Source organism: Alistipes sp. i18-0019-D1, assembly GCF_042852885.1.
Classification (GTDB): Bacteria; Bacteroidota; Bacteroidia; order Bacteroidales; family Rikenellaceae; genus Alistipes.
Map to the genome: position 1 here is coordinate 2,640,301 of NZ_AP031424.1, position 57,671 is coordinate 2,697,971.

A 57,671-nucleotide genomic window follows, 5' to 3' on the forward strand; every position below is an offset into this window, starting at 1 on the left:
ACGAAGGCCGGGACTACAATCCCGAACATCTCGTTTACAGCCGGGAGGAGAAGGACGCCATCTGGGAATACGTCGTCAAGATGACGCTGATCTTCCGTGACCTGATGACCGGCAATCCGAAATTGGCCGGGATGGGCTTCGAGGAGGAGGCGATGGGACACAACGCCATTGCCGGCGGTTTCCAGGGCCAGCGGCAGTGGACCGACTACAAGCCCGACGGGGATTTCTCGGAGGCGATACTCAACACCTCGTTCGACTGGAACGGCATCCGCGAGGCCTTCACCTTCGCCACGGAGAACGACACGCTGAACGGCGTTTCGATGCTGCTGATGCACCTCCTGACCAACCGTGCCCAGCTGTTCGCCGACGTGCGCACGTTCTGGAGTCCCGAGTCCGTGGAGCGTGTGACCGGCCGGAAACTGGAGGGCCGCGCCGCCGACGGCATCATCCACCTGATCAATTCAGGTTCGTGCTGCCTCGATGCCACAGGCCGCCAGTCGGAGAACGGACAGCCGGTGATGAAACCCTTCTGGGAGATCACCGAAGCCGAGGCCGAGGCGTGCCTCGGCGCGACGACGTGGTATCCCGCTTCGCGCGAGTACATGCGCGGCGGAGGTTATTCGTCGTGTTTCCTCACGCAGGGCGACATGCCGGTGACGATGTGCCGTCTGAACCTGATCAAGGGGCAGGGTCCCGTGCTGCAGATCGCCGAAGGGTGGGCCGTGAACGTCGACCGTGAGATCTTCGAAACCATCAACAGGCGCACGGACAAGACCTGGCCGACGACCTGGTTCGCGCCCCGCCTGACGGGTAAGGGGGCGTTCCGCGACGTCTACTCCGTGATGAACAGCTGGGGGGCCAATCACGGTGCGATCAGTTACGGTCATATCGGCGCCGACCTCGTTACCCTGGCGTCGATGCTCCGCATTCCGGTCTGCATGCACAACCTCGACGAGACCGGACTGTTCCGCCCGAGTGCATGGGCCGCGTTCGGCATGGACCCGGAAGGGGCCGATTACCGCGCCTGTGAAAATTACGGACCGATCTACCGGTGATTAAACTCCATCTGATTATGAAACGACTGATAAATTATATGATTGCGGGTGCTGTGCTGGCCGTTGCCGGCTGTCGCCCTGCGGAAAAAGAGTACGAAATGGGCAGTTACGGCTATGACGCGAAGTTCTTTCGCGACCACAAGATCGAATTTCTCGAACTGACCGCTCCGGAGGGCGGTGCGAAAGTTCTGGTCGCTCCCGGTTACCAGGGGCGTGTGATGACCACCACGGCGGACGGCGATGGCGGCGACAGCTACGGCTGGATCAATTACCGCTTCATCGAATCCGGCGAACGGAATCCGCAGTTCAACCCCGTGGGCGGCGAGGAGCGTTTCTGGATCGGACCCGAGGGCGGTGCGTTCTCCTATTATTTCAAGCCCGGGGCCGAGCAGGTCTACGCCAACTGGCTCGTCCCGGCGGTCATCGACACCGAGCGGTACGACATTGCGGAGCAAAGCGCCGCGCGGGTGCGTTTCACCAAATCGGCGAAACTGTTCAATGCCAGCGGCGTCAGTTTCGACATGGGCATCGAGCGCACGATTTCGCTGCTCGACGCGGAGGCCGTGGCCGGCGTGCTCGGCGCGGAACTGCCTGCCGGACTGAAGGTCGTGGCCTACGAGACCGATAACCGGATCACCAACCGCGGTGAAAACGCCTGGACGAAACAGACGGGGCTTCCCTCGATCTGGCTGCTCGGCATGTTCAACCCTACGCCGACCACGACCGTCTTCATTCCCTATGCCGAGGATGCCGAGGGGCCGGTCGTGAACGACACCTATTTCGGAAAAGTGCCCGCCGACCGTCTCGTGGCCGGCGACGGCATGCTGCGCTTCAGGATCGACGGGAAATACCGGGCGAAGATCGGCATTCCGGCTCCGCGCGCCAAAGGCATCTGCGGCAGCTACGATACCGAAAAGCGGGTGCTCACGCTGCTGAAATACTCCCGGCCCGAAGGCCCGGCCGACTATGTCAACGGGCAGTGGGGCGAGCAGCAGGACGCCTTCAACGGGGACGTGATCAACGCCTACAACGACGGTCCCGTCGAGGACGGTTCGGTCATGGGACCTTTCTACGAGATCGAGACGTCGTCTCCGGGTGCGGCGCTGGCTCCGGGCGAATCGCTTTCGCACCGGCAGACCGTGCTGCATATCCAGGGTGACGAGGCTGCGCTCGCCGGAATCGTGCAGCGGCTTTTCGGGTATGACCTCGATAAAATCACCGCGACGTTCCGCTCAACCGCACCGAAACGCTGACCCTTTCTGAAACTACGACCATGAAAGAACCCGTCATCCCCCGCAACGTCGTTTTCCCGTTTATCCTGCTGACGACGCTTTTCTTCGCCTGGGCTTTGCCGAACAACCTGACCGATACGATGCTGGCGGCCTTCAAGCGCATCATGAGCCTCTCCGACGCCAGGACGGCGTGGATACAGGTCGTCTGCTACCTGCTCGGTTACGGCTGTTTCGCCATCCCCGGGGCCATGTTCATCAAACGCTACACCTATAAGTCGGGCGTTCTGCTCGGGCTGGGGATGTACGCCCTCGGGGCATTCCTGTTCTATCCCGCCATGCTGTGCTCGGAGGTGAACGTCGAAATGAGCTTCGTGATGTATCTTTTCGCGATCTTCATCCTCTTCGCCGGGCTGTCGATCCTGGAGACCTCGACCAACTCCTACGTATTCGCCATGGGACCCGAGTCCACGGCGACGCAGCGCCTGAATTTCGCCCAGTCGTTCAACCCCTTCGGGGCGATTTCGGGCGTAATCATCAGCCAGATATTCATTCTCTCGCAGCTCAACGTCTTTACGGCCGCCGAGCGGGCGGCCCTGCCCGCCGCGGAGCTGGCCGCCATCCAGGCCGACGAGCTGAATGCCGTGACGATGACCTATGTGGCCGTCGGGGCCGTGATGGTCGTGCTGCTGCTGGCGATCTGGCTGACGCGGATGCCCAACCTGCGCGAGGAGGACAAGACCTTGCAGTTCGGGGCGGCCTTCCGCCGCCTGGTCCGGAACCGGAATTACGTCTGGGGTGTCGTCGCGCAGTTCTTCTACGTGGGCGCGCAGATCGCCGTGTGGTCGTTCGTCATCCGGTATGCCATGCAGCAGCTGCATTTCGACGCCGTGATCGCCGGGCTTGGCAGCGGGGCTTCCACCGAAAGCATCATCGCGGCCCTGCGGGGCGTGGAACCCGTCGCTGCCGGATTTTACGACTTCTGTGCCTGGATCGGATTGGACGACCTGCTGCCCCGGACCGCCGAACAGGCCGGCGCGACCTACTATATCCTTTCGCTGGTGCTGTTCGTCGTCGCCCGCTTCGTTTGCACGGGGCTGATGCGGTTTTTCTCGCCGCGCAAGATCCTCATGACCCTGGCGGTCCTGGCCGTCGCCTGCTGCCTGACGGCGGTTTATGCCCGGGGTGTCGCCGGCGTTTACGGTCTGATGGGCATTTCGGGGTGCATGTCGCTGATGTTTCCGACGATTTACAGCTGCGGCCTGCGCGGTCTGGGTCCGGACACGAAGATCGGCGGTGCGGGAATGGTCATGGCGATCGCCGGTGCGGCCGTGCTGACCCAGATACAGGGCATCGTCTCCGACCGGATCGGAAGTATCGGGACCGCCTACTGGGTTCCCGCCGCCGCCTTTGCGGTCATCGTTTATTACAGTATCTTTATATGCAAGGAAGAACGCGTGTCATGAGAAAATACGTTATCGGAATAGATTACGGGACGGACTCCTGCCGGGCTTTGGTCGTGGACAGTGCGAACGGCCGCGAGGCGGCTTCGGCGGTCTGCCCTTACCCGCGCTGGAAAAAGGGACTCTACTGCGATGCCCGGGGCCAGCGTTACCGCCAGCATCCGCTGGATTACACCGAATCGCTCGAAACGGCGGTTCGCGGGGCCGTCGCCGCAATCCCGGCGGACAGGCCCGGTGAAATCTGCGCCCTGGCGTTCGACACGACCGGTTCCACCCCCGTCCTGACCGATGCGGCGGGGACGCCGCTGGCTTTGCTGCCGCGCTTTGCGGAGGAGCCGGACGCGATGTTCGTGCTGTGGAAAGACCATACGGCCATCCGTGAAGCCGCGGAGATCAATGCCGCGGCCAGACGTTCCGATACGGATTACACGCGCTATTCGGGCGGCATCTATTCGGCGGAATGGGTCTGGTCGAAAGTGCTGCATATTCTGAAAACCAACCCTTCGGTGGCGGAGGCTGCCTATGCCTGGGTCGAACACTGCGACTGGATGTGTGCGCTGCTGACGGGCAATACCCGTCCCGAAAAGGTCCTCCGGGGCCGCTGTGCCGCCGGACACAAGGGACTGTGGCATGCGGCGTGGGGCGGCTGGCCCCCTGCGGAGTTTCTCGACGGGCTGCGGCCCGGGCTGGGGCGCTTCGCCCAGCGCATGTCTTCCGAAACGCATACCGCCGAACGGTATGCCGGCGGGCTGTGCGGCGAATGGGCCGCGCGGCTGGGGCTGCCGGCGGGCATTCCCGTGGCCGTCGGGGCGATCGACGCCCATATCGGGGCTGTCGGGGCGGGCATCCGTCCCGGCGTGCTGACCCGTATCATGGGGACCTCGACCTGCGACATCGTCGTGTGCCCGGCCGAAAAACTCGGCGGCGCCGTCCGCGGCATCTGCGGACAGGTCGACGGCTCGGTGCTGCCGGGCTGCGTCGGCATGGAGGCCGGGCAATCCGCTTTCGGCGACGTATACGCGTGGTTCCGCGACCTGCTGATGTGGCCGGTCCGGGAACTGCTGCCCGGGCGGGACGATTTGAGCGAAGAGATCATTCCCCGCCTGGGCGAACGGGCCGCGCTGGTCGATCCCCGGGAATCGTCCGTGCTGGCCCTCGACTGGCTGAACGGCCGCCGCACCCCCGATGCGAATCCGCTCCTGACCGGAGCGCTGACCGGGCTAACGCTCGGCACTTCGGCCCCGATGATTTTCCGGGCGCTGGTCGAGGCGACGGCCTACGGATCGCGGGCCATTGCGGAACGTTTTACCGGGGAGGGCGTCGAAATCCGGTCGATCCTCGCCATCGGCGGCATCGCCGTCAAGTCGCCTTTCGTGATGCAGACGCTCAGCGACGTGCTCGGCATGCCGATCCGGGTCGTCGGCTACGCGCAGACCTGTGCGCTGGGCGCCGCGATGTGCGCGGCCGTCGCCGCCGGCATCCATCCGACGGTCGGGGAGGCGCAGGCTGCGATGGGCGTCAGGGAGTACGTCGATTACGTTCCCGACCCCGAACGCCGCGCTTATTACGAAAGACAATACGAACGCTATGCGGCCCTCGGCCGTTTTGTGGAACAGCAGACAAACGAACAATAATATGAAGCTCCGTATTTTGCAATGCCTTCTGGCGACCGCGGCCCTGCTGCCTTCCGGCACGCGTGCCGGCGAAAAGGCTCCCGCCTACTGGAATTCGAACAACGCGATCTCGGCTTTCCGGCTGCCCCCGCCGCCTGCGGGGTTCACGCCGGAATACCTCGACCTGAACGGCGACGGAAGGCCGGATGCCATCCGTTCGGTCACCCACAACGACGTCCCCGTGCTCTGGCTCGACGACGACGGCAATATGAAGCCCGGCGATCTGGAGGGGGACACGGTCAACGACTGCCTGCTCGTCGACCGCAATAAGGACGGGGTCTACGATCTCATCGTGAAGTGGGCCGATCTCGACGGCGACGGCCGTGCCGACCTGCAACTGGTGGCCGAATATCCGTTCAAACCGACCGACGAGGTGTGGCCCAACGGGCACTATATGATCGTGCTGGATACCGACAGGGACGACATTTTCAACTACATCGACTGGAACACCTTCCGGCTGGAGTGCTGGCAGAAGTCGGGTATCTGCGACTTTTTCCCCGATTACAGCGGCAAGACCGCCTTCATGAAGATGCACGCCTCGACGGACAAGATCGGCGATCTGCGGCTCAACTGGGAGAATCCGTTCCTTTTCTACGATCCCGACAAGGACGGGCTGACCGAAATGGCGATCCGTCTGCTGGACTCCCCGCCGCACATGAAAGACCCGAAACTGCCCAACACCTACGACCACATGCAGCTGACGGGCCGTATCGACTGGGTTTCGATCGCCGTCGACCTCGACAATGACAACCGTCCGGGGCAGGAGTTCGATTTCGACTTTACGCTGGGCTTCCAGGGCGAAGGATTCGATTACGGCGACCAGGTGCACCCGCTCCGCAACATGCGCGGACTGCCCGAAGCCGACCGGTTCTTCCCCGATCCCCGTTTCCGGCAGTTGACGGAGCTGGTCTACACGGACCATGAGCATGCCTACGATCTGATTTTCAAGCGCGGGAAGTGGAGCCGCGTCAACTTCGTCTTCGACGAGGACGACGACTGCGGCCGCTGGGAGCGCGTGGAGTTCTGCGACAACCTCGACCCGTTCAAGGTCGGGCGCAGCCGCGGCGGTTTCGACAACCATTCCCAGTCCGACCCTTCGGGCGACCGCGGGGAGTGGGATATGGACAACTCCGGCGGCGGACGGCTCTACATCAGCCGTTTCGACGGCCGCCTGCACCTCTACGGGGCCGAGACCGGTATCTGGCGCATCGACCAGAACACGACCTATTATCAGGGCTGGGACCGCCTTTGGCAGCGCCGGGACCCCGAGCGCTTTGCGACGGTGCGTTATACCGACCGGGACGGGAACGGATTTTTCGACTGTATCGAATACGACCTCGACGGCGACCGTACGTTCGAAACGACGGTCGACCTGAAGGCGCTGGGTGTCGACGACCGGTGCGAGCTGATCGACGTTTCGGGATTCTGCTACGGCGACTATACGAAGCTGATGCGGCGCATGGCCGACGACCTGTGGCGGCAGGCGCAGCAGGCAGTCAAGGTCGCCGAACGCTACGGGCTGAACACGTCGTGGTACGCCAAACTGAAACAGGCCGCGTCGATCCGGGAGCGATACCACAAGGGCTATTGGCTGCAATACTACCTTTATCGCGATCTGGAGGACAGGTTCGCCCGCGAGGGGCGCGGTGACCTGCTGGAACGGCTGAACAGGGCCTATTTCTCGGCCGACTGGAAAGGTATGAATAAAAAGTGACGGAGATGCGTTTGCAGTTGAGATATTTCGCGGCCGCCGGGCTGTTGCTCCTCGGGCTTGCCGCTTACGGGCAAAACGAGGCCCGTCCCGAATCCCCGGAGGGGTTCTACTTCTTCTCCACTGACGATGTGGCGCATATCCGCGAGTCGGCGAAGACCGATTGGGGCGGGCGGATCGTGGCGTCCATGCGCCGGAGCGTCGACGAGCGGCTGACGCACGACATGGAGGTTCCCACGATGGAGGCCGGCCACGGCCATTTCTATGTCTGTCCGATCCATAACGTCACCTTCACCTTCCGCTGGGACCATCCTACGGCGCACTATTGCGCCGCCTGTGACAGGGAGTACCGGGGCGTGAACCGCTATAACTGGGGCTGGGTGAATTTCGTGCATGCCCACAACCTGACTTTCCTGACGAACTGCATGTATCTCTACCTGGCCACGGGCGAATCCCGCTATGCGGAGTATATCCGTGACATGCTGCTCGATTACTCGAACATGTATCCCGATTACATGGTGCACAATGCCTGGCGCAAACCCTCCGAGGCGCACAGCGGCAAGATGTTCGGACAGAGCCTCGACGAATCGGTGTGGTTCAGTTCCGCCGCCCGGGCCTACGTCGCCGTACGCGGTACGCTGACCGGGGCGCAGCAGCGGAAAATCGAACGCGATCTTTTCCGGCAGGGCGCCGACCTGCTGCTGCGCCGCCGCGACGGCGGCAACTGGCAGGTGTGGCACAACTGCGGCCTGACGGCCCTGGCGGTCGCTCTGCGCGATGACGGGCTGATCCGCGTGGCGCTCGACGATCCCCAGTGCGGCTACCGGACGCTGATGGCCAGACACGTCTATGCGGACGGATGGTGGAACGAAGGTTCGCCGATCTACCATTTCTATCCGCTCGGGGCTGTCGTGATGACGGCCGACGCCGTGCGATGCCGCAACATCGACCTGTATGACGAACAGTTGTACAATATGTTCGCGTCGCCGGTGCGGGGCGTCTATCCCGACCTGACTTTCCCGGCCCACAACGACGGCTGGTACGGCGAGTCGCTCATCGCGCAGGCCGGGCTGTTCGAAGCGGCGTACGCCCGCTTCCGCGACCCGCTTTTCCGCGACGTGCTGGCCCAGTGCTATCGTTATGTGGAGCGGGGCGGCGGTTATGCGCTGCTGAATCCGGAGCGGATCGCTCCCGCCTCGGAACCGCTGCGGCAGGAGAGTTTCCGCTTCGAAGACGCCGGATTCGCCCTGCTGCGCAGCCCCGAAGCGACCGTAGTGCTGAAATACGGCCCGCACGGCGGCGGCCACGGTCATCCCGACAAACTTTCGATTTCGGTGCACGACGGTCGGAAAGAGCTGGTCTCCGACTTCGGAACCTCGGCCTACGGCGCCCCCGACTATACGAAATGGTATCGCAAGACGCTGGCTCATAATACGGTGACGGTCGACGGCCGGGACCAGTCGGAGACGGCCGGGGAATTCGTCGCCTTCGAGTCGCGGCCCGACGGGGGAATGGTCGCCGCCCGGGCCGACCGTGCTTATCCCGGCGTGGAGATGTCGCGCCGGCTGACGCTGAAGGGGGCCGGGCTTTCCGACCGTTTCGTCTGTCGTTCGGACGGGACGCACCGTTACGACTATGTCCTGCTGTTCAACGAACGGCCCGCGCTGAACGGCAAAAGCCTCGGTGCGGTGTCGTTCGGCGAGGAACCTTACGCCCGCATCCGGAATGCGGAGTGCTACGCTTTCAAAAGAGGCTTCGTGATCCGTACGGGCGACGCCGAGGTGCGGATCGACGCTTCGGCTCCGGTGGAAGTTTTCGTGGGCGAGGCTTCGGGCATTCCTCCGACCAATCCCGGCGTGAAGACCGTTTCGGGGAGCGAGAAGCGGCCCGTGCAGCCGGCCTATCCGGTGATCGTCCGCATGACGGGCCGGACCATGACCATCGACGCGCAATGGAAGATCAATCCGTAATCATCATCATAAACTACGACTCGACAAAATGAAAAAATGTTTATCTCTGCTGGCGCTCATCGGTTTGCTGGCATTGCCGGGCGGGAACGTCGCGGCCGCGAAGAAAAAAACGACCCGGCTGAAACCCTATAGCTGGACCTCCGAGGTCGAACTGCTCAAACGGGTGGATTTGCTGCCCCTCTACCGCGACGGCATGGTGGAGCAGGTTTCCAGCTACGATCCCACGGGCGGCAACGAGGACGGTTTCGCCGGAAAGTACTCCTACATCCGCAAGGAGGGCGACAAACTGGTGCTGGCCGAACTGGAGGGACCGGGTGTCATCCAGCGCATCTGGACCCCGACGCCGACCGACGACATGCTGGAATTCTACTTCGACGGCGAGCAGACGCCCCGCCTGCGCCTGCGTTTCTCGGACCTCTTCTCCGGAAAGGTCTATCCCTTCGTGAAACCCGTGTGCGCCAACGAGATCGGCGGTTATTACTGCTATGTGCCGATCCCTTACGCCAAGTCGTGCAAGATCGTCTTCTGCGGCAAGAAGATCATGTTCCACCAGTTCCAGTACCGCAGTCTTCCGGGCTACGACGTGAAGACGTGGACCGGGGAGTTCACGCCCGGGGAGCGCGACATGCTCGCCTCGGTGTGCCGCGTGTGGTCGGAGATTTCGCCCGCCTGCACCGACTACGCCGTCGGGCAGTCGGAAGGTGCGCGCCTCGTGGAGAAACGCTTCACGCTGCTGCCCGGCGACGAAACCGTGTTTTTCGAACAGCGGAAGGGCGGCCGTATCGCAGGCTTCGAGATCGACGGCGGGGCCTCGTTCGAGGGTTTCGACCGCGACGTGCTGCTGTGCGCCCGCTGGGACGACGACACCCGCCCGGCGATCCATGCGCCGCTGGCCGACTTCTTCGGCTACGCCTACGGGAAAAAGGCCATGCGCAGCATGCTGATCGGCTGCCGCGGCGATGTCAACTACTGTTATCTGCCCGCGCCGTTCGATGCGCGTTCCGAACTGAAACTCCGTTACGTGGTCCGCGAAGGCGCCCGCCAGAACCCGATCCAGGTGACCACCCGGGTGTGGGTCAACGACCGGGCGCGCGACATCCGCACCGAAGGGCGCCTCTATACGGCCTGGCGCCGGGAGATCAACCCCGCCAAGGGCGAATACTACAAATTCCTTTCGAAGGAGGGCCGCGGCCACTACGTCGGCACGGTGCATCAGGCGCAGGGTTTCCTGGCCGAGATGACCGGCTTCTTCGAGGGCGACGATTCGACCTACATGGACGGCAAGATGCGCCTCCACGGTACGGGTTCGGAGGACTATTACAACGGCGGCTGGTACGCCATGCTCGACCGCTGGGACCGCGGCGTGAGCCTTCCACTGCACGGTTCGCTCGATTACTCGCTGCCGATGGCGCGTACGGGCGGATACCGTTTCTACATGAACGACAAACTCTCGTTCGAGCGCGAGTTTTACATGGGTATCGAGCACGGCCCTTCGGGCAACGAATATCCGGTGGACTATACCTCGGTGGCCTTCTTCTACGGCGAGACGCCCGCCACGGAGTGCATGGAGCCGACGCAGCGTCTGCGCACGGTCTACATTCCCGACAGACATACGTTCTATCCGCAGGCGATGCGCCTGTCGCTGGGCAATAACGCGCAGGTGCGCTTCGGCGATTTCCCGCGCGGCATGACCGTCTCCTCGCGCGGCACGGGGCTGGTGCGCGTTCTGTTGGAGGACGTTCCCGAGGGACGCTACCGGATCTATTTCGACTACTACGCAAAACCCAACGGCGCCGAATTCTCCGTCTGGCAGCGGCAGGGCATGCTTTCCGACTGGCGCAGCTCGAAAGCCCAGACCGAGAAACTCGTGTCGCGGTTCTACGCCGGGGACATCGTGCTGACCCCGCAGACCAACTCCGTGTCGTTCCAGATCCGCGGGAACAATTACCGGTCGGAGTTCGAGTTCGCAAATATTTACCTTGAACGGATTCCCGAATAGCCATGAAAAAGACGCTGATTCTTTGCTCTCTGCTGTGCGTTTTCGCGCAGGGGCTTTTTGCGCAGAAGGAATACAAGGCCTATATGGTCTCCAACGCGCATTTCGATTCGCAGTGGAACTGGGACGTGCAGACTTCGATCGAGGTTTACGTCCGCAATACGATGGTCCAGAACTTCTGGCTGCTGGAACGCTATCCCGACTACGTTTTCAACTTCGAGGGAGGCATCAAGTACAGTTGGATGAAGGAGTATTATCCCGACCTGTACGGACAGGTGAAGGAGTGGATCCGCCGCGGCCGCTGGAACGTCTGCGGCAGCACGTGGGACGCCACCGACCCCAACATTCCCTCCCCGGAATCGTTTTTCCGTAACATTCTGCTGGGACAGCGGTTCTACCGCGAGGAGTTCGGCGTGCAGTCGAACGACATTTTCCTGCCCGACTGCTTCGGGTTCGGCTATACGCTGCCGACGATCGCCGCACATGCCGGGCTGATCGGGTTCTCGACCCAGAAGCTCCAGTGGCGCAAGCATCCCTTTTACGGGAAGGCGAAAGTGCCCTTCTCGATCGGACTCTGGCAGGGCATCGACGGGTCGCGCCTGATGGCGGCCCTGAATGCCAACGACTACAACACGCGCTGGGACGGCCGCGACATGAGCCGCGACGAGGGGATCATCGCTTTGGCCAAGGGCGGCGTGAACAATACGGCCTACCGCTACTACGGCGTGGGCGACCGCGGCGGCTCGCCGACGATCCCGACACTGGTTTCCCTGGAGAAGGGCGTTCGCGGCGACGGTCCGCTGGAGATCGTCAGCGCCCGCGCCGGACAGATCTACGAAGATTACTATCCCTTCGACAAGCATCCCGAACTGCCCGTCTACGACGGCGAACTGCTCATGGATGTCCATGCGACGGGCTGCTACACCTCCCAGGCGGCGATGAAACGCTTCAACCGCCGCAACGAACAGCTTGCCGACGCCGCCGAGCGCGCCTCGGTCATGGCCGACTGGCTGGGCGCCGCGGCCTATCCGGCCGAAGAGCTGCGCACGGAGTGGCGCCGCTTCATCTGGCATCAGTTCCACGACGACCTCACGGGTACGAGCATTCCCCGCGCCTACACCTTTTCGTGGAACGACGAGCTGATCGCGCAGGACAAGTTTGCCGCCCTCTCGGCCACGGCTTCGGGGGGTGTTTCCCGTGCGCTGGACACGCGGGTGAAGGGAACGCCTGTGGTCGTCTACAATCCCGTCGCCGAAACCCGCCGGGAGATCGTCGAGGCGGAGATCGCCGCGGCTTCCGAACCGCGCGGCGTGTCGGCATGGTCGCCGCGCGGCGAACGGGTCCCGGTGCAGATTCTCGGCTATGAGGACGGCCGGGTGCGCGTCGCCTTCGCCGCCGAAGTCGGAGCGGTGGGGTATGCCGTCTACGACCTGCGCATGCAGGGATCGACGTCCCGGTCGTCGCTGAAGGCGACGCCGAACAGCCTTGAAAATCGCGTTTACAAACTGACGCTCGACGCCAACGGCGACATCGCTTCCGTCGTCGACAAGCGTTCGGGCCGTGAACTGGTGCAGGAAGGCCGTGCTTTCCGCCTGGCGATGTTCACCGAGAACAAATCGACCGACTGGCCTGCCTGGGAGATCTGGAAGGAGACGATCGACCGCATGCCCGAGGCCGTTGCGGACGATGTCGAGATTTCGGTTGCGGAACGTGGCCCCGTGCGTGCCACGTTGCGCATCGGCCGCCGTCATGGGAAAAGTACGTTCGTACAGTATGTCAGCCTGACGGACGGCGCCGCCGACGACCGGATCGACATTCGCAACGAGGTGGACTGGCAGAGCGAAAACGCGCTGCTCAAGGCCGAGTTCCCGATGTCCGTGTCGAATCCCGAGGCGGCCTACGACCTCGGGCTGGGGTATATCCGCCGCGGCAACAATACGCAGACGGCCTATGAAGTCTACGCCCAGCAGTGGGCCGACCTGACGGACCGGGACGGCACGTACGGCGTCGCCGTGATGAACGACTGCAAGTACGGCTGGGACAAGCCCGATGACCGCACGCTGCGCCTCACCCTGCTCCATACCCCCATGCCCGGCCGCCACTATAAATACCAGTCCCGCCAGGACATCGGCCGCCACGTGTTCACCTATTCGATCGTCGGCCACGCGAAGGGTTTCACCGACGGGCGCGTCGCGTCGAAGGCCGAATCGCTCAATCGGCCGATGGCGGCCTATGCGGCCTCTAAACATGCGGGGCGTCTGGGCCGGGCGTTCTCATTCCTGTCGGTTTCGACGCCGCAGCTGGCCGTGAAGGCTCTCAAGCAGGCCGAGGACGGCAGCGGGTATGTCCTGCGCCTGAACGAGATGTCCGGCGAACCGCTGGAGCGGGGCGAAATCCGCTTCGCCGCGCCGATCGAGGCCGCTTACGTGCTCAACGGCGTCGAGGAGCGCCAGTCCGAAGCCCGGTTCGACGGCGACCGCCTGATCGTGTCGTGCGGCCGCTTCGCGCCTTCGACCTATCTGGTGAAATTACGCCCAAGCGACATCCGGCTGGATGCGCCTTCGTCGCTTCCGGTCGAGCTGCCCTGCAACGATTACGCCTTCACGGCGGATGCCTTCAACCGCCAGGGAAACCTCGACGGCAAGGGAAATTCGTATGCCGCCGAACTGCTTCCGGAGCGGATCGTTTCCGAAGGCGTTGCATTCCGGGTGTCGGGCGACGTGGCACGCCGGAATGTCGTGAAATGCGACGGGCAGCGCATCGCCCTGCCGCAGGGCGGCTATGACCGCGTTTACCTGCTTGCGGCCTCCCTCGACGGCGACCGGGACGCGGAGTTCACCGTCGACGGCAAGCCTTTCCGCCGCACGGTCCCTTACTATTCGGGCTTTTTCGGCCAGTGGGGGCACGACGGTGAGCCGGGTTACGTGAAGGACGGCGACCTGGCCTATGTCGGTACGCACCGCCACAGCGCTGAACGCGGCAATGACCCCTATGTGTTTACCTACATGTATAAAATCTGCCTGCCGGTCGGGGCCGGAGCGAAAGAATTGGTGCTGCCCGAGGATCGGAACGTCGCCGTGTTCGCCGTCACCGTGTCGGACAACCCGAACGACTGTCTCTCGCCGTTGAACGAGATCCGGGCATTGCCGTAGATGCCGTATGAAGAGACCGGCTGATCGTCAGCCGGTCTCTTTTTTCTGTTTCGGTCGGGAAAATTTACGCTGTTCCGACATTTTGAATTTTGCCGTTTCTTAATTGGATATTATGGTGTATATTTGATTTGTATTCAGCACAGCACAGCATAGTAAAGCAATCAAAAAGAGGAAACCATGTAAAAAAGGCATGCCTTGACATGCAGCCGAAATCGCAAAGTCCAATCCCTGTCCGAATTAAAAACCAACTTAAATCAAATGAATGCTTATGAAAACCTGTTTTACTAAAATCTGTTTGTGGGGCGTGTTCCTGCTGGCGGCGATCTGTGTGCAGGCCGCACATGGACAAACCGCGGCCCCGCAGAACGGGAAAAGCGTGTCCGGTACGGTTGTCGATGAAAAGGGCAACCCCGTGATCGGAGCCTCCGTGATCGTAAAAGGCACTCAAAAGGGTGCGGTGACCGATGCCGACGGTCGGTATGTGCTTCTCGGCGTTGGCAGCGGCGACGCCCTCCAGTTTTCCTACCTGGGATATTATACCGTGACCGAGAAGGTCGGGACCCGGACCACCGTCGATGCGGTCCTTTCCGAGATGTCCAACATGCTCAACGACGTGGTGGTCGTGGGTTACGGCGCGCAGAAACGCGCCTCGATCACCGGGGCCGTGGCATCGGTCGGCGACAGCGACCTCGACCGCGTGCACAGCGCGACGACCAGCGCCATGCTCTCCGGCAAACTGCCGGGCCTTTCGTTCCGCCAGGCCGACGGACGTCCCGGATCCGGCGCGACGATCCAGGTGCGCAATTTCGGGGCCGACCCGCTCTTCGTCATCGACGGCGTTCCGCAGGACAAGGGGGCCTTCGACCAACTGGCTCCGAACGATATCGAGTCCATCTCGGTGCTGAAGGATGCCTCGGCGGCCATTTACGGTCTGCGGGCCGGTAACGGCGTCGTGCTGGTGACTACCAAGCGGGGCCAGGAAAACACTCCGGCGCGCATCAACGTCAATATGTATTACGGCTGGCAGAACTGGACACGTTTCCCGCGGGGCACGAACGCCTACGAATGGATGCTCGCCCAGACCGAGGGCCTCGTGAACCAGGGCCGGACCCCGACCGTTACGCCCGAGGAGCTTGAGAAGTGGCGCGTCGGCAAGGAGAAGGGTTATCAGAGTTTCGACTGGTACGACTATATCGTGCAGCGCAACGCGCCCCAGGCGTCGATCAATGCCAATATCTCCGGCGGCGGCAAGGAGACCAAATATTATGTCTCGGTGTCGCATTTGAGCCAGGACGCCGCGTTTCGCGATTATAAATACCGGCGTTCGAACGTGCAGAGCAACTTCGAGACCAACATCGGCAAGCGGATGCGCGCCGGCGTCAACCTGAGCGGCCGTATCGACTCGAAGCGCAATCCCGCCGTTTCCGGTGCCGATCCCGACGACTACTGGCAGCCGCGCAACGCCCTGCTGAACCTGCTGCCCACCGAACGGCCCTACGCCAACGACAACCCGATGTACATCAGCGCGACGCAGGTCCCCGAGGCCAACTGGGCCGGCATCAACTACAGGAACTCGGGTTCTTATAAATACGATCTGCGCGTGATGCAGGCCAATATGTTCGCCGAATACAAGTCCTACTATGTTCCGGGGCTGACCGGGCGCGTGACCTATTCGTACCAGATGGCCGACAACACGATCGACAATTTCGAATACGCCTACGACGCCTATACCTACAACAGCGACAAGGACACCTACGAGAAGAAGGCCGTGAACGCCACCGCCAACCGTGAGCAGACCCACAAGAAGGTCTTCAACACGATGTTGCAGTTCATGATCAACTACAACCGCACGTTCGCCGAGAAGCACACCGTCAGCGCCGTGCTGGCCAACGAGCGCACGACCTACCGCACGACCAACGAACTGGTGAAGGCGTCGCCCAACAACAACGTCATTCCGATCATTCAGCTGAACGACATCAAGGGTTACACCGCCTCCGACAAGCCGCAGGCCCGCGTAGGTTATGTCGCCCGTGTGAATTACAATTACGACAACCGCTACTACATCGAGTTCTCGGGCCGTTACGACGCTTCGTGGAAATTCATCTCGACCAAACGCTGGAGTTTCTTCCCGTCGGTTTCCGGGGCCTGGCGCATCACCCAGGAGCCGTTCTTCAAGAACAACGTCAAGTCGGACGTGTTGAGCGACCTGAAAATCCGCGCTTCGTACGGTGTCGTCGGCGACGATGCCGTGGGCGGCGACTACGACTACGTGGCCGGATACAACAACAACTCTTCGGTCAGCATCCTCGACGGGGAAGCCGTCGTGGGCATCCGTCCCCGCGGCGAACCCGTGACCAACGTGAGCTGGATGAAGAACCACTTCACCAACGTCGGACTCGACTTCGGGCTTTTCGGCGGCAAACTCTACGGCAGCTTCGACTACTTCTACCGCAAGCGTACCGGCCTGCTGGCTACGCGCAGCGATCTGGTGCTTCCTTCCGAGGTCGGTTATTCGCTGGCCAGCGAGAACCTGAACGCCGACGCGCACTACGGTTTCGAGTTCGCGATCAACTACCGCAACCGTTTCGGGGAGTTGGGCTTCCAGGTCGGCGCTAATATTTCGTATGCCCGCCGCAAGATGGTGTCGGTCTACAACGAACGTTTCGCCAACTCGCTCAAACGCTACCGCAACGGGCAGGAAGGCCGCTACACCTACGTGAACTGGGGCTACAATACGATCGGCGTATTCCAGAACCAGGATCAGATCAACAACTGGCCGGTCAACATCGACGGCAAGGGCAACACCACGCTGCTGCCCGGCGACTTCATCGTCGAGGACGTCAACGGCGACGGCCGTATCGACTCGCAGGACGAACGCCCGATCGCCTACCAGGACAACTCCTCGGTGGCTCCGCAGCCGATCATCAACGGCGGTCTGACCCTGGGCTTCGACTGGAAGGGCATCGACCTGTCGGCCGACTTCTCGCTGGCCGGGGGCTACGCCTTCACGCCCAACTGGGAGACCCGCTGGCCGTTCCAGAACGGCCGCACGCTGGTTCGCGAGACGCAGTTCAAAAACCGCTGGCGTCACGAGGATCCGTTCGATCCCAACAGCGCCTGGATTCCCGGGGATGTTCCCGCCCTGCGTTTCACGGCCCGTGAATATGTCTCCTGGAACCGCAATCTCGATTATTGGACGACCAACGTCGTGGCGTTCCGCCTCCGCTCGCTGGAAATCGGCTACACGCTGCCCAGGAAATGGCTCGCTGCGGCCCGCATTCAGAAGGTGCGCTTCTACGTGAACACCTACAACCTCTTTTCCATCGACAACGTGAAGAAGTACGGTGTCGATCCCGAGATCGCAGACCGCAACGGTATGCAGTATCCCCAGAACCGGGTGGTCAACATCGGTGCAAACCTGACGTTCTAACTTTAAAACCGAATACTGATGAAAAACTTCAATATATTCCTGTTGGCCGTCCTGCTGCTCTTTACGGGCTGCGACGGTGACGAAAATTTCCTGACGAAGTCGCCGACCGACATTTTCGTGGACGAGGACGTCTGGAAGAACGAGGCGCTGATCATGGGCCTGGTTTCCGACCTCTATTCCCGTTATGCGGATTACCAGACCATTGAAAAATGGTATTCGTTCTGCGACCTGGACGAAGGCTACTGTTCGAACGCCGTGGACCGCAAGCGCCATCAGAACGCTACGTGGGGCTATGGCGAGCAGGCTTCGTGGGACTACGGTTATGTCCGCCACATGAATCTTTTCCTGCAGAAATGCGCCCGGGCCGATGCTTCGGTTTTTGCCAAGAACAGCCGCGAGCGGCTCATGGGCGAGGTTCGTTTCCTGCGTGCGGCGTACTATTTCGCCATGGCCAAACGCATGGGCGGCGTGCCGCTGATCACCGAACCCATGCAATACGATTACAGCGGCGACGTGACCTATCTTTACCGTCCGCGCAATCCGGAATACGAGATTTACGATTTCGTGCTCAAGGAGTGCGAGGAGATCAAGACGCTGCTGCCCAACGACCCGTCGGTCAAGTCGCGCGCCACGAAGGCCGCGGCGCTGGCCATGCGTTCGCGCGCGGCCCTCTATGCCGGTTCGATCGCCCGTTACGGCGCGCTCCGTACGCCCGAGGTGACGCTTCCCGGCGGAGAGGTGGGCATTCCGGCCGAGAAGGCGGATTATTATTACGGCATCGCCCTCTCGTCGGCGCAGGAGATCATGACCGACAATCTCTACGACCTCTATAAGAAAAATCCCTCCGACCTTGCGGATAACTTCGCGTCGATGTTCCTCGACAAGACCGACGCCAACACGGAGGCCATCTTCGTCAAGGATTTCCTTTCGCCCAACAAGATCCACAACTATACGGTCTATACCCTGCCGCAGTCGATGAGCGAATACCCGCGTTACAACGGTTCGCTGTGCGCCACGCTCAACCTCGTGCAGCTGTACGAACTGCTCGACGGCAACAAGATCGAACCGTTGAAGGTCGGCACGCCGGCCAGCCCGGTCTTCTACGACAAACCGGGCGACCTGTTCGCCGGGCGCGACGCGCGTCTGGCCGGGACGGTGATCCTGCCGGGAAGTTCGTTCCGGGGCAATCCCGTCGACATCTGGGCCGGTTACGTGACGCTCGACGGCAAGCTGACCACCGGCAACGCCCCCGGCGCCGAAGGCACCCTGCCCGGAACGACGGAGAAGGTGCAGGTCGTCGGCAAGGACGGCCCGTGCGAAGCCGCTGAGTTCAACACCCATACGGGTTTCTATGTCCGCAAGTACAACGACACCAAGGTCGGTTCGGGCGATGAGAAGACCGGCAGCGAGGTGTGGTTCATCCGCTACCGTTTCGGCGAGGTCCTGCTGAATGCTGCCGAGGCGGCTTTCGAATTGGACCAAAAGGATCTGGCCGCACAATACCTGACGCGCCTGCGCGAACGTGCGGGCTTCACCGAGGCGCTGACCGAGGCGGACATTACGTTCGACCGCATCGTGCACGAGCGCAAGGTCGAACTGGCTTACGAGGGGCACGAACTCTGGGACATGAAGCGCTGGCGCCTGGCCCACCTCGTGTGGAACGGTCAGAACATGAACGAGACGCCGGGCGACCCCGCCGCCGCGGACGCCGTCAACACGCAGTGCCTGGGCCTCTGGCCGCTGAAGGTGCATGCGCCCGGGACGCCCGTCGACGGAAAGTGGACCTACATCGTCCGCAAACCCAGCCATGTGACTGCCGCGCACCAGTTCCGGATCGGCAATTACTATTCGGAGATCAACACGACGATCCTGAGCAACAACCCGCAGATCGTCAAGCAGCCCAATCAGTAACGAAAAACAGTTCCAGATCATGAAAAAGATAGTATATTTTGCGATATGCGCACTGGCGTTGTCGTTCGCCGCGTGCGAATACGACAACTACGACGAACCCGAATCGCGCTTCTCCGGCCGTATTCTCTACAACGGCGAACAGCTCGGCTTCGGCTACAACGAAGTCTACATCGAGTTGTGGGAGCAGGGCGACTGGCAGCTGAAGGAGGCCATCCGCGTGAACGTCAATATAGACGGAACCTTCTCGCAGGTGCTTTTCGACGGCGATTACAAGATGGTCATTCCCAAGTCGGCCCGCCCTTTCCTGGTCGAGCAGGACACCGTGCTGCTTAAAATCCGGGGCAACAAGCAGATGGACATCGAGGTGACGCCCTACTATACGATCGAAAACGTGAAGTATAAGTACAACGCCGAGACCGACAAGCTGGAGTGCACCTGTTCGATCCGTCAGGTCGTGACCGATCCCGCGGAGGCCAAGACGGTGAACATCATGCGCGAGTATGTCGGCAAGACGGCCTACCTCTACCAGGGTTCGCAGATCAACTGGCATACGCTCAACACGCAGAACAATCCCGGAGGAAGTCTCGATAACGTCGTATTCTCGGGTCCTGCGGTCAACAGTTCGAAGCTGCCTTCGGCCCAGAACTACATCTTCGGGCGGGTGGCTGTCCAGGTGAACGGCATCTCCCCGATGCTGATGACGCATCCCAAGAAGATCACTTTCAGGTAATCGGCCGGACCGTAAGCCGGGGAGGGCGGACGAAATCCGCCTTCCCCGGCTATCCGCAAATCGGGATGAAGCGCATTCTGCTGGTTTTGACCGCGCTGCTGTGCGGTCCGGGACTCGGTATGGCCGGGAATCCCTTCCTGCGTCCGGAAGGGGCGGCTCCCTTTGTCGTCGCTCACGGCGGATGCAAGCACCTGTTTCCCGAAAACACGATGGCCGCTTTCGACGGAGCCGTGGCGCTGGGCGTCGACATGCTCGAAATGGATGTCCGGCTGACGGCCGACAGCGTTCTGGTGACGCATCACGACGATACGCTCCGGCGCACGAGCGACGGCGAGGGCCTGATTATCGGTTACACGCTCGAAGAGCTGGGGCGTTTTAACTTCGGTGCGAAGTTCGCCGGGCTTGAAAAGAAGTATCCCTACCGCAATTGCCGGGTCCGCATCACGACGCTGGAGAGCGTTCTGCTGAAGTACGGGAGTGTCAGGCGGATGTTCCTTGAAATCAAGGGCGAGGGCGGCGAGGGCCTGCGCTGCGCTGAAAAATTGGCGGAACTTCTTCGCCGCACGGCGACGGAGGACCGCGTGCTGGTTTCGGCTTTCAACGACCGGATCGTCCGGCATTTCCGGAAAGTTTCGCGGGGCCGCGTGCAGACGGCCATGGGGCGGCGGCATGCCCGGAGGCTGGTCGTGCTGAGCAAGATGGGGCTCGGTTTTTTGTGGTGCGGAAAGTACAAGTCGCTGCAAATCCCCCTGCGCATGGGCAAGGTCCGTCTCGACCGGCCTTCCATTGTGCGTACAGCCCGCCGCAAGGGTATTTCGGTGTATTACTGGACGGTCAACAGGACGGAGGATATGGAGCGTCTGGCGGCTTTGGGAGCCGACGGCGTGATCACCGACCGTCCCGACCGCGTTCCGGAGGAGTGGGTCAGAACATCGTCTGATTGATACGCCGGTATTTTTTCGGCGTTTGGTTGTAGAGCGATTTGAAAGTTTTGTAGAAGTGTCCCAGGTTCGGGAACCCGCAGTTGGAACTGATCTCCTTGATCGGCATGCCGGTGATGACGAGTTGTGTGGCGGCGTAGCGCATTTTCAGTTCGTTGGTCAGCTCGGTCAGCGATTTGCCGAAGTGGAGGCGGACGGTGCGGTTCACATAATCTCCGTTTCTGCCGCACAGTCCGGCGAATCCGGCGCATCCCCGGCGGAAAAGGTCCGGGGTGGTGTATTCCTGAATGGCGCGTACGAGCCATACCGGAATGTCCGCGGGGGTGGCGAGGGCTTCATGCAGCGTGATCTGCCGGAAGATGAACAGCAGCAGGCTGTCGAGTTCGATATTGCTCCGGGAGTGGCTCATCGTCTCCTCGGCGCGTGCCGAAAGCTGGTGCAGGATTTCGGCCGGAAGCTGTATCCGGTAGGGCATTGCCCCTGTCGACCAGAAATACTGGCCGCTGTCGGGGAAATAGCGTTCGCGGAAATGATGCAGCGTCTCGACGGGAAACGCAATGTTGATCAGCGTGATTCCCCCCCCCTTGGTCGATGCCGCGTACGTATGGGCATCCTGCGGCCGAATCATGATCAGGTCGCCCGGCCCGATGCGCAGGCGTTCGCCGTTGACCAGGTGATACCCCGAACCTTTCTCGATCCAGAGCAGTTCCGCATAGTCGTGGGTATGGAACGAGAGATCCTGCCGGGAGATGATATTGACGCGGGCCAGGTGGAACGTTTCGCCCGGATGAAGGAAGCTGGATAATTCGAAAACAGGGATGTCCATGGGGCTGTATGTTTTTGCAATAGTACGGATTATTTGTGGAAAAACCAAACGGAAATATCGGTACAGGATAATGAATGAGGACTTTTTATTCGAATTGAGACGGTAAAACGTAACTGAAGCTATGACGGAGAACACAGTGACGGGCATGGTCACCAAGGTGCAGCGGATGTCGATTCACGACGGTCCGGGCATCCGGACGACGCTGTTTCTGAAAGGGTGCAATTTCCGTTGCCGGTGGTGCCACAATCCCGAGACCTGGCGGCGGGAGGCACAGCTCGAACGGATCGCGGAACGCTGTATCGCCTGCGGGGCCTGTGTGCCGGTCTGCCGGACCGGGGCCTTGCGTCCGGAAGAGGGCGGCATCGGCATCGACCGGGAACGGTGCGATGCCTGCGGGCTGTGCGCCGCGGTCTGCCCTGCGCGGGCGATGCACCTTGTGGGACGGGAGGTTTCGGCGGACGGACTGATGCGGGAACTGCGGCGCGACGTGCCCTATTTCGAGGAGTCGGGCGGCGGGGTCACCCTCTCCGGGGGCGAACCGCTGCTCCAGCCCGCCTTTGTCCGCGAAGTGCTGTCGCGCTGCCGGGCCGAGGGGATCCCGACGGCCGTCGAGACGAACCTCTCCGTGCCTTCGGAGCTGATCGAAGAGTTGCTGCCGCTGGTCGGTCTGTGGATGTGCGATTTGAAACTGGCCGACGACAGCCGGCATCGCCGGTGGACGGGGATGTCCAACGCCCGGACCGTTGCGAATCTGCGGCTGCTCGGCCGAAGCGGAGTTCCGCTGATCGTCCGCACGCCGGTCGTGCCCGGTGTCAACGATACGCCCGAAGCCATTGGGGCGGTCTGCGCCCTGCTCAAAGACCTCGAAGGGCTGCTCTATTACGAATTGCTGGGGTTTCACACGCTCGGCGCTGATAAATACGCCTGCCTGGGCATGGAGAACCCGATGCCCGGTGCGGAACCTTTGCCGCCGGAACGGCTGGAACGCCTCCGGGAGGCTGCCGCCGCGACGGGGATAAAAGTCAAATAAACACAGATAAATGAACTACGATCAGAAACTTGCCAGCCTGCGTGCCCGCAAACTGCGGCAGACACGCGAAAAGATCGAGCGGGAGGGTGTGCTCGACGAGGACGATTACGGGCGGATCGTACCCCCGGAGGGCCTTTGGAAGATCCGGCCCAACCACCCCGACGGATCGTTCTACGGCTTCGACGCCTGGACGGACAATTTTTGCAGCCTGATGGCCGTGCATCCGGTCTACGTCGACCCGGACGACGCCTTTGCCGGGCGGTGGATGTACTTCATGTCCAAGATGCGTCCCAACAAGTGGAATCCGGCCTATCCCTACGACCACCTGAAGGCGGACATCGCCCGCTACGACATCATCTGCGGAATCGGCGACGACGCCCATTTCGCACCCGATTACCGGATGGGGCTCGAACTGGGCTGGGGCGGCCTGCTGGAGAAGATCGCCGCCTGCCGGAAGCTGAATCCCTCGCCCGGGCAGCAGCATTTCTACGACCTGCACGAACGGGCCGTCCGGAGCGTGCAGGGATGGATCGGACGCCACATTGCCGAGGCTGAACGGCTGGCGGCCGAAGAGCCCGATGCCGGGCGGCGCGACAACCTGCTGGCCATGGCGCAGGTCAACCGCAATATCCTGAACCGTCCGCCCGAGACCCTGCGCGAAGCCTGCCAGTGGATCGTCTGGTATCACCTCGCTTCGCGCACGTACAACCGCGACGGGGCGGGAGCACAGATCGACGCGCTGCTCAGACCCTATTACGAACGGGACAAGGCGCTCGGGCTGACCGACGACGAGGCGGTCTATTACCTGGCCTGCCTGCTGATCAACGACCCGGTCTACTGGCAGCTGGGAGGTCCCGACGAAACGGGCCGGGACCAGACTTCGCGCATCTCCTTTCTGGTGCTCGAGGCGGCCGGGAAGATCGACACGTCGCTCAACATCACCGTGCGGGTCCACGACGGGCTTGACCCCGAGCTGTTCCGCGCGGCCGTCGCCTGCCTGATCCGCTATAAGAACGGCTGGCCCCGCTTCTCGGGCGACAAGGCCCTTGTCGAGGGTTTCATGCGCAACGGTTTCAGCGCGGAGCTGGCCCGCAGCCGGATCGCCGTCGGCTGTAACTGGATGTCGCTGCCGGGGCTGGAATATACGATGAACGACCTGGTGAAGGTCAATATGGCGAAGGTTTTCGAGGTGGCCTACGACGAACTGCTGGCCTCGGACGCGGAGCCTTCGACCGGAGCGCTTTGGCGCGGGTTCGAACGCCACCTGGGCCGGGCCGTTCACACGGCGGCCGAAGGCATCCGCCACCACCTGAAATACCAGAAGTACAACGAACCCGAACTGCTGCTCAATCTCTTGAGCCACGGGCCGCTGGAGAGGGGACGGGATGTCTCGGACGGCGGGGCGGAGTATTACAACCTCGCCATCGACGGCGCGGGGCTGGCCGTCGTGGCCGATTCGTTCGCCGCCCTCGAACAGCGTGTCGAGCGCGAAGGCCGCCTGACGTGGGAGGAGGTCACCCGCCACCTGCGGGAGAATTTCGAAGGGGAGGGCGGCGTTGCCGTCCGCAAACTGCTGCAAACCGCACCGCGCTACGGGCAGGAGGATTCCCCGGGCGAATCCTGGGCCTTGCGCGTCAGGGATGCCTTCGTCGCGGCCGTGCGGCGCGAGACGGAACCCGGCCGGGTCTTCATCCCCGGTTTCTTCTCGTGGGCCAATACGGTCGGCTTCGGCCTTTCGGTCGGGGCGACGCCCAACGGGCGCAAGGCCGCAACGCCCATCTCCCACGGAGCGAATCCCGTGCCCGGTTTTGCGCTGGACGACGCGTCGCTCTCGCTGGCGACCTGCATCGCCCGCATTCAGCCCGGTTACGGCAATACGGCGCCGATGCAGTGGGAGATCGACCCCTCGCTGGCCCGGCAGGACAATGCGGAACTGATCGGTGCGATTCTCCGCGCCCATTTCAGGATGGGCGGAACGCTGGTCAACGTGAACGTCATGGACAAGGAGACCGTACTCGCGGCGCACGAGAATCCCGAGAAATATCCCGAACTGGTGGTGCGCGTTACGGGCTTCACGGCCTATTTCTCCATGTTGTCGCCCCGGTTCCGGCAGCTGGTCGTCGACCGTATTTTGGAAAATTAATCGTAAAAACAGATGATGGAAACCATGAAGATAATTGATGCGTACGATTACGGCGGAACGGGCTATGCCCCGTTTCTGATCGGGGACAAATGGCAGGTCGCATTCCTGAACTATGCGCCGGAAGAGGCGCTGGAGAGCATCGTGAAACTGGACGTGCACCACTATACCGACGAAGTTTTCGTGCTGCTCGACGGCCGTGCGGCATTGATCGGCGCGCAGGTCGCCGACGACGGGATCGTTTACGAGGCGGTCGACATGCGGCCTCTGTGCGCCTACAACATCCGCCGCGGGGTGTGGCACAAGATCGCGATGCGGCCCGGCAGCCGGGTTCTGATCGTGGAGAACTGCAATACGCACCTGGGCGATTTCGAGTTCCTCGACCTTTCTGCGGAGCAGATCGCCGCCCTGCGGGAGGCGGTCGCAAAAGCCTGGAGCGAAAAATGACGTTATGGAGACGAATTATTGGGCCGGGCTGTCGCTGATCGCGATGGGCGGTTTGTTCGCCGGGAGTTTTTCGGTTCCTTTCAACCGCAGCAAAGGCTGGAAATGGGAGAATAACTGGTTGGTGTGGAGCGTCGTAGCGCTCGTCGTTGCGCCCTGGACCGTTGCCGTGGCGACCGTTCCCGGGCTTTCGGGCGTTTATGCCGCGGAGACGGGGCCGCTGGCGGTCGTGGCGCTTTTCGGGCTGATCTGGGGCGTCGGTGCGATCCTTTTCGGGCGGGGTATTGATCTGCTGGGTGTCGGCTTGAGCATGCCGATCATGCTCGGGCTGACGAACGTGATCGGGACGCTGATGCCCGTCGTGCTGCGCGATCCGGGCGGTTTGCTGACCGCTTCGGGACTTCGGCTGACCGCCGGGGTGCTGGTGATCGTGCTCGGCATCGTCCTCTATTCCGTCGCCGGGAGCCTGAAGGAACGGGGTGTGCAGGCGCCGCGGGCCGGGGGCCACAGCGGCTTTGTGAAGGGGCTGCTGGTATGCCTTGCAGCCGGCATCTTGAGCCCGATGGTCAATTTCGCCTTTGTCTTCGGCGCGCCGTTGCAGCAGCAGGCCCTTGCCGCCGGGACCGATCCGGTCTATACGTCCAATGCCGTCTGGAGCATCGCGCTGACCGCCGGATGCCTGGTGAATGCGGGGTACTGCATCTACCTGTTGCAGAGCCGGAAGACGGGTGCGCTGTACCGCGGAAGCCGCCGCATAAACTGGGTCTGGGCCGCTTTGGCCGGAGTTCTTTGGTATTTGAGCATGATGCTTTACGGCATGGGAGGCAGTTTCCTCGGCGATGCCGGAACGTCGGTTGGCTGGGCGTTGATGCAGTCGCTGGCAATCCTGACGGGCAATCTCGCAGGGCTTTTCACGGGCGAATGGCGCGGTGCCGCACCCGTGTCGCGACGGATCATGTGGCTGGGACTGGCGTGTCTGCTGGCCGGGGTGTTCATCGTGGCTTTCAGCAGATAGTCCCCGCTGCCGATCGGACCCGGTCCGAATCCGGATAAGTCCCGCATTTGCGGGACTTATTTTTTTGTGCTGCGGATTTTCCGGCCTTCTTCGGGAGGGGCTGCACAGCGTTCGGCACGCTTTCCGGCTCGCCGTGAACACCCTCCCCGCACGCCGTCCGGGGCATGTCCCGGGCCTGCGGCGGCCGCCATTGCGGTGCGGCGGGCCTGCGGTTATACATCTGCTCCATTTGTGCCGGAAATTTGTCAAAATAGGATAAATTGCTGTTCAGTATCCCCGATTGTAGATAATCTTTTTTATATTTGTGCGTTAAAACCGAAAAACAATAATCAAAACTAAATAACGCTATGGAAAACAAACTTCAACAGTTGACGCAGAAGCTCTACGACGAGGGGCTGGAGAAAGGGCGCGCCGAGGCCGACAAGCTGGTGGCCGACGCCAAGGCCGAGGCCCGGAAGATCGTCGCCGAGGCCCGCGCCGAGGCCGAAGAGATCGTCAAAAAGGCGGAGGCCAAGGCCGAGGACGTTTCGAAGAACACCATGACCGAGATTTCGCTGGCCGGCAAGCAGGCCGTCGGCAGAATCAAGTCGGAGATCGCCTCGCTGATCATCGCCAAGGCTACGGCCCGGGGCGTGAAGGAGGCCGTCGTGGACCCGGCGTTCATCAAGGAGATGCTCGTCGCCGTAGCTAAAAACTGGAACGGTTCCGATTCGGGCAAGGTCGAATTGCAGGCCCTGCTGCCCGAGGGCGAGCGCAAGAAGCTCGACGCGGCGTTCGAGGAGAGTGCGAAGGAGTTGCTCGCCGCCGGTGTCGAGGTGGGCTGGTCGAAGGAGGTGAAGACCGGCTTCAAGGTGGGCGCCAAGGAGGGCGGCTACTACATTTCGTTCGCCGACGCCGACATCGAAGCGCTGTTGGCAGAGTACCTGCGCGACAAGGTGTTCCAACTGTTGTTCAAGGCGTAAGGCATGTTTGCGACCCAATATTATTGTCTGGTAGCCTCCCTGAAGGAGTACGCGCTCGACGCCGACACCAAGGGCTTCGACGCCCGGGCCATCGTCTCCGGGATTCTGGAGGAGGTGAACCGCGGCGACGCCCGCGAGGTGCGGCTCCTGTACGGCTACTACGACTGTGAGAATATCGCCGCCCTGCGTGCGGGGCGCTCGGCGCACAATCCGCTGGGCAACTTCACGCGCGAGGAGTTGGCGGAGGAGCTGAAAGCTCCGAAGCGGCTTCCCGAGGCGGTTGCCCGCGTGGTGAGGGCCTATGCCGATCCCGAGGGCGAGGACGCCGAGACGGTCGACACGTCGCGGCGTTTCGAGAAGGAGTTGTTCGGGGCCTACTACGCCGCCTGCGGAAAGGCCGGGAGCCGCTTCCTGCGCGAGTGGTCCGCTTTCGACCGGAACCTGCGCAACGTTTCGGCGGCCGTCACGGCGCGCGCCGCAGGGCGTGCGGTCGAGGAGGTCGTCGTGGGCGGCGGCGATGTCGCCGAGCAGTTGCAGCGCAGTTCTGCGGCCGATTTCGGGCTTCGGGGCGAACTTCCCTATATCGACGCGGTGATCGCGGCGGTGAACGACGAGGCCAACCTCGTGGAGAAGGAGCACAAGATCGACCTGATCCGCTGGAACGAAGCCGCGGAGCTGGCGACCTTCGACTATTTCGACGTCAACGCCATCCTTTCCTACCTGGTGCGGATCAACATCGTCGCCCGCTGGACGCTGCTCGACGCTGCGCGCGGCCGCGAGATGTTCGCCCGCCTGCTTGCCGAACTGGACGGCAAGGAGCTGATTAATAAGGAATAAACAATAAAAACATACAATGAAAACTACAGGACGTGTAAACGGTATCATCTCCAACATCGTGATCGTCAAGGCCGACGGACCCGTGGGTCAGAACGAGATCTGCTATGTCTGGACGGGCGATACCAAAATGATGGCCGAGGTCATCAAGGTCATAGGCGACGCGGCCTATGTCCAGGTTTTTGACAGCACCCGCGGTCTGAAGATCGGCGACCGGGTCGAATTCGAGGGTCACATGCTCGAAGTCACGCTGGCTCCGGGCCTTTTGTCGCGCAACTACGACGGTCTTCAGAACGACCTCGAAAAGATGGACGGTCTGTTCATCGCCCGCGGTTCGATCACCGATCCGGTCGACTACGATGCCGAGTGGGAATTTTCGCCGCTGGCCAAGGCCGGCGACAAGGTCACGGCGGCGTCGTGGCTGGGCGAGGTGAAGGAGCAGTGGGTGATGCACAAGATCATGGTTCCCTTCACGATGACGGACAGCTATACGGTCAAGAGCGTCGCCGAGGCGGGCAAATACAAGATCACCGACACGATGGCAGTCCTGACCGACGCCGAAGGCCGCGACCACGAGGTGACGATGGTGCAGAAATGGCCCGTGAAGCAGGCCGTGCGCTGCTATACGGAGAAACCCCGCCCGTCGCGCATCATGGAGACCGGCGTGCGTCCGATCGACACCTTCAACCCGATGGCCGAGGGCGGTACGGGCTTTATCCCGGGGCCTTTCGGCGCGGGCAAGACCGTGCTCCAGCACGCCATTTCGAAGCAGGCCGACGCCGACGTGATCATCATGGTGGCGTGCGGCGAGCGCGCCAACGAGGTGGTCGAAATCTTCAAGGAGTTCCCCGAACTGATCGACCCGCATACGGGCCATACGCTCATGGAGCGCACAATCATCATCTGCAACACGTCGAACATGCCCGTCGCCGCGCGTGAGGCGTCGGTCTATACGGGTATGACCATCGGCGAGTACTACCGCTCGATGGGCCTCAAGGTGCTCGTGATGGCCGACTCGACGTCGCGCTGGGCGCAGGCGCTGCGCGAGATGTCGAACCGTCTGGAGGAGCTTCCCGGCCAGGACGCCTTCCCGATGGACCTTTCGGCGATCATCTCGAACTTCTACTCGCGTGCGGGACTGGTGAAACTCGTCGGCGGCCAGACCGGATCGGTGACGTTCCTCGGCACGGTGTCGCCCGCGGGCGGTAACCTCAAGGAGCCGGTGACCGAATCGACGAAGAAGGCCGCGCGTTGTTTCTACGCCCTTTCGCAGGGCCGCGCCGACTCGAAGCGCTACCCGGCCATCGACCCGCTGGAGTCCTACTCGAAATACCTCGAATACCCCGAAATCCGCGAATACCTCGACAACCACATCGAGAAGGACTGGGTGGACCTGGTCTACGAGGGCAAGACCATCGTGCAGCGCGGCAAGGAGGCCAACGACCAGATCAACATTCTGGGCGACGACGGCGTTCCCGTGGAGTACCACGAACGGTTCTGGAAATCGGAGCTGATCGACTTCGTCATCCTGCAGCAGGACGCCTTCGACGCCATCGACGCCAACTGCCCGATGGAGCGCCAGCAGATGATGTACAAGATGGTCCTCGGTATCTGCAACCGGGAATTTGCGTTCGCCGACTTCGAAGCCTGCTCGCAGTTCTTCAAGGGCCTGATCAACCTCTTCCGTCAGATGAACTACTCGGAGTGGAAGTCGGAGAAGTTCGAGGGCTACCGGAAGCAGATCGAGCAGTATGTGAGTGAACAATCCAAATAAGCGGGAGAAATTATGACAACACGAGCATTTCAGAAGATATACACCAAGATTGACAACATCACCAAGGCTACCGTGACGCTCCGCGCCACGGGCGTCGGCAACGACGAGCTGGCCACCGTCGGCGGCAAACTGGCGCAGGTGGTGAAGATTATGGGCGAGAACGTCACGTTGCAGATTTTCGCCGGAACCGAGGGCCTGTCGACCGACTCCGAGGTCGTCTTCCACGGCGAGCCTCCCAAGCTGCGCGTTTCGGACAACCTCGCGGGTCGTTTCTTCAACGCCTACGGCGAACCGCTCGAAGGCGGCGGGATCATCGAGGGCGAAGCCCGCGAGATCGGCGGTCCGACGGTGAACCCCTTCCGGCGCATCCAGCCTTCGGAGCTGATCGCCACGGGCATCGCCGGCATCGACCTGAACAACACGATCGTGACGGGGCAGAAGATCCCCTTCTTCGCCGACCCCGACCAGCCCTACAACGCCGTGATGGCCAACGTGGCCCTGCGTGCCAAGGCCGACAAGATCATCCTCGGCGGCATGGGCCTCACGAACGACGACTTTCTGTACTTCAAGTCGGTCTTCGAGAACGCCGGTGCGCTGGACCGCATCGTGTCGTTCGTCAACACGACGGAGAACCCGCCCGTGGAGCGTCTGCTCGTCCCCGACATGGCGCTGACCGCCGCCGAGTACTTCGCCGTGGACAAGGGCGAGAAGGTGCTGGTGCTGCTGACCGACATGACCTTGTACGCCGATGCCCTGGCCATCGTGTCGAACCGCATGGACCAGATTCCGTCGAAGGACTCGATGCCGGGATCGTTGTATTCCGACCTGGCGAAGATCTACGAAAAGGCCGTGCAGCTGCCCAACGGCGGTTCGATCACGATCATCGCCGTGACGACGCTTTCGGGCGGCGACATCACGCATGCCATCCCCGACAATACGGGTTATATCACCGAGGGCCAGTTGTTCCTGCGCAACGATTCCGACACGGGCAAGGTCATCGTCGACCCGTTCCGTTCGCTGTCGCGTCTGAAACAGCTCGTCATCGGCAAGAAGACCCGCGAGGACCATCCGCAGGTGATGAACGCCTGCGTGCGCCTCTACGCCGACGCAGCCAACGCCAAGACCAAGCTGGAGAACGGCTTCGACCTCTCGGACTACGACGAGCGCACCCTGAAGTTCGCCTTCGACTACTCGGAGAAGCTGCTGGCCATCGACGTCAATATCGAGATCAACCAGATGCTCGACACCGCATGGAGCCTCTTTGCCAAGTACTTCACCCGGGAGGAGGTCGCCATCAAGGAGGAGCTTATTAAGAAATACTGGAAGGAGGCGTAACGCGCAATGGCAATCAAATTCCAATATAACAAGACCTCGCTGGGCGAACTCGGCAAACAGCTGAAAATGCGCCAGAAGGCCCTCCCTACGATCAAAAGTAAGGAGTCGGCCCTGCGCTCCGAAGTGAAGAAGGCGAAGGACTCCGCTCTCGACTACCGCCGCCGGCTCGATGCCCTGAAGGCCGAGTACGACTACATGGTGTCGCTTTGGGGAGAGTTTGATTGTGACCTCCTGCGCATTGCCGACGTCGATTTGTCGGTCCAGAAAATCGCGGGTGTGCGCACGCCCGTCCTGCAGGAAGTGAAATTCGAGGAGAAACCCTACGATCTGTTCTCCTCGCCGGTGTGGTTCGCCGACGGAGTCGACATCCTCAAGCGCATGGCGCAGCTGGGGATCGAGTTCGAGGTCTACAACCGGAAGATGGAACTGCTGGACCATGCGCGCCGCAAAACCACTCAAAAGGTGAATTTGTACGAGAAGGTTCAGATACCCGGGTACGAGGACGCCATACGTAAGATCAAACGCTTCATGGAGGACGAGGAGAACCTCTCCAAGTCGGCCCAGAAGATCGTGAAAACCAAACAGCAGGCCGCCGGGGAGGGCGCGATGTTATGATAGCCAGAATGTCAAAATACAACTTTGTGCTCTTTGCGGCGCAGAGTGAGGATTTCGTCGAGAAGCTGCGCGGCCTCGGGCTGGTGGACATCACCACCACGGGGTGGGAACCCTCCGAGGAGGACCGCCAGCTGCTGCTGGACATCGAGAGCCACGCGAAGGCCGCGGAGTTCCTGAAGAACTTCCGCGCCGGGGAGCGTTGCGACGCTGCTGCCGGGCCGTTCGCCTCGGGCGAGGAGGCCTACGAGCATTACGTCGCCGCGCACCGCGAGGCCGCGGCGCTCAATGCCGAGATCGGACGTCTGGAAAAAGCGGCCGAGGAGCTGCGTCCCTGGGGGGCGTTCGATGTGGAGGCGACGCGGAAACTCGCCGCACAGGGCATCGTGCTCCGTTATTTCTTCACCCAGCGCAACACCTTCGACAAACAGCTTGCCGAGTGGTCGGAGAGCTATACGATCTCCGAGATCAGCCGTTCCGATGCGACGGTGTGGTTCGTCGTCGTGGCCAAGCCCGGCGAGGAGGTTACGCTCGACGCGCAGGAGATGAAGACCCCGGCGATGGACATCCGCGAGGCGGAACGCCGCATCGCCGAAGCCGAAAAGAAACTCCGGGACCTCGACGCCGAATTTTCGCGCGTGGCCGCTTCGGAGGCGCTGCTCGCACGGCATGCCAGTTCGCTGAAGGAGCGTTTGCAGGGCGTGCGGGTGAAGGCCACGGCACAGGAGGCCGCCGACGGCACGCTGGTCGTCATGGAGGGTTGGGCCGAGAAGGAGACTTCCGATCGGGTCGACGCCCTTTTGGAGGAGTACCCCAACGTGGTCTTCCTCAAATCGGACCCCACGCCCGAGGACGAGACGCCCGTGAAACTCAAGAACCGTTGGTTCGCGCATGTTTTCGAACTGGTGGGCGACATGTACGCCCGTCCGAAATACGGGACGATGGACCTCACGCCGTTCTTCGCACCGTTCTACATGCTCTTTTTCGGCATCTGTCTCAACGACGCCGGCTACGGACTGATCCTGACCCTGATGGGGTGGTGGATGCTCGCTAAGAACAAAAAGCCCGGCATGATGCGCCAGGCGGCGTGGTTCGCCACGCTGTGCGGCGTTTCGACGGTCCTTTTCGGACTGCTGTGCGGTTCGTTCTTCGGCATCAACATGAACACGTGGTTCCCCTCGGTGAAATTCCTCGATTTCCAGGGACAGTTCTTCTCCATTGCGCTGGTCATCGGCGTGGTGCAGATCCTTTTCGGCATGCTGCTCAACATCTGGATGACCGTTCGCTGCTTCGGTTTCGGCCGTGCGCTGGGACTGCTGGGGTGGTTCATCATCCTCGTCTCGTGCTGCCTGGCCATGGGCCTTCCGATGGCGGGCCTGGCCATTCCGGGCTTTACGGCCGGATCGGCGGCCTTCTACGCGGCGCTGGGCGTCGGCGGCGTGCTGATGCTGCTTCTGAACAATCCCCGGCGCAATCCGCTCATCAACTTCGGCGCGGGTCTTTGGGACCTTTACAACAACCTCACGGGCCTGTTGAGCGACGTGCTGTCGTACATCCGTCTGTTCGCCATCGGGCTTTCGGGCGGCGTGCTGGCGCTGGTGTTCAACACGCTGGCGTCGGGATTCGTGCCCGAAGGTGCGAACATCCTGGTCCGGCTGCTGATCATGATTCCGATTCTGCTGATCGGTCACGGCATCAACCTATTCATGTCGACCATCTCGTCGTTCGTGCACCCGCTGCGTCTGACGTTCGTCGAGTTTTTCAAGAACGCCGGTTTCGAAATGGCCTCGCGCAATTTCGACCCGATTCGTAAAATGAACGATACTAACGAATAATAACAATTAAAAAAACTCAAAACATTATGGAAACAACAGCATTGGTATTGGCTTACGTCGGCGTAGCGCTGATGGTGGGTCTGGCAGGTGTCGCTTCGTCGATCGGCACCTCCATTACGGGTCAGGCCGCAGTAGGGGCCATGAAGAAGAACGGCGGCGCTTTCGGCAGCTACATGATTCTCTCGGCGCTTCCCGGTTCGCAGGGTCTCTACGGTTTCGTCTGCTTCTTTCTGGTACAGAAGGGCCTGACGGACCCGACGATGGTGCAGGGCGCGGCTATCTTCGGCGCGGGTCTGCTGGTCGGTCTGGTGAACATCGCCGCTTCGATCTATCAGGCGAAGGTCTGCGCCAACGGTATCGCCGCCATCGGCAACGGTCACGACGTGATGGGTAAGACGCTGATCCTCGCGGCTTTCCCCGAGCTGTACGCCATCCTGACGGTGGCCGCCACCTACCTGATCGCAACGCTCGACGGCGTGAACCTCTTCTGACGGGGCGGAACGCCCGTCACCGAAAAGGGAGACCCTGCGGGGCCTCCCTTTTTCGTTGCCGTCCTGCGGGCGGGGCGGTTTTGCCGTTTCGGAAAATTTGCCTTATCTTTGTTGCCGAATCAAAATCTTTTGTCAGCGATGCGGATTTAAAAATTTCATAGACCCCTTCTGCCGCCCCGCCCTTGCGGATGCGGCACCGTGTACTTTGTAAATTTTCAAATCCGATATTTTATGTCGCTTGTTTTCAGCGGGGTGTCGTTCGCATATCCCGGTTCGGACCCCCTTTTCTCCGATATTACTTTCACCGTCCGCCCGGGCGAACGGGTCGCCTTGGTCGGCCCTAACGGCTCGGGCAAAACCACACTGCTGCGCATCGCTGCCGGGTTGCAGCCTGCCGCCGGATCGGTCAGCTGCCCGGCGGCGCGCTGGTATCTGCCCCAGAACGCCCTGTGCCAGCCCGGCGAACCGGTCGCGGAGCTGCTGGGCGTAGCCCGTAAACTCGCTGCGCTGCATGCCATCGAGTCCGGGCGCGGTACGGAGGCCGATTTCTCGGCGCTCGACGACGATTGGGGCGTCGGGGAGCGGCTCGATGCCGTGCGCGGCCGTTGGGGAATCGCTTCGATCCCCCTCGACCGGCCGTTCCGTACGTTGAGCGGCGGCGAGCGCACGCGCGTCCTGCTGGCCGGGGCGGAGCTGTCGGGCGCCCGCGCGGTGCTGCTCGACGAGCCGAGCAACCACCTCGATGCCCGTGCGCGGACGCTGTTGTACGACTACGTCGGCCGGAGCCGCGCGGCCATGCTGATCGTGAGCCACGACCGGGCGCTTCTGGAGCTGATGGACGCCATCGTCGAACTGGATTCGGGCCGGGCGACCCGTTACGGCGGAAATTACACGTTCTACAGCGGACAGCGCAACTTGCAGCTGGAGGCACTCCGCCGCCGTGCCGATGAACGGCAGCGCACCCTGCGGCAGGCCCGGGAGCGCGAACGGCAGCTGGCCGAGCGTCGGCAGCGACAGGAGAGCCGGGCCGCGGGACACACCGAACGCCGGGGGCTGGCCCGCATTGTGGCCGGGGGCCTGGCTTCGGCTTCCGAGCGGTCGGCGGCGCGTCTGGAGGAGGAGCGCCGCCGGCGGGTCGAGCGGATCGCCGCGGATCTGCGCGAGGTCCGGGCGCGGATCGTCGCCGAACAGCCGCTTTCAGTGCACCTGCATTCGCCCGAACGGCGCGACCGACGGTTGCTCGCGGCGCTCGAAGGCGTGAACGTCCGCTTCGGCGACCGGATGCTGTGGCCCGAGCCGCTCTCGCTGGAGCTTTTTTCCGGCGAACGCCTCCGGATCCGGGGCGGTAACGGGACCGGGAAGACCACGCTGCTGCGTCTGCTGACCGGGGAACTGCTCCCTGCGTGTGGTTCCTGCCGCCGGGCGGAGCCGCTGCGCACGCTGCTGCTCGACCAGGAGTATTCGGCGCTTTCCGGCGCCGGGACCGTCGGGGAGTTCGTCATGCGCCGTGATACGGCCCATCGTCCCGAAGGCGAACTGCGCGCCTGGCTCGACCACCATTGTTTCGCGCAGGAGCAGTGGGCGCAGGCGTGCGACACCTTGAGCGGCGGTGAGAAGCTGAAACTGCTGTTGTTTGGGGAGACGCTCGGCGCTTCGGCTCCCGACCTGCTGTTGCTCGACGAGCCGACCAACAACGTCGACCTCCGGAGCCAGGAACTGTTGCTCGGGGCGCTCTCCGAATACAAAGGAACGGTTGTCGCGGTTTCCCACGACGAACCGTTCCTTCGGGATCTGGGTATTACGGCCGAACTGGCGCTCGTTCCGTGACTACCGTCCTTTGCGGCGCGACGAGGTGCGCACCTTCGGGCCTTTGCCGCGGGACTCTTCCGTACGGCGCGCCGCGGCCCCTGGCAGCAGCAGTTCGAAGTCTAACTGGCGCTTCTGCAGGTCGGCGCGCTTCACGCGGATGCGCACCGGGCTGCCCAGCGTCATGCGGATGCCCGTCGAGCGGCCGATGATTTCGTAGAGCTGTTCATCGAACTGGAAAAAATCGCCCTCGATGTCGCGCAGGAACGACATGCCTTCGATGTGGGTTTCGTCCAGTTCGACGTAGACGCCCCACTCGGTGAGTCCCGAGATGTGCCCCTCGAACTCCTCGCCGATGTGCTCTTTCATGAACTCGACCATCTTGTACTTGATCGACGCGCGCTCGGCCTCGGCGGCCACGACCTCGCGGTCCGAAGCGCGTGCGCACAGGTCTTCCAGTTCCGTCTTGTCGGCCGGCTTGCCGCCCGCGAGGTAGCGTGCCAGCAGACGGTGGACCATCATGTCGGGGTAGCGTCGGATGGGCGACGTGAAGTGCGTGTAGTAGGGGAACGCCAGACCGTAGTGGCCGATGTTGTCGGTCGTGTAGTAGGCCTTGGCCATCGAGCGCACGGCCATCGTCGCGACGGCATTTTCCTCCGTGGTTCCCTTGATCTGCTTGAAGAGCTTGTTCAGCTCCTTGGCCACGGCGCGGCCCTTCGTGGCCTTGAAGATGTGCCCGAAGCGGAGGATGAACTGCCGGAAGCGGTCGAGTTTCTCCTCGCTCGGGGTGTCGTGCACGCGGTAGACCATCGTGCGCTCCACCGTACGGCCGCTCTCGGTCTTGCGTTTGCCGCAGAACTCCGCCACGCGGCGGTTGGCCAGCAGCATGAACTCCTCGATCATCTGGTTCGACTCCTTCTGCTCCTTGAAGAAGACGCCCAGCGGCTTGCCGTTCTCGTCGAGGCGGAATTTCACCTCCTCGCGGTCGAACGAGATCGCGCCGTTCTTGAACCGCTCCTTGCGCAGTGCCTGTGCCAATCGGTTGAGGGTCAGCACTTCCTCGGCGTAGTCCCCGCGGCCCGTCTCGATGATCTCCTGCGCCTCGGCGTAAGTGAACCGGCGGTCGGAGTGGATCACCGTGCGGCCGAACCACTCTTCGAGGATGTCGAGGTTTTCGTTGAGCGTGAACACCGCCGAGAAGCAGAGGCTCGTCTCGTTGGGGCGCAGCGAGCACAGCTCGTTCGAAAGCCGCTCGGGAAGCATCGGCACGGTGCGGTCCACCAAGTAGACCGACGTGCCGCGCTCCACGGCTTCGTCGTCGATCACCGAGTGGGGCCGCACGTAATGGGTCACGTCGGCGATGTGCACGCCCACTTCCCAGACGCCGTCCTTGATCCGGCGCACCGACAGCGCGTCGTCGAAGTCCTTGGCGTCCGCGGGGTCGACCGTGAAGGTCGTGACACCCCGGAAATCGCGCCGCTGGGCGATCTCCTTGGCCGTGACGCGGGCGTCGATGGCCTGGGCGGCCTCCTCGATTTCGGGTTCGAAGCGGTAGGGAAGTTCGTATTCCGCCAGAATCGAGTGCATCTCCGTATCGTTGTTGCCCGCCATGCCCAGCCGCTCGACCAACTCGCCCACGGGGCTTTTGCTGCCCGGGAGCCAGTCGGCGATGCGCACCACGACCTTCTCGCCGTCGCGCACGTCGGGATAGGTGCGCTTCGAGAGATAAATGTCCATCGGCATGCGGCGCGAGTCGGCGCGTACGAAAATCTGGTGCGCCCCGACTTCGGCCACGCCCACGTAGGGTTTGCGGTTGCGTTCGATGATTCGCGTGATCTCGCCCTCCAGCTGTCCGTTGCGGCCGCGGTGCATCACCACGACCTCCACGCGGTCGCCGTTCAGGGCGTTCGCGGCGTTGCGCTGGTTGACGAAGATGTCGCTCTCCTGCCCTTCGACCTTCACGTAGACCGAACCCGAGGGGGCCATGTCGGCCACGCCCTCGTAGTGGGGCAGGTGGGTCTGCATCAGACGGTATTTTTCGCGTGCGCACTCCTCGACGACGCCCTCTTCGAAGAGGCGTCCGAGGATTTCTAACGTTTCGCGGCGGCCCTCTTTCGTGGCGCCTCCGGAGGCCGAAGCCAGGTGCTTCAGCGAGAACTTATTGTTGGGAAATTCCCGGAACATGCTCAATATGATCGAGGTGCGGTCCGTTTTCCGTGCTCCGTCTCCGGAGCGTTGTTTCTGTTTTTTCATCATTTTTCAAAATTTGCGGGGCTTCGGTCCTCCGCCGGATTTCCGTTGTGCCCGTTTTGCCGCTGTCGCGGCCGGCCCGTGTGCGGTTTGCGGAACCGGGCGTTATTTTTCCAGGAGTTGCAGGGCCAGTTTCCGCATGTAGGCGATGCCCACGCCGATAGCCGCTTCGTCGGGGGAGAATGTCGCCGTGTGCGGGCGTCCGGCCGCGGCTCCCACCCCCAGCCGGTAGAACAGCGACGGGTATTGTTTGCAGTAGAATCCGAAATCCTCGGCCGTGGTGCGCAGGGGCAGCATCTCGACCTTCAGTTTTTCGGCTTTGGCGAGGGCCGCGGCCTGCTTCACGAGGATCTCGTCGTTCACGACGCACGGATAACCGCGGCCGATCGCGACTTCGGTCTTCACGCCGTGCCGGGCGTCGATGTCCGCGGCGATGATCTCGATGCGGCGGTGGATGATGCCGCGTTCGCGTTCGTCGAACGTGCGCAGCGTCCCCTCCATGTAGACCTCGTCGGGCACGATGTTCGTCGCGCCTCCGGCCTCCACGCGGCCGATCGAGAGCACGCACTCCTCGCCGTTGAGTGCGATGAGGCGCGTCAGCAGTTCGGCGCCGGCCGCCACGGGGTCCTTGAGCTGCCTGCGCATGGCGCCGTGCCCGCCCGTGCCGCGGACGCGGAAGCGCAGTTCGTCGCTCGCGGCCATGTACTTTCCGGCCCGGAATCCGAGGGTCCCGACCTCCAGCTGCGGCTCGACGTGCTCGCCGACGACGGCCCGCACATCGTAGCCCTCGAACGGCTTTTCGGCCAGCACCAGCGAGGCTCCGCCCGGGTTGCACTCCTCGCCCGGCTGGAACAGCCCGAAGAGCGTGCCCCGGAAATCGGGCGCCGCGGCAAACTCTTTCAGTACGCCGAACAGCACCGCGGCGTGCATGTCGTGGCCGCAGGCGTGCATCACGCCCTCGTTCTGCGACTTCCACTCCAAGTCGTTCCGCTCCGTGACGGGCAGGGCGTCGATGTCGGCGCGCAGCACCGCGGCGCGGCGGTCGCCTTCGGGGGTCTTGCGGCCTTCGATGCGGGCCACGACGCCCGTCGACGCGATCCGGCGGTGTTCGATGCCCAGTTCGTCGAGCTGCTGTTCGATAAATGCCGCCGTGTCGTGTTCCCGGAACGAGAGTTCGGGATGCGCATGCAGGCGGCGGCGGAATTCGACAGGATCCATAATCGTAGTCTCTTTAAAATATCGCTTTCACGATTTTCTGTATGTTCGTCGTGCGGCTCATCGTGTAGTAATGCAGCACGGGCACGCCCGCGGCCATCAGTTCACGGCTTTGGGCGATGGCCCATTCGGTTCCCGCCTCGCGCACGCCGTCGGGATGGGCCTTGACTTCGCGCACGAGTTCTTCGGGCAGCTTCACGCCGAACGTTTCGGGCAGTATTTCCAGGTGGCGCAGCGTCGAGAGGGGCTTGATGCCGGGGATGATCGGCACGGTGATCCCCGCTTCGCGGCAGCGGCGCACGAAGTCGAAATATTTGGTGTTGTCGAAGAACATCTGCGTGATGACATACTCCGCCCCGGCGTCGACCTTGGCGCGCAGGTGGGCGATGTCCGAGGTGATGTCGCGCGCCTCGGCGTGCACTTCGGGATAGCCCGCCACGCCGATCGAGAATTTCGAGTGGTGGCACTCCTCAACCTCGCCGTCGATGAATTTTCCGCGGTTCATGTCGGCGATCTGCCGCACGAGGTCCACGGCGTGGGCGTGGCCCTGCGGATGGGGCATGAAACGCTTTTCGTTCTGCGACTTGTCGCCGCGCAGCGCCAGCACGTTGTGCAGGCCCAGGAAATCCATGTCGATCAGTGTGTCCTCGATGTCGTATTTCGACAGTCCCCCGCAGATCAGGTGCGGGACCACCTCCACGCCGTAGCGGTTCTGGATGGCCGCCGAGATGCCGACCGTCCCCGGACGGCGCCGCACGACGTGCCATTCGACGCTGCCGTCCTCGCGCTCGGTCTCCTTGATCCCCTCGCGGTGGAACGTGATGTTGACATAGGCCGGGTCGAGGGCCATCAGCGGCTCCACGGCGGCGAATATCTTCTGCATGCCGTCGCCCTTGAGCGGCGGGAGCAGTTCGAACGCGAAGCGGGTGCGCCCGGAGGCGACCGCTTCGTTGATGATCTCTACGACGTTCATACGTTGTTCGGTATAATCTTTTTTACGGTTTCGGCCTCCATTCCGCGGCGGCGTGCGTAGTCGAGCAGCTGTTCGGCGCCGATGGTCCCGACCGAAAAGTAGTCGGCGTCGGAGAACATCAGTCCGCACAGCGCCTCCCCGGGGTCGATCATCCAGTTTTCGGTCAGCCGCATTCCGGTCGTCACCTCGACCGCGAGCAGGTCGAAGACCTCGCGTTTGAGCGAGTGGTCGGGCGAGGCCGGGTAGCCGAAGGCCATGCGGCGCCCGCGGTACTCACCGCGGATTGCCTGCTGCGGGGTGGGCGGCGTGCCCGTCTCGTAGCCCCACATCTCCCGCCGCACGAAGGCGTGCACGGCCTCGGCGAAGGCTTCCGTGAGGCGGTCGGCCAGCAGTTTGGCCATGATGGCCGAATAGTCGTCACCCCCGGTGCGGAATTTTTCCGCCAGCTCCTTCAGCCCGATGCCGGCCGTCAGGGCGAAGCAGCCGATCCAGTCGCCGTTCGGCGCGATGAAGTCGGCCAGCGACAGGTTCTCCTCGCCGCGCGTCTGGTTGCGGAGCATCGGGAGACGTTTTTCGCGCCCTTTCGTGTCCGTCACCAGGATGTCGTCGCCCTCGGAGCGCGCCGGGAAGATGCCTACGACCCCTTGCAGCGTCAGCAGCCGTTCGTCGCGGATGCGGGCCAGCAGGGCCTGCGCGTCGGCGAAGACCTTGCGCGCCTCGGCGCCCTTTTCGGGGTGGTCGAGGATCTCGGGGTAACGCCCCTTGAGTCCCCACGCCGCAAAGAAGAAATTCCAGTCGATGTACGGCTCGGCGTCGGCCACGTCGAAGTCGGGGAAGACCATGCGTCCCGTGTGGAGCGGCACGACGGGGGTGTGCTGTGCCGCGCCGCGCCGCGCCCTGCGCACTTCGACGATCGGAATGAGGTCGCGCGCCCGCAGCCGGCGGGCGTACTCTTCGCGCAAGGCCTGCTGGTCGGCCTTCACCTTGCCGGCGTAAAGGTCGCCGTCCGTACCGAGCAGCTGCGCCAGTATCTGGCTGTTGCGGCTGGCGTTGGGAGAGTGGACCGCCACGCCCGAATACACCGGGGCGATCTTCACCGCCGTGTGGAGGTCCGAGGTCGTCGCGCCGCCGATGATGACCGGGATGCGCAGCCCTCGCCGTTCCAGCTCTTCGCAGACGCGGGCCATTTCGTCGAGCGACGGGGTGATCAGCCCGCTCAGGCAGATGCACTGCGCGCCCCACGCCACCGCCTCCTCGACGATGCGTTCCGGCTCGACCATCACGCCCAAATCCTTGATTTCATATCCGTTGCAGGCCATCACGACCGCCACGATGTTCTTGCCGATGTCGTGCACGTCGCCTTTCACAGTGGCGATCAGCACCTTGCCGGCGTTATGCGAAGTGCCGCCCGAACCCTGTTCGATATAGGGAGTCAGTGCCGCCACCGCGCGCTTCATCACGCGGGCCGTCTTGACCACCTGCGGCAGAAACATCTTGCCTTCGCCGAACAGCGTGCCGACCTGCTCCATGGCGGGCATCAGCAGCGTGTCGATCACGGCCATCGGGCTGCCCAGCGTCTCGTAACCCTCCAGCGCGTCCTGCTCCACGTAGTCTGCCACGCCCTTGAGCATCGCGTGGGCGATACGTTCTCCGAGCGTTCCCGCGCGCCATGCGTCGGGGGCCTGCGGCTGCGTCTGGGCCGTCTGCTGCACCTCGTGGGCATACTCCGCGAGCCGCTCCGCGGCGTCGGCCCGGCGGCAGAGGATCACGTCCTCGACACGTTCGAGCAGTTCGGGTTCGATCTGGCTGTAAACGCGGAGCATCTGCGGATTGACGATGCCCATGTCCATACCGGCCCGGATGGCGTGGTAGAGGAACGCCGAGTGCATCGCCTCGCGCACGGCATTGTTGCCGCGGAAGGCGAACGAAAGGTTCGACACGCCGCCCGAGACCTTCGCATGGGGAAGGTGTTCCTTGATCCAGCGCGTCGCGTCGATGAACGCCTTGGCGTATCCGTCGTGCTCCGCAATGCCCGTTGCGACGGCCAGTACGTTGGGGTCGAAAATGATGTCTTCGGGCGGAAACCCGTTGTTTGTCAATAGTTTGTATGCCCTCTCCGCAACCTCCGCTTTACGTTCGAAGGTGTCGGCCTGGCCCCGCTCGTCGAAGAGCATCACCACGGCGGCCGCGCCGAAACGGTGGATCTCCGCGGCCCGGCGCAGGAATTCCGCTTCGCCCTCCTTGAGCGAGATGGAGTTGACCACCGACTTACCCTGCGTCACCTCAAGTCCCGCTTGAAGCACCTCCCATTTCGACGAGTCGATCATCACCGGCACGCGGGCGATCTCCGGCTCCGAGGCCATCAGGTTGAGGAACGTGCGCATAGCTTCGGGACCGTCGATCAGCCCGTCGTCCATGCAGACGTCGACGATCTGCGCCCCGGCGTCGACCTGTGCGCGGGCCACCGAGAGCGCCTCCTCGTAGTTCGCTTCGCGGATCAGCCTCGCGAAGCGGGCCGATCCGGCGACGTTCGTGCGCTCGCCGACGTTGATGAAGTTGGCTTCGGGGGCGATCCGCAGCGGTTCCAGACCGCTCAGCGTCGTGACGTGTTTCGGCGCGGGAACGGGCCGCGGGGCGTAATTTCCGGCGATCTTCGACAATTCGAAGATATGTGCGGGCGTCGTGCCGCAACAGCCGCCCACGATGTTCACCAGTCCGCGCCGCAGATACTCCCCGACGTCTTCGGCGAACATTTCGGGCGTCTCGTCGTAGCCGCCCATCACGTTGGGAAGGCCTGCGTTCGGGTGCGCCGAGATGCGCGTTCCGGCCACAGCCGCCAGCCGTTCGAGGTAGGGCAGCAGCTGCTTGGCCCCGTAGGCGCAGTTCAGTCCGACCGACAGCAGGTTCGCGTGCGATACCGAGGCGGCGAAAGCCTCGACGGTCTGCCCCGAGAGGGTGCGGCCGCTGGCGTCGGCGAGCGTTCCGGAGACCATCACGGGGATCGCGCGGCCCAGCCGCCCGCAGAGCGTGTCGATGGCCCAAAGGGCCGCCTTGGCGTTGAGCGTGTCGAAGACCGTCTCCACCAGCAGGATGTCCGCGCCGCCGTCCATGAGGCCCCGCACCTGATCCGAATAGGCTTCGACCAGTTGTGCGAAGGTCACCTCGCGGGCCGCGGGATTCTGTACGTCGGCCGACATCGAGGCCGTGCGGTTCGTGGGACCCACCGATCCGGCCACGAAGCGCGGCTTCTGCGGGTTGCGGGCCGTGAAGGCGTCGGCCGCACTGCGGGCGATTCCGGCCGCGGCCTTCGAAATCTCGTAAGCGCACTCTTCGAGCCGGTAGTCGGCCAGCGACACGGCGTTGGCGTTGAACGAGTCGGTTTCGATGATGTCGGCTCCCGCCTGCAGGTATTTTTCGTGGATTGCGCGCACCACGTCCGGGCGGGTCAGCGCAAGCAGGTCGTTGCAGCCCTTGAGCAGCACCGGCCAGCCGGCGAACCGCTGGCCGCGGTAGTCCTCCTCCTGCAGTCCGTAGCCCTGCACCATCGTGCCGAAGCCTCCGTCGAGCAGCAGGATGCGGCGCTCCAGTTGGTCGTATAGCGTTGTTGCCATCTATTTTTCGATTATTTCTATTTCGTAGAGTTTCGGCCAGTTTTTCCCCGTCACGAAGATGCGGTCCCCCTCGGCGTCATAGGCGATGCCGTTCAGCACGTCGGTCGTCGCGGTCATCTCCGTTTCGGGCAGCAGGCCCGTCAGGTCGACGACACCCTCGACGACGCCCGTCGCGGGGTCGATGACGACGATCTGGTCGGTGGTGTAGACGTTGGCCCATATTTTGCCGCCGATCCACTCCAGTTCGTTGAGGTATTCGACAGGTGCGCCCTTGTAGGTCACCGTCACGCGCTTTTCGCGGCGGAACGTCGCGGGATCGACCGTGTGGATCGTGGACGTGCCGTCCGACATGTAGAGCTTCTCGCCGTCGGTCGTGAGGCCCCAGCCTTCGCCCGGATAGCGGAAGTCGCGGATTTTTCGTAGTTTCCCGTCCTCCAGCGAATAGACGTGTGCCGTATTGGACTGCCAGGTCAGCTGGTAGAGCTTCCCGCCGAGCAGGGCGATTCCCTCGCCGAACTCCGAACGGGGCAGGCGCGCCATGACCTCGGTCCTGCCCGTTGCGAGATCGGTCTTCTGCACGACCGATTCGCCGTGCTGTCCCGTGCCTTCCCACATCGTCCCGCCGACGTATTGCAGTCCCTGGGTGTAGGCGCCGGTCGAGTGGGGGTAGACCGCCGCGATACGGTAGGTGTACGCCTTCGGCTCGGCCTGCGCGGCCGCTGCGGTCTGCGCCTTTGCGCCGGGGCGTTTGGCGCGCGCCGCCGGGCCGCCGCATGCGCCCAGCAGCAGGACGGAAAACAGAAGTATCGGGGTCGTTTTCATCGTTTCGGAATAAAATAGCTTACAAAGGTACGAAAAAGTCGGATGGGATCAAAACGGAATTGCGCACGGTTGGGTAAAATCTTCCGGCCGGCAAAAGGGTCGTTACGACCCCAAAGGTAGGAAAAGCAAACCAGATATCATAATTTGACCATATTATACGGGTAATGTCTTGCCGGAAATGGAATAATTTCGTATCTTTGCCTCCCGATTCTGAACGGAAATACGAAGAATAACAAATATAATTCATTCATTATGAACATTGTAAGAGAACAACGCGGCGAGAATAACTCGCTGATCCGCGTGACTGTCGGCGAGGCGGATTACGGGCAGGAGGTCGAAAAGTCCCTGCGCGAGTACAAGCGCAAGGCCAACATCCCCGGATTCCGTCCGGGCATGGTCCCCATGGGCATCGTCAAGAAGATGTACGGCAAGGGCGTCCTGGCCGAGCAGTCCTACCGTCAGGCTTCGAACGCCGTTTTCGAGTATCTCCAGAAGGAGGGCATCGACTACCTGGGCGACGTGATCCCCGCGGAGGAGCAGGGCGACTTCGATTTCGACAACGCCACCGAGTTCGAATTCGTGTTCGAGATCGGCGAGGCTCCCGAGATCAAGCTGGAGCTTTCCGACAAGGATAAGCTAACCTACAACAAGATCAAGGTCGACAAGAAGATGCACGACGACTACCGTTCGAACTACCTGCGCCGCTTCGGCCGCCTGGTGGACGCCGAGAAGGTGACTTCGGACGAGGCGCTGTCGGTGACGCTCGACAACGGCGAGATGAACGTGGCGGACGCTTACGTGGGTCTGATCTCGATGGACGAGGCCGGCCGCAAGCCTTTCATCGGCAAGAAGGTGGGCGACAAGATGAAGGTGAATATCAACGAACTCTATAAAAATCCCGCCCAGCGTGCCGCCTGCCTGCAGGTCAAGGAGGACGAACTGGAGGGCATCAATCCCGAATTCGAACTGGAGATCACCAAAATCCGCAAGTTCGCCGAGCCGGAGCTGAACGAGGAGTTCTTCAAGATGGCTTTCCCGCAGGGCGGCGTCACGGATGAAGCCGGGCTGGACAAGTTCATCGACGCGCAGATCGAGGCCGAACTGCGCCGCGAGAGCGACTACCTCTTTACGTTGCAGGTGCGCGACTACCTCGTGAAGAAAGCCGACCTGAAGATGCCCGCGGCGTTCCTCAAGCGCTGGCTCTATACGATCAACGAGGGCAAGTTCTCGATGGAGGACATCGAGAAGGATTTCGACCAGTTCCTGAAGATGTTCACCTGGAACTACCTCCAGAAGCACTTCATCAAGGCCGACGGCATCACCGTTTCGAAGGAGGAGGCGCTCTCCGAAGCCAAGGCGCTGGCCGCCTCGCAGTTTGCACAGTACGGCATGCCCTCGGCGCCGGACGACATGCTGGAGGGCTATGCCGAGAAGATTCTCGCCGACAAGGATCAGGGCCAGAAGATTTACGAGAAGCTCTATGAGGTGAAGGTCGTCGAGGATGTCAAATCGAAGGTCAAGGTAACTGAAAAAGCCGTATCTGCGGACGATTTCGCTAAATTGGCGAAGGAGCTTTAAGTTTCGCGGATTTTTATCTATCTTTGGACTTTGCAGGCGTGATGTTTGCAAAGTCCTTTGTGCTTTACCCGCTTAAGAAGCGGGTTTTGAGGGCGACAGGAAGTTCGGAGTGCCTGCGGCGGTTTTCCGCGCTCCTAACCAGTGGAATATGAAGAGTAAATAAATACGACTATGTCAGAATTTGAAAAATACGCACGGAACCACTGCGGGATCAGTTCGCTGAAACTGCATGATTTCCAGTCGGTAAGCGCGGCCTACGTGTCGCCTACGATCATCGAGGAGCGTCAGTTGAACATCGCCACGATGGACGTTTTTTCGCGCCTGATGATGGACCGCATCATCTTCCTCGGCGCGCCGATCTACGACGACGCGGCCAATATCATCCAGGCCCAGCTGCTGTTCCTCGAATCGGTCGATCCCGAGAAGGACATTCAGATCTACATCAACTCGCCCGGCGGGTCGGTTTCGGCCGGACTGGGCATTTACGACACCATGCAGCTGGTGAACTCCGACGTGGCGACCATCTGCACGGGACTCGCCGCCTCGATGGGCGCCGTGCTGCTCACGGCGGGTGCCAAGGGCAAGCGTTCGGCGCTTCCGCATTCGCGGGTGATGATCCACCAGCCGCTGGGCGGCGCGCAGGGCCAGGCCTCGGACATCGAGATCACGGCGCGCGAGATTCTGAAAACCAAGCGCGAACTGTACGAAATCCTCTCGGCCCACTCGGGCGTCCCGGTCAAAAAGATCGAGAAGGATGCCGACCGCGACTACTGGCTGTCGGCCCGCGAGGCGAAGGATTACGGACTGATCGACGAGGTGCTTTCCAAACGAGACAAGTAAACCGCATGGCACAGAATAAGAACAACAACAAGAACGGCGGCGACTGCTGCTCGTTCTGCGGCGCCAAGCGCACGGACGTGGAGATCATGTTCCAGGGTTCGGACGGCGCGAATATCTGTAACAAATGTATAGAAAACGGCTATAAGATCATCCTCGACAACGACATCGCCTCCGAACGGGGACGGCGCCCCGCGGCGGCTCCGCTCAAGATGGAGGAGCTGCTCAAGCCGGCGCAGATCAAGGAGTTTCTCGACCAGTACGTCATCGGGCAGGATGCCGCCAAGCGGTATATGTCCGTGGCGGTCTACAACCACTACAAACGGCTGCTGTACGCCCCGAAGGAGGACGAGGTCGAGATCGACAAGTCGAACATCGTGCTGGTCGGCCCGACGGGCACGGGCAAGACGCTGATGGCCCGCACGATCGCCAAACTGCTGAAAGTGCCGTTCACGATCGTCGACGCGACGGTGCTGACCGAAGCGGGTTACGTGGGCGAGGATGTCGAGAGCATCCTCTCGCGGCTGTTGCAGGTCGCCGACTACAACGTCGAGCAGGCCGAGCGCGGCATCGTCTTCATCGACGAGATCGACAAGATCGCACGCAAGGGCGACAACCCCTCCATCACGCGCGACGTTTCGGGCGAGGGCGTGCAGCAGGCGCTGCTGAAGATCCTCGAAGGGACGGTGGTAAACGTGCCTCCCCAGGGTGGCCGCAAGCACCCCGAGCAGAAATTCATCCAGGTCGACACGCGCAACATCCTCTTTATCTGCGGCGGCGCGTTCGACGGCATCGAGAAGAAGATCGCCCAGCGGCTGAACACCCGTGCGATGGGCTACGGGCGGCTGAACGCCGACCCCGTCGACCGTTCGAACCTCATGCAGTACGTCACGCCGCAGGACCTCAAGTCGTTCGGACTGATTCCCGAACTGGTGGGACGCCTCCCGGTGCTGACTTACATGCAGCCGCTGGAGCGCGCGGCCCTGCGCTCGATCCTCACCGAGCCGAAGAATGCCATCGTCAAGCAGTACAAGCGTCTGTTCGAACTCGACGGCGTGAAACTCACCTTCGACGACGACGCGCTGGACTACATCGTCGACAAGGCCGTCGAGTTCAAACTCGGCGCACGCGGACTGCGCTCGATCTGCGAGGCGATCATGATGGACACGATGTTCGACATCCCCTCGACCGACGCCCGGAAGTTTACCGTCACTTTGCCTTACGCAAAGAAAAAGATAGAAAAAGCAAATATTTTGGAGCTTAAACAAGTCGGATAATTTCTTTTTGGCTATCTTTGCCGGAAATAAACAGCTAAAACGCATAAAACACTAACTCCATGTCTACAACGAATTCAAAACTTACGCGCGTTGCCGATAATATCCGCATCCTTTCGGCCGCGATGGTCGAGAAGGCCAAGTCGGGGCATCCCGGCGGCGCTATGGGCGGCGCGGATTTCATCACGGTGCTCTTCACCGAGTTTCTGCGTTACGACCCCGATAATATGGCTTATCCCTACCGTGACCGTTTCTTCCTCGATCCGGGCCATATGTCGCCGATGCTCTATTCGACGCTCGCGCTGGCCGGGCACTATTCGACTGAAGACCTGCAGTCGCTGCGCCAGTGGGGCAGCGTGACGCCGGGACACCCGGAGGTGGACGTGATGCGCGGCGTGGAGAATACCTCGGGACCGTTGGGACAGGGACATGCCATGGCCCTGGGAGCCGCCATTGCGGAGCGTTTCATGGCCGCCCGTTTCGGCGAGTGGATGGCGCACAAGACCTATGCCTATATTTCGGACGGCGCCGTCGAGGAGGAGATCTCGCAGGGCGTGGGCCGCATCGCCGGCCATCTGGGACTGTCGAACTTCGTGATGTACTACGACTCGAATAACATCCAGCTTTCGACCAAGGTCGACGAGGTGATGACCGAGAACGTGGCCATGAAGTACGAGGCGTGGGGCTGGAACGTGTTGTCGGTCGACGGACATAACATCAATGAGATCCGCGAAGCGCTGGTCGCTGCCGAGAGCGAGACCGAGCGTCCGACGCTCATCATCGGCCATACCGTCATGGGCAAGGGTGCCAAAGGCCCCGCCGGGGAGAGTTTCGAGGGCAAAGTCTCGACCCACGGCCAGCCGCTGACGGCCGCCGGGGCCGATTTCGCCGCTACGGTGAAGAATCTGGGCGGTGACGCGGAGAATCCGTTCGCCATCTTCGAGGAGAGCCGCGAGGCCTTCGCCGAGCGCCGCGAAGCGCTCCGGGAGTGGGCTGCGAAGCAGGCCGCCGTTGAGAAGTCGTGGCGCGCGGAGCACAAGGATCTGGCGCGCAAACTCGACGATTTCCTTGCGGGGAAACTCCCCGAAATCGACTATAAGTCCATTGAGGTGAAGGCCGATGTGGCCACGCGCGCCGCATCGGCGACGGTGCTGGGCGTCTTCGCGGAGAAGATCGACAACATGATCGTGGCTTCGGCCGACCTTTCGAATTCGGACAAGACCGACGGTTTTCTCAAAAAGACCAAGGCATTCGAGAAGGGCGATTTTTCCGGAAAATTCTTCCAGGCGGGCGTCTCGGAGCTGACGATGGCCTGCGTTGCGAACGGCATGGCGCTGCACGGCGGCGTGATTCCCGTCTGCGGTACGTTCTTCGTGTTCTCCGACTATATGAAGCCCGCCGTACGCCTCTCGGCGCTGATGCGTCTGCATGTGGTCTACGTCTGGACGCACGACTCGTTCCGCGTGGGCGAGGACGGGCCGACGCATCAGCCCGTGGAGCACGAGGCGCAGATCCGCCTGATGGAGCACCTGCGCAACCACCACGACGAGCGTTCGATGCTCGTGCTGCGCCCGGCCGACGGCGACGAGACCGTCATGGCGTGGAAACTGGCCGTCGAGGAACACCGTCCCGTGGCGCTCGTGCTTTCGCGCCAGAACATCAAGACCCTGCCGACGCTCGGGTCCAGCCGCCGTGAGGAGGCTGCGCAGGTCGCCAAGGGCGGTTATGTGGTGATGGATGCCGCCAAACCCGCCGCGGTGCTGATCGCCACGGGTTCGGAGGTTGCGACGCTGATCGAAGGCGCCGAACTGCTGGCCGCCGAAGGCATTCCGGTCCGCGTGGTGAACGTTCCGAGCGAGGGACTGTTCCGCGACCAGCCCCGTTCGTACCAGGAGAGCGTGCTGCCTGCGGGCGTTGCGCGTTACGGCATGACTTCGGGTCTTCCGGTGAACCTGCGGGGACTTGTGGGCGAGAACGGCGTGATCCACGGTCTCGACCATTTCGGCTGGTCAGCCCCCTACAAGGTGCTCGACGAGAAGTTCGGTTACAACGGGGCAACCGTCGCCGCCGAAGTGAAGAAGATGCTTGGGAAATAGCGGAGATCGTTTGGCTTCGGCGGCAACGATTTTCGGGTCGCCGCCGAACCTATTATATAGAATGTGCAAAAGCCACCGCCCGATGCGGTGGCTTTTGTTTTGCAGATTCCGAAATTATGCCTATCTTTGCAGTCCCGTCTGTCAAGCGGGGAAATGTGGAAAGATTTGACTGATTGCAAACCACAATAAAAAATCGCTAAAACAGCACATTTTTTATTTTCAACAGCCAATTTTTCCCATTTTATACGTTTAACCATTAAAAATGTATGAAAATGGGCTTTTTATTTACATCGGAATCGGTGTCCGAAGGACATCCCGACAAGGTTTCGGATCAGATTTCCGACGCAATCCTCGACGAATTCCTGCGCCGCGACGCCAACTCGAAGGTCGCGTGCGAAACCCTCTGCACCACGGGACTCGTGGTCGTGGCGGGTGAAGTGCGCTCGGAGGCGTATGTCGACGTGCAGGCCGTCACGCGCCGCGTCATCAACCGCATCGGCTACACCCGGAGCGAGTACCAGTTCGACTGCAATTCGTGCGGCATCCTGTCGGCCATCCACGAACAGTCGTCGGACATCAACCAGGGCGTCGTCCGCGAAGCCGAGGAGGAGCAGGGCGCCGGCGACCAGGGCATCATGTTCGGCTACGCCTGCAACGAGACCCGTGAGATGATGCCCGCGACGCTGATCCTTTCGCACGTGATCCTCAAGGAACTGGCCGTCATCCGCCGCGAAGGCGAGGTGATGACCTACCTGCGCCCCGACTCGAAGTCGCAGGTCACGATCGAGTACGACGAGACGACGAACAAGCCGCTGCGCGTGCATACGATCGTCGTCTCGACGCAGCACGACGAGTTCATCCTCCCGGGCGAAGGCCGCAGCGAGAAGGAGGCGGAGAAGCTGATGCAGGAGAAGATCCGCGAGGACGTGCGCACGATCCTCATTCCGCGCGTCAAGGCGCGTCTGGAGCGTGCCGGCGACCAGCTGGCCGCGCTGATCGGCGACGACTACATCCTGCACGTGAACCCCACGGGCAAGTTCGTGATCGGAGGCCCCCACGGGGACACGGGACTCACGGGCCGCAAGATCATCGTCGACACCTACGGCGGCCGCGGCGCGCACGGCGGCGGTGCCTTCTCGGGCAAGGACTCGTCCAAAGTGGACCGCTCGGCGGCCTATGCCGCGCGCCACATCGCCAAGAACCTCGTGGCGGCGGGCGTCGCCGACCAGATTCTGGTCGAGCTGAGCTACGCCATCGGCATCGCGCAGCCGCTGTCGATCTATGTCGACACCTACAATTCACCCCGTCCCGCGGCGCTGGCCGGCATGACCGACGGCGAGATCGCCCGCCGCATCGGGAAGCTCTTCGACCTGCGTCCCGCAGCCATCGTGAAACGTTTCGGCCTGAAAAACCCGATCTTCGAGGCCACGGCCTCCTACGGACACTTCGGCAACCGCCCCTATAAGGCGGTGGAGAAGGTCTGGGAGAACGGTGTCGAGACCGAGCGCGAGATCGAGTTCTTCGGCTGGGAGAAACTCGATGCCGTGGATCGGATCCGAAAGGAATTCGGCCTTTAGCGTCCGGATATGCTGAAAAATCGGGGCGTCCGTGGCGGATGCCTCGATTTTTGTGCGGAATGAACATACTAACCGGCCGTTTTCGTGCGTTTGTCCTTCGAAAAATAGAACCGAAAATACCGCTTATGGAATGAAGTTGCCTCTGATTAATAGAACCAAAACATTTAATTTATTATGAAAAAGGCATTTTTGATTTTAGGACTCGTAGCCGTGTCGGCCGCAGCCGGCGGACTTACGGCGTGGACGGTTTCCGCGGACCGCGGAGACTCCGTCGCATACATCGAGCGCGAGGTGGAACGTACGCCCGCGCTGGGGACGCAATTTACATCTTACCAGGCCGAGCAGTATCCCGACCTGACCTACGCCGCCGAGAATGCGGTGAAGGCCGTCGTGAACATCGAGGCCATCCAGCAGGTCGAAATGCCCCAGCGCCGGGGCTACGATCCGTTCCTGGAGTTCTTCGGAATCCCGCAGGATTACGGGCGCGGCGACGGACGGCCGCAGTACCGCGAGCAGCGGGCCGGCGGTTCGGGCGTGATCATTTCGGAGGACGGCTATATCGTGACGAACAACCACGTCGTGGACGGGGCTTCGAAACTCAAGGTGAAACTCAATGACGGCCGTTCGTTCGACGCCAAGCTCATCGGCAAGGACTCGGCGACGGACCTCGCGCTGCTGAAAGTCGAGGGCAAGGAGCTGCCTACGCTGGCCTTCGGATCGTCCGATGCGCTGCGTCTGGGCGAATGGGTGCTGGCGATCGGTTCGCCGTTCGACCTGCAGTCGACCATCACGGCGGGTATCGTGAGCGCCAAGGCGCGTCAGCTGGGAGCCATTCCCAACGATTTCCGCATCGAGTCGTTCATCCAGACCGACGCGGCGGTGAACCCCGGCAACTCGGGCGGCGCGCTGGTCAACACCCACGGCGAACTGGTGGGCATCAACACGCTGATCAAGTCGCAGACGGGAAGCTACGTGGGCTATTCGTTCGCCATTCCGGAGTCGATCGTCCGCAAGGTGGTGGTCGATCTGAAGGAGTTCGGCGTTGTGCAGCGCGCCCTGCTGGGCGTACAGTTCCGCGTCGTGGATCAGGATTTCCTCGATACGGAGGGGAAAGAGTTGGGCATCAAGGACCTGGGCGGAGCCTATGTGGCCGCAGTTGTCGAGGGCGGAGCCGCTTCGGAGGCCGGAATCCGCAAGGGAGACGTGATTCTGGACATCGATGGCGTGAAAATTGTTGAGCCTTCGACGCTCCAGGAGCAGATCGCCAAGCGCCGGCCCAACGATACGGTTAAATTATCCGTAAAAAGAGACGGAAAGGTGAAACAATTTGACGTTACTTTGCGTAATAAAGCAGGTAAAACGGAATTGGTTACCAAGGAGGATGTCGATGTCGTCGATGCGCTCGGAGGTAAGTTCGCCGATGCGGGCGCCAAACTGTGCCGCGAACTCGACATCAAGGGCGGCGTACAGGTGGTCGGCATCAAGGCCGACGGAATTCTGGCCCGTGCCCGTGTTAAGCAGGGATTTGTGATCACTCACATCAACGACCGCCCGGTCTATTCGCTCAGCGACATGCAGCGGATGACGGAGAAGGTCCGTTCGATCGACGGCGTTTATCCCAACGGCCGTTCGGCAAGCTACACGCTGGTGGAGTAAACCGCAGCCCGGGCGGGTTTATGGATTGCAATATTATTAGGATAGTTAGAAAAATATGCGTCAATTAAAGATTACAAAGTCCATCACCAACCGCGAAAGCGCCTCGCTGGACAAGTACTTGCAGGAAATCGGCAAGGAGGAGCTTATCACGGTCGAGGAGGAGGTGGAACTCGCCCAGCGAATTAAGAAAGGAGACCAGGAAGCGCTCGAGAAGCTCACCAAAGCCAACCTGCGTTTCGTGGTGTCCGTAGCCAAGCAATACCAGAATCAGGGATTGAGCCTCCCCGACCTGATTAACGAGGGCAACCTCGGGCTGATCAAGGCCGCCGAGAAGTTCGACGAGACCCGCGGCTTCAAGTTCATCTCCTATGCCGTGTGGTGGATCCGTCAGTCGATCCTCCAGGCTTTGGCCGAGCAGTCGCGCATCGTGCGCCTGCCGCTCAACCAGGTAGGCTCGCTGAACAAGATCAACAAGGCGTTCGCCCGCTTCGAGCAGGAGCACGAGCGCACGCCGTCGCCCGAGGAGCTGGCCACGGAACTGGAACTCCCGAAGGAGAAGGTCACCGACACGCTGCGTGTCGCCGGACGCCACGTATCGGTGGACGCCCCGTTCGCCGACGGCGAGGACAACTCGCTGCTGGATGTGCTGGTGAACCCCGATTCGCCCAACGCCGACCGCGGGCTGATCAACGAGTCGCTGTCGACCGAGGTGGACCGCGCGCTGGAGACTCTCACGGAGCGTGAGCGCGACATCATCAAGTACTTCTTCGGCATCGGAACCTCGGAGATGACCCTCGAGGAGATCGGCGAGAAGTTCGACCTGACGCGCGAGCGCGTGCGCCAGATCAAGGAGAAGGCGATTCGCCGCCTCCGCCACTCGTCGCGGTCGAAGCTTCTGAAATCCTATCTGGGATAGTGAATCCCGAGCAGTTCGAAAAATCCCGGCCTTGCATTGCGCAAGGTCGGGATTTTTGTCTTTCGGACGGCGGATTACCATACGATCGGCTCTTTGCCGATCGAGCGCAGGTATTCGTTGGCGCGCGAAAAGTGGCGGCAGCCGAAAAATCCCCGGTAGACCGACAGCGGCGAAGGGTGCACGGCTTTGAGGATCAGGTTGCGCTGCGGGTCGGCGATGGCGCCTTTCTTCTGGGCGTAGCTGCCCCAGAGCATATAGACGATGCCCTCTTTGCGCTGGGCGATGGCGCGCACCACGGCGTCGGTGAAGGTCTCCCAGCCTCGGCCGGCGTGCGACGCGGCTTCGTGGGCGCGGACCGTGAGCACCGCGTTGAGCAGCAGCACCCCCTGCTCGGCCCAGCGGTCGAGGTTACCCGTAGGCGGTATGGGCGTGCCGGTGTCGTCGGAGACCTCCTTGAAGATGTTTTGCAGCGAGGGCGGGAAGGGAACCCCGTCCGCGACCGAGAAACAAAGCCCGTTGGCCTGTCCGGGACCGTGGTAGGGGTCCTGGCCGATGACGACCACTTTCAGCTTGTCGAACGGGCATTTGTCAAAGGCACGGAAGATGTTGCTGCCGCGCGGGAAGATGCGCCGCGAGGCGTATTCCTGCCGCACGAACTCCGTGAGCTGCGCAAAATAGGGTTTTTCGAACTCCGGAGCGAGGAGCTCCTTCCAGTCGGGGGCTATCTTTACATCCATGGTTTCGGGGTTTGCAGGGAATGCGGATTTTTAGTCGGGTAAATATAGTGAAAAATCCGGCAAACGCAAAAAACAGCCGGCTCCCGTTGAACTCGGGACGGAAACCGGCTGCCGCTGATGGTAAGAGGCGGGTTATTTTTCGGGGGCGCCGAAGCCCACCACGACGATTTCGTCGAGACTGCCCTTCGGCTTTTCAGTCCGTTCGGACGTTTTGCCGTCTGCGCCCTGAATCCGAAAATCCACGGGCACGGTGAGTTTCACCCGGACGGCCTGGCCGCGCTGCTCGCCGGGCGTCCATGCTCCGGCGGGCGAGGAGGCGATCACGCGGCGGGCCTCGTCGGCAAGCGGTTTGCCGGGCGACTGCAAGATTTGGATGTCGCTTACCGAGCCGTCCTTTTCGATGACGAACGATGCGACGACGCGCCCGTAGAGTTTCGCTTTCAGCGCCTCTGCCGGATATTTTATGTGCATCTGTATCCAGTTGCGGAAGGCTGTGATGTCGCCGCCCCGGAACGAGGGCATGACCTCGGCGATGAGAAACGGACTGTCTTCAGCGGTCGCGGAGGCGGTTTTGACCGTTCCGGTTTTCTCGTCGAAAGCGGCTTCGTCCGTCGTTTTCTCGGTCTTGGTGCGGAAATCGACGGGCAGCGTATATTTCACGCTCACCTTCTCGCCGCGCTGCTCGCCGGGCGTCCATGCTCCGGTGGGCGAGGAGGCGATCACGCGGCGGGCCTCGTCGGCAAGCAGTTTGTCGGGCGACTGCAAGATCTGGATGTTGCTTACCGAGCCGTCCTTTTCGATGGTGAACGTCACGACCACGCGGCCCTGGATGTTCCGTTTCACGGCCTCGGCGGGGTATTGGAGGTGTTCCTGCACCCAGGTGCGGAATGCGTTGAGGTTGCCGCCTTGGAACAAGGGCATCTTTTCGGCGATCAGAAACGGCATGTCTTCCGTGGATGCGGAGGTGATTTCGACCGACCCGGTTTTCTCGTTGAAAACGACTTCGTCAGTCGCCGGTTTGCCTGTGCCTTTGGTGGTGACCACGATCACGCCGTTTTTACCCCGCGAACCGTATACTGCGATGGAGGACTGATTTTTGAGGACGCTGATCCGTTCGATCGTATTGGGGTAGATGTCGTCGATGCTCGCTTGCTCGACGCCGTCGACGACAAAGATCGGACCCGGTTTTCCGCCGCTGTCGGGCGAGGACTTTCGGTTCGTTCGGTCGCTTTCGGGGGAGAGCAGAACGACATAGTCGCTCTGATCGCCGACCTCGACCGAGGCGGGCCGGTAGTCGGGATAGCTTATCTTCAGCACGGCGCCTTCGGGAGCCTCGATCCGGGCGTGTCCTGCGGCGTCGGCTACGACGCCCTTTTTCGTGCCCGAGATCACCACGGCAGCCCCGACGGCCACCCTCGCGATCCGGCCGTCCGCGTCGGCCAGGTTGATTGTCAGCGAGGCTTTCCGCATGGAGGCGTTTTCGTTGCCCGCGGCGGTTTTGTTGTCGCCGGGGGTGACGCTGACCGCGTCGAGGTTATTGTCTTCCGCCTTCAGCGCAATCACATGGCTTTCCGCTCCGGATTTATCGGAGACGCGGATTTTCTGCGTTTCGAAGCCCACATAGGAGATTGTCAGTTCGTTGCCGGGGGCCGCTGAAATCTGTGCCGTGCCCTCCTTGCCGGTCACGGTTCCGACGTTCGATCCGCTGATCAGCACGATTGCGCCCGGGAGCGGTTTGCCGTTCTGGAGGACGGTTAGGGAGAC

At 62.0% G+C, this 57,671-nt stretch carries 39 protein-coding genes (2 of these 39 only partly in view); 31 read left to right on the forward strand and 8 right to left on the reverse strand.

All coding sequences use genetic code 11. From position 1 onward, the window contains the following. The 12 genes from ACGHP5_RS11210 to ACGHP5_RS11265 all read left to right on the forward strand — a co-directional run. Window positions 1-1,055, forward strand: partial view of an L-fucose isomerase gene (locus tag ACGHP5_RS11210; RefSeq protein WP_290533357.1) — the 3' portion only. The gene continues 724 nt to the left of window position 1, outside the view; only the last 1,055 of its 1,779 coding nucleotides appear in the window; the start codon falls outside the window, past its left edge; it ends in the stop codon at window positions 1,053-1,055. Between the two features lie 17 nt (window positions 1,056-1,072). After that, window positions 1,073-2,308, forward strand: coding sequence for a DUF6786 family protein (locus ACGHP5_RS11215; RefSeq protein ID WP_390566816.1), 1,236 nt, complete (start codon window positions 1,073-1,075; stop codon window positions 2,306-2,308). A 20-nt stretch (window positions 2,309-2,328) separates the two neighbouring features. Continuing rightward, a complete protein-coding gene (gene fucP, locus ACGHP5_RS11220; RefSeq protein ID WP_290533358.1) occupies window positions 2,329-3,750 on the forward strand; it encodes an L-fucose:H+ symporter permease in 1,422 nt (473 codons plus the stop codon). After that, a complete protein-coding gene (locus tag ACGHP5_RS11225) occupies window positions 3,747-5,381 on the forward strand; it encodes a ribulokinase (protein WP_295904554.1) in 1,635 nt (544 codons plus the stop codon). The genes fucP and ACGHP5_RS11225 overlap by 4 nt, the downstream gene beginning before the upstream one ends. 1 nt (window position 5,382) lies before the next feature. Beyond that, entirely contained in the window at window positions 5,383-7,134 is a 1,752-nt protein-coding gene (locus ACGHP5_RS11230; protein ID WP_390566818.1) for an FG-GAP repeat domain-containing protein, read from the forward strand. A gap of 5 nt (window positions 7,135-7,139) precedes the next feature. Next, complete coding sequence (locus tag ACGHP5_RS11235) at window positions 7,140-9,101, forward strand: heparinase II/III family protein (protein WP_390566820.1); 1,962 nt, start codon at window positions 7,140-7,142, stop codon at window positions 9,099-9,101. 28 nt (window positions 9,102-9,129) lie between these two features. Continuing rightward, entirely contained in the window at window positions 9,130-11,100 is a 1,971-nt protein-coding gene (locus tag ACGHP5_RS11240) for a glycoside hydrolase family 172 protein (protein WP_337656709.1), read from the forward strand. Between the two features lie 2 nt (window positions 11,101-11,102). Continuing rightward, window positions 11,103-14,249, forward strand: a complete 3,147-nt coding sequence (locus ACGHP5_RS11245; protein ID WP_390566823.1) for an alpha-mannosidase — start codon at window positions 11,103-11,105, stop codon at window positions 14,247-14,249. 268 nt (window positions 14,250-14,517) lie between these two features. Further along, window positions 14,518-17,679 carry a TonB-dependent receptor gene (locus ACGHP5_RS11250; RefSeq protein WP_290533364.1) on the forward strand — a complete coding sequence of 1,054 codons (3,162 nt, stop codon included), beginning with the start codon at window positions 14,518-14,520 and terminating at the stop codon, window positions 17,677-17,679. Between the two features lie 18 nt (window positions 17,680-17,697). Continuing rightward, window positions 17,698-19,590, forward strand: a complete 1,893-nt coding sequence (locus ACGHP5_RS11255) for a RagB/SusD family nutrient uptake outer membrane protein (RefSeq protein ID WP_290533365.1) — start codon at window positions 17,698-17,700, stop codon at window positions 19,588-19,590. Between the two features lie 19 nt (window positions 19,591-19,609). After that, complete coding sequence (locus tag ACGHP5_RS11260) at window positions 19,610-20,320, forward strand: DUF3823 domain-containing protein (protein WP_290533366.1); 711 nt, start codon at window positions 19,610-19,612, stop codon at window positions 20,318-20,320. Window positions 20,321-20,385: 65 nt separating this feature from the next. Further along, on the forward strand, window positions 20,386-21,264 hold the full coding sequence (locus tag ACGHP5_RS11265) for a glycerophosphodiester phosphodiesterase (RefSeq protein ID WP_390566826.1): 879 nt from the start codon (window positions 20,386-20,388) through the stop codon (window positions 21,262-21,264). Here ACGHP5_RS11265 and ACGHP5_RS11270 read toward each other — a convergent pair. Further along, window positions 21,245-22,087: an AraC family transcriptional regulator gene (locus ACGHP5_RS11270; RefSeq protein ID WP_337757202.1), complete on the reverse strand. Its 843-nt coding sequence runs from the start codon at window positions 22,085-22,087 to the stop codon at window positions 21,245-21,247. The genes ACGHP5_RS11265 and ACGHP5_RS11270 overlap by 20 nt on opposite strands. A 121-nt stretch (window positions 22,088-22,208) precedes the next feature. Between ACGHP5_RS11270 and ACGHP5_RS11275 the strand changes: the two genes are divergently transcribed. The 12 genes from ACGHP5_RS11275 (at window position 22,209) to ACGHP5_RS11330 (ending at window position 36,386) form a co-directional block, all read left to right on the forward strand. Further along, the gene (locus ACGHP5_RS11275) at window positions 22,209-23,117 is read left to right on the forward strand and encodes a glycyl-radical enzyme activating protein (RefSeq protein WP_290533369.1); all 909 of its coding nucleotides are present in this window, start codon (window positions 22,209-22,211) and stop codon (window positions 23,115-23,117) included. 10 nt (window positions 23,118-23,127) lie between these two features. Continuing rightward, window positions 23,128-25,260 carry a pyruvate formate lyase family protein gene (locus ACGHP5_RS11280; protein WP_390566828.1) on the forward strand — a complete coding sequence of 711 codons (2,133 nt, stop codon included), beginning with the start codon at window positions 23,128-23,130 and terminating at the stop codon, window positions 25,258-25,260. Between the two features lie 24 nt (window positions 25,261-25,284). Beyond that, window positions 25,285-25,704 carry a hypothetical protein gene (locus ACGHP5_RS11285; protein WP_390566830.1) on the forward strand — a complete coding sequence of 140 codons (420 nt, stop codon included), beginning with the start codon at window positions 25,285-25,287 and terminating at the stop codon, window positions 25,702-25,704. A gap of 4 nt (window positions 25,705-25,708) precedes the next feature. Continuing rightward, the gene (locus ACGHP5_RS11290; protein ID WP_390349140.1) at window positions 25,709-26,716 is read left to right on the forward strand and encodes an L-rhamnose/proton symporter RhaT; all 1,008 of its coding nucleotides are present in this window, start codon (window positions 25,709-25,711) and stop codon (window positions 26,714-26,716) included. Window positions 26,717-27,063: 347 nt separating this feature from the next. After that, window positions 27,064-27,678, forward strand: coding sequence for a hypothetical protein (locus tag ACGHP5_RS11295; RefSeq protein ID WP_015547544.1), 615 nt, complete (start codon window positions 27,064-27,066; stop codon window positions 27,676-27,678). Between the two features lie 3 nt (window positions 27,679-27,681). After that, complete coding sequence (locus tag ACGHP5_RS11300; protein WP_022062485.1) at window positions 27,682-28,515, forward strand: DUF2764 family protein; 834 nt, start codon at window positions 27,682-27,684, stop codon at window positions 28,513-28,515. 16 nt (window positions 28,516-28,531) lie between these two features. After that, window positions 28,532-30,286 carry a V-type ATP synthase subunit A gene (locus tag ACGHP5_RS11305; RefSeq protein WP_390566832.1) on the forward strand — a complete coding sequence of 585 codons (1,755 nt, stop codon included), beginning with the start codon at window positions 28,532-28,534 and terminating at the stop codon, window positions 30,284-30,286. 12 nt (window positions 30,287-30,298) lie between these two features. Beyond that, window positions 30,299-31,621, forward strand: coding sequence for a V-type ATP synthase subunit B (locus ACGHP5_RS11310; RefSeq protein ID WP_290533376.1), 1,323 nt, complete (start codon window positions 30,299-30,301; stop codon window positions 31,619-31,621). Window positions 31,622-31,627: 6 nt separating this feature from the next. Further along, window positions 31,628-32,236 (forward strand): V-type ATP synthase subunit D, encoded by a 609-nt coding sequence (locus tag ACGHP5_RS11315; RefSeq protein WP_290533377.1) that lies wholly within the window; start codon window positions 31,628-31,630, stop codon window positions 32,234-32,236. An 8-nt stretch (window positions 32,237-32,244) separates the two neighbouring features. Continuing rightward, window positions 32,245-34,068, forward strand: coding sequence for a V-type ATP synthase subunit I (locus ACGHP5_RS11320; protein ID WP_295904597.1), 1,824 nt, complete (start codon window positions 32,245-32,247; stop codon window positions 34,066-34,068). Window positions 34,069-34,094: 26 nt separating this feature from the next. Next, window positions 34,095-34,559 carry an ATPase gene (locus ACGHP5_RS11325; protein ID WP_290533379.1) on the forward strand — a complete coding sequence of 155 codons (465 nt, stop codon included), beginning with the start codon at window positions 34,095-34,097 and terminating at the stop codon, window positions 34,557-34,559. A 231-nt stretch (window positions 34,560-34,790) separates the two neighbouring features. Further along, window positions 34,791-36,386: an ATP-binding cassette domain-containing protein gene (locus tag ACGHP5_RS11330; RefSeq protein ID WP_390566835.1), complete on the forward strand. Its 1,596-nt coding sequence runs from the start codon at window positions 34,791-34,793 to the stop codon at window positions 36,384-36,386. Here the strand turns inward: ACGHP5_RS11330 and rnr are convergent, their stop codons facing one another. The 5 genes from rnr to ACGHP5_RS11355 form a co-directional block, all read right to left on the reverse strand. Continuing rightward, window positions 36,387-38,618 carry a ribonuclease R gene (gene rnr / locus ACGHP5_RS11335; protein ID WP_390566837.1) on the reverse strand — a complete coding sequence of 744 codons (2,232 nt, stop codon included), beginning with the start codon at window positions 38,616-38,618 and terminating at the stop codon, window positions 36,387-36,389. It lies immediately after the preceding gene. Window positions 38,619-38,720: 102 nt separating this feature from the next. Beyond that, window positions 38,721-39,833, reverse strand: coding sequence for a M20 family metallopeptidase (locus ACGHP5_RS11340; protein WP_390566839.1), 1,113 nt, complete (start codon window positions 39,831-39,833; stop codon window positions 38,721-38,723). Window positions 39,834-39,846: 13 nt separating this feature from the next. Further along, the gene (gene metF, locus ACGHP5_RS11345) at window positions 39,847-40,803 is read right to left on the reverse strand and encodes a methylenetetrahydrofolate reductase [NAD(P)H] (protein WP_390566841.1); all 957 of its coding nucleotides are present in this window, start codon (window positions 40,801-40,803) and stop codon (window positions 39,847-39,849) included. Continuing rightward, on the reverse strand, window positions 40,800-44,414 hold the full coding sequence (gene metH / locus ACGHP5_RS11350; RefSeq protein WP_390566842.1) for a methionine synthase: 3,615 nt from the start codon (window positions 44,412-44,414) through the stop codon (window positions 40,800-40,802). Before metH ends, metF begins: the two co-directional genes overlap by 4 nt. Then, complete coding sequence (locus tag ACGHP5_RS11355) at window positions 44,415-45,236, reverse strand: glutaminyl-peptide cyclotransferase (protein ID WP_390566843.1); 822 nt, start codon at window positions 45,234-45,236, stop codon at window positions 44,415-44,417. 252 nt (window positions 45,237-45,488) lie between these two features. Between ACGHP5_RS11355 and ACGHP5_RS11360 the strand changes: the two genes are divergently transcribed. From ACGHP5_RS11360 to ACGHP5_RS11390, 7 genes are all read left to right on the forward strand, one after another. Beyond that, the gene (locus ACGHP5_RS11360) at window positions 45,489-46,814 is read left to right on the forward strand and encodes a trigger factor (protein WP_295904863.1); all 1,326 of its coding nucleotides are present in this window, start codon (window positions 45,489-45,491) and stop codon (window positions 46,812-46,814) included. Between the two features lie 171 nt (window positions 46,815-46,985). Continuing rightward, a complete protein-coding gene (clpP, locus tag ACGHP5_RS11365) occupies window positions 46,986-47,654 on the forward strand; it encodes an ATP-dependent Clp endopeptidase proteolytic subunit ClpP (RefSeq protein ID WP_337757195.1) in 669 nt (222 codons plus the stop codon). A gap of 5 nt (window positions 47,655-47,659) precedes the next feature. Further along, complete coding sequence (gene clpX, locus ACGHP5_RS11370; RefSeq protein WP_295904860.1) at window positions 47,660-48,928, forward strand: ATP-dependent Clp protease ATP-binding subunit ClpX; 1,269 nt, start codon at window positions 47,660-47,662, stop codon at window positions 48,926-48,928. A 59-nt stretch (window positions 48,929-48,987) separates the two neighbouring features. Beyond that, on the forward strand, window positions 48,988-51,021 hold the full coding sequence (locus tag ACGHP5_RS11375; protein ID WP_337757196.1) for a transketolase: 2,034 nt from the start codon (window positions 48,988-48,990) through the stop codon (window positions 51,019-51,021). A gap of 272 nt (window positions 51,022-51,293) precedes the next feature. Next, window positions 51,294-52,598, forward strand: a complete 1,305-nt coding sequence (metK, locus tag ACGHP5_RS11380) for a methionine adenosyltransferase (protein ID WP_290532492.1) — start codon at window positions 51,294-51,296, stop codon at window positions 52,596-52,598. Window positions 52,599-52,772: 174 nt separating this feature from the next. Next, complete coding sequence (locus ACGHP5_RS11385; RefSeq protein WP_290532491.1) at window positions 52,773-54,254, forward strand: Do family serine endopeptidase; 1,482 nt, start codon at window positions 52,773-52,775, stop codon at window positions 54,252-54,254. Between the two features lie 55 nt (window positions 54,255-54,309). Continuing rightward, the gene (locus tag ACGHP5_RS11390) at window positions 54,310-55,170 is read left to right on the forward strand and encodes an RNA polymerase sigma factor RpoD/SigA (RefSeq protein WP_010266169.1); all 861 of its coding nucleotides are present in this window, start codon (window positions 54,310-54,312) and stop codon (window positions 55,168-55,170) included. A 74-nt stretch (window positions 55,171-55,244) separates the two neighbouring features. Here the strand turns inward: ACGHP5_RS11390 and ung are convergent, their stop codons facing one another. Beyond that, window positions 55,245-55,907 (reverse strand): uracil-DNA glycosylase, encoded by a 663-nt coding sequence (gene ung, locus ACGHP5_RS11395; RefSeq protein WP_295904847.1) that lies wholly within the window; start codon window positions 55,905-55,907, stop codon window positions 55,245-55,247. Between the two features lie 132 nt (window positions 55,908-56,039). Next, window positions 56,040-57,671, reverse strand: the 3' portion of a protein-coding gene (locus tag ACGHP5_RS11400) for a TonB family protein (RefSeq protein WP_390566848.1). 936 nt of this gene lie beyond the right edge of the window; the window shows 1,632 of its 2,568 coding nt (coding positions 937-2,568); its start codon lies beyond the right edge, outside the window; the stop codon is at window positions 56,040-56,042.

Excerpts from the sequence above, each read along its gene's own strand:
- ACGHP5_RS11385 (WP_290532491.1), top strand. The coding sequence starts at position 52,773 with ATGAAAAAGGCATTTTTGATTTTAGGACTCGTAGCCGTGTCGGCCGCA.
- ACGHP5_RS11255 (WP_290533365.1), top strand. The coding sequence starts at position 17,698 with ATGAAAAACTTCAATATATTCCTGTTGGCCGTCCTGCTGCTCTTTACG.
- clpP (WP_337757195.1), top strand. The coding sequence starts at position 46,986 with ATGTCAGAATTTGAAAAATACGCACGGAACCACTGCGGGATCAGTTCG.
- ACGHP5_RS11315 (WP_290533377.1), top strand. The coding sequence starts at position 31,628 with ATGGCAATCAAATTCCAATATAACAAGACCTCGCTGGGCGAACTCGGC.
- ACGHP5_RS11250 (WP_290533364.1), top strand. The coding sequence starts at position 14,518 with ATGAAAACCTGTTTTACTAAAATCTGTTTGTGGGGCGTGTTCCTGCTG.
- ACGHP5_RS11230 (WP_390566818.1), top strand. The coding sequence starts at position 5,383 with ATGAAGCTCCGTATTTTGCAATGCCTTCTGGCGACCGCGGCCCTGCTG.
- metF (WP_390566841.1), bottom strand. The coding sequence starts at position 40,803 with ATGAACGTCGTAGAGATCATCAACGAAGCGGTCGCCTCCGGGCGCACC.
- ACGHP5_RS11295 (WP_015547544.1), top strand. The coding sequence starts at position 27,064 with ATGGAAAACAAACTTCAACAGTTGACGCAGAAGCTCTACGACGAGGGG.
- ACGHP5_RS11285 (WP_390566830.1), top strand. The coding sequence starts at position 25,285 with ATGAAGATAATTGATGCGTACGATTACGGCGGAACGGGCTATGCCCCG.
- ung (WP_295904847.1), bottom strand. The coding sequence starts at position 55,907 with ATGGATGTAAAGATAGCCCCCGACTGGAAGGAGCTCCTCGCTCCGGAG.
- rnr (WP_390566837.1), bottom strand. The coding sequence starts at position 38,618 with ATGAAAAAACAGAAACAACGCTCCGGAGACGGAGCACGGAAAACGGAC.
- ACGHP5_RS11320 (WP_295904597.1), top strand. The coding sequence starts at position 32,245 with ATGTCAAAATACAACTTTGTGCTCTTTGCGGCGCAGAGTGAGGATTTC.
- ACGHP5_RS11340 (WP_390566839.1), bottom strand. The coding sequence starts at position 39,833 with ATGGATCCTGTCGAATTCCGCCGCCGCCTGCATGCGCATCCCGAACTC.
- ACGHP5_RS11375 (WP_337757196.1), top strand. The coding sequence starts at position 48,988 with ATGTCTACAACGAATTCAAAACTTACGCGCGTTGCCGATAATATCCGC.
- ACGHP5_RS11265 (WP_390566826.1), top strand. The coding sequence starts at position 20,386 with ATGAAGCGCATTCTGCTGGTTTTGACCGCGCTGCTGTGCGGTCCGGGA.
- ACGHP5_RS11305 (WP_390566832.1), top strand. The coding sequence starts at position 28,532 with ATGAAAACTACAGGACGTGTAAACGGTATCATCTCCAACATCGTGATC.
- ACGHP5_RS11360 (WP_295904863.1), top strand. The coding sequence starts at position 45,489 with ATGAACATTGTAAGAGAACAACGCGGCGAGAATAACTCGCTGATCCGC.
- ACGHP5_RS11240 (WP_337656709.1), top strand. The coding sequence starts at position 9,130 with ATGAAAAAATGTTTATCTCTGCTGGCGCTCATCGGTTTGCTGGCATTG.
- ACGHP5_RS11330 (WP_390566835.1), top strand. The coding sequence starts at position 34,791 with ATGTCGCTTGTTTTCAGCGGGGTGTCGTTCGCATATCCCGGTTCGGAC.
- ACGHP5_RS11300 (WP_022062485.1), top strand. The coding sequence starts at position 27,682 with ATGTTTGCGACCCAATATTATTGTCTGGTAGCCTCCCTGAAGGAGTAC.
- ACGHP5_RS11280 (WP_390566828.1), top strand. The coding sequence starts at position 23,128 with ATGAACTACGATCAGAAACTTGCCAGCCTGCGTGCCCGCAAACTGCGG.
- fucP (WP_290533358.1), top strand. The coding sequence starts at position 2,329 with ATGAAAGAACCCGTCATCCCCCGCAACGTCGTTTTCCCGTTTATCCTG.
- ACGHP5_RS11355 (WP_390566843.1), bottom strand. The coding sequence starts at position 45,236 with ATGAAAACGACCCCGATACTTCTGTTTTCCGTCCTGCTGCTGGGCGCA.
- metK (WP_290532492.1), top strand. The coding sequence starts at position 51,294 with ATGGGCTTTTTATTTACATCGGAATCGGTGTCCGAAGGACATCCCGAC.
- ACGHP5_RS11270 (WP_337757202.1), bottom strand. The coding sequence starts at position 22,087 with ATGGACATCCCTGTTTTCGAATTATCCAGCTTCCTTCATCCGGGCGAA.
- clpX (WP_295904860.1), top strand. The coding sequence starts at position 47,660 with ATGGCACAGAATAAGAACAACAACAAGAACGGCGGCGACTGCTGCTCG.
- ACGHP5_RS11235 (WP_390566820.1), top strand. The coding sequence starts at position 7,140 with ATGCGTTTGCAGTTGAGATATTTCGCGGCCGCCGGGCTGTTGCTCCTC.
- ACGHP5_RS11215 (WP_390566816.1), top strand. The coding sequence starts at position 1,073 with ATGAAACGACTGATAAATTATATGATTGCGGGTGCTGTGCTGGCCGTT.
- ACGHP5_RS11390 (WP_010266169.1), top strand. The coding sequence starts at position 54,310 with ATGCGTCAATTAAAGATTACAAAGTCCATCACCAACCGCGAAAGCGCC.
- ACGHP5_RS11310 (WP_290533376.1), top strand. The coding sequence starts at position 30,299 with ATGACAACACGAGCATTTCAGAAGATATACACCAAGATTGACAACATC.
- metH (WP_390566842.1), bottom strand. The coding sequence starts at position 44,414 with ATGGCAACAACGCTATACGACCAACTGGAGCGCCGCATCCTGCTGCTC.
- ACGHP5_RS11245 (WP_390566823.1), top strand. The coding sequence starts at position 11,103 with ATGAAAAAGACGCTGATTCTTTGCTCTCTGCTGTGCGTTTTCGCGCAG.
- ACGHP5_RS11275 (WP_290533369.1), top strand. The coding sequence starts at position 22,209 with ATGACGGAGAACACAGTGACGGGCATGGTCACCAAGGTGCAGCGGATG.
- ACGHP5_RS11260 (WP_290533366.1), top strand. The coding sequence starts at position 19,610 with ATGAAAAAGATAGTATATTTTGCGATATGCGCACTGGCGTTGTCGTTC.
- ACGHP5_RS11290 (WP_390349140.1), top strand. The coding sequence starts at position 25,709 with ATGGAGACGAATTATTGGGCCGGGCTGTCGCTGATCGCGATGGGCGGT.
- ACGHP5_RS11325 (WP_290533379.1), top strand. The coding sequence starts at position 34,095 with ATGGAAACAACAGCATTGGTATTGGCTTACGTCGGCGTAGCGCTGATG.
- ACGHP5_RS11225 (WP_295904554.1), top strand. The coding sequence starts at position 3,747 with ATGAGAAAATACGTTATCGGAATAGATTACGGGACGGACTCCTGCCGG.